The following is a 57671-nucleotide window of genomic DNA, read 5'->3' as shown; positions in this document are numbered from 1 at the left end:
TTCGAGGCGGTTCATTCCCTCGTACAGCTCCTCGCGGGATGCCGCGTAGGACAGTCGCACGTGGGAGCGAGCCGTGGTCGTGGAGAAGTCCTGCCCCGGAGTGAGGGCTACATGCGCCTCCTCCAGAGCGCGGTGACAGAAGGTCTGGGCGTCGAGCCCTGTGGAGGAGACATCGAAGTAGACGTAGAAAGCGCCGTCGGGCAGGACCGGAACAGGCAGGCCGATGCGTTGCAGCCCGTCGAGCACGATGCTCCTGCGAGCAAGCAGCTCTTGCCGGCGCTCCTCGCATACCGAGATGGACTCGGGGGAGAAAACCGCCAGCGCGGCCTGCTGAATAGGGGTCGAAGCGCACAGGAAGTAGTTGACCGCCAGGTTCTCAGCGGGTTGCACCAGCTCCTCGGGAAGGATCGCCCAGCCCAGGCGCCACCCCGTCATCCCGAAGTACTTGGAGAAGGAGTTGATAACGATCGCCTCGGGGTCGGTCTCCAGAACACTGTGCGCCGGTGTGCCATCGTCGTCGGGATCGGCCAGGCCCAGGTAGATCTCGTCAACGAGCCGCCAGGCGCGACGTTCACGCGCCAGCGCGCAGATCGACGCCAGCTCCTCGAAGGGAATAGACGTGCCCGTGGGGTTGGATGGCGTTGCCAGCATCACCGCGCTCGTCTGCGGAGTCCATACCGACTCGGCCGAGGCTCGGTCCATCTGGTAACGGCTGGCAGGACTGGTGGGTGCCAGAACGATCCGGCCCCCGTAGGTCTCCACCAGCTGACGGTTGCAGGGGTAGGACGGATCCGCGATGACGACGTCGTCGCCGGGCTCTGTGGTTGCGGCGGCTACCAGCAGAAGCGCCGCCGACGCACCGGTGGTGACGACGATCCGTTCGGGATCAACCTCTACACCGTGCCTGTCACGGTAGAAGCCTGCGATGGCCTTACGCAGTGCTAGCAAGCCCAGAGCGGGGGAGTAGGGCAGCGGCCGGCCGTCCATCACTCGGCGCATCTCCTCGCGGACAGCGGGCGGGGCGCCGAAGTCCGGCTCACCCAGGCTGAGCTTGGCGATCGAGTGGCCCTCGGCTTGGAGGATCCCAGCGCGCTCGCCGATGCTCATGGCATGGAAAGGCTGAGCGGTCTTGGCTCTGGCGGCGATCTTCATGACGGCTCCTTGACGCGGGGGAAGGACAGGGCCAGTGTCCACCCTCTCGTGGCGGCAAGGCAAAGGTTCCGTGAGGGGACGCGGACACCGACACTTCGATAACCGGCGGTGAGGGGTTGTCTAGCGATGCTGTGGTGCGCTTCAGCAAGCTCGATACAAACAACTGGAAGCCCCTGCTCGCCTTCCGCAAGCGTCTCATCGCGGGTGAGGTGGCTCTGGAACCGGGCACGGCTAGCGTAGCGCCTACTGGGCAGGCGAGCGAGATCACGACGACCCGCGGTATCCGCAACGCGGCCTGCCGTCCGATCAGCGCGGAGAAGAAGCAGCAGATCGTCGATCTGGCCCGCACGGGCATGGTTGTCCGCCAGATCGCTACCCAGGTCGGCGTCGCAGAGACCACTGTCCGTGCCACATGCCGCCAGGCTACGCAGCCGCCCCGCCGCAGGCGACGCTTCACCAGCGATGACCTCCAGCGTGCCCAGCAGCTCCACGCCCAGGGGCGCACCTACATCGAGATCGGCCTAGAGCTCGGCTTCGGGCGGGATACGGTGAGCAAGCATCTAATGGCTGCGCAGGAATGACAAGAGGTGGGGGAGCAGTGTGTGTCCTCTGCTCTTCTCGTAGATGACGATTTAGATCGCCAGGCGCTTCGATTTCTACCGCACTACCGCGACCAAGCACCTAAATCAGGCGAAAAAGACACTGCACGCTGACCCAACCGACCCTGCCTTCCAAGAGCGGGTTCGGCAGGCCTACGCCGAGCTTGGCACAGTAAAACACACTGCGCAGCGGTTGGGTGTCAGTAAGGATACGGTACGGAAGGTTGTGCGGGGTGAGTGATTGGAGACTAAACGTAGGTGCATATAGTCAAGTGCCATACGACTAACCTTCAATTCTCACCACCGATACCGATACACAAAAGCCCCACCTTCTACATCAAGACAAAAGTAATCTATCCAGCCATAGAACATGCACTGTGAATGCGGTGCAGATATTGCTTGGTCGATCAAGGATGAAGCCTCGAAGCGAGCCGGTGTCGGCAAATGAATTTGCCAGCCAGGGCCATACAAGAAGGCGGTGCTCATGATATCCCCTTTGAAGGCTTCTTTGGTGCTGCCAGGGACCAGCCCTTTTCCTATAGCGGAGAAAGGGCTCCATGGTGTACAGTCTTGTTCAGAGCAGTTCTTGTGTATGATTTGTGACGCTATCTCCTTACGTTTCTGTGCGTCATTAATTCGCCCCACTACTGCTCCATCGTAGTCTTTCTGAATCGATAGCTGTCGAACATAGCCAGTGTCGTAGACAATCGTCGCATTATCGGTCGCAACCCGCTTCACTCGCTGCCGAAAAATGGTAGTGATGTGATGCTCTGGCCGCATGCCGAGGAGACCGTGGACGATGCCGTAGTGCCAGAAGACGAAGCAGGCAGTGGCAACAATAACGAATTTGGCTAGGCGACGCCAGGGTGGAGACAAAACTAGAATCGATAATGTCATTCTACACTAATATTATCACATTTATTTCTTCTATGTCGATGATTGTTGATCGTTTGCTAGCGTTTGCAACGCTATTTACTGGTAGCATCCGGCAGAATAGACGTTGAACTCTTGAGCCTCTCCGCGGGCTGCGGCGTCCTTTTCTGCCGTATACGGGTAGTCGAAGTCATAATAGTCATAGACGAGAAAACAGTGTTCGGATGTGCGGTAGAATGCGAAAGCACCTACAGACACATAGACATTTTTGTCGTTCCAGATCGAAGTAAATTTATCGACCTGCCTAACGGCACCGACGGGCATATTGTAGCCAAAATCCTTAAGCCACTGACGTTTGCTGAAGAATGACCAGTCTACACTCACATCCACGCCGGGATTTCCGTCTTCTTTGTAGTAATGACTGAGAAGGGAGTCTGTAACTCGAGCGTCGTCTCCGTCGTAATCAATCTTATGTACTTTTGGCCAAGTGCGTGGCGCATTTGGAATTATCCCTGCCGTTGGACTATTTCCTTTCGGTGAGTTACAATCCGGAATTTTCGAACCGTCCCCATCGACTGATAAATATGCTGCAGACACCCAGGTCTCGTCTGTGGTGTAATACCATCTATCTGAAGTCTTTCCATCGGGGCCGCTTACAGATTCGCCTGTGGTCCAACATTCTAAAGCCAAAACTGTGTTAGCGGAGTAGAGTTCATAATCAAAATGTTTGGTGGTAGGGCCTATTCTCCCGTTAACATACTCCACCCCAGAGTTATTGTTCACTTTAGCTGTGAAAATCGGTGAATGATTTGGAGTGGTTGTCATCGATTTTTGTTGGCTCTCTGGACACATTCTGGTCACTGGTAGGTCGCTTCCCGTAGAGAGCATAGAATCAGCTATCCATCCTGAGCCGTACCCATCCACTTTGTACCAGTAGTTACTGGTGCCGTACGGGCCTTTGACGTATTCACCGACTTGATAGCAAATTAGCTTTACTGTCTGGCCGGCCTGAACCTGTCCCATTGGCTGCCTGTTGGTGTCAGGGCTCGTTCGGACGTTGGCGTAGTCCCACCCAGGGGCGGAGAAAACTGTGGCGGTGACTTCGTCCGCGCGAGCCGGCGGTGTCACTGTCGTCACCCCAGTGGCGAGAGCTGAAGCCAGGCCGAAGAGTACGAACTGCTTGATCTTGTCGCTCGTCTTGCTCATCGTGATCCTCCTCGGGGATGAGGGCGATGGAGCTGTTGACTCCAACAGACGTCCTTGCCTGCACGTTGAGCCTATACCGCCTAGACGATTAGTAGTGGCACGCGTCACTAACTGTGATTAAACCGTAACAATAGTGCGGTTGCAGCCAATGCAGATGGGTGAACGTTGGAGAAACGGTGCAAAACTGCCCTAGGAGTTGGCGACTGTGGGGGCCAACTTCCCAGGGCGAGTCGATATGGTGAGCATGCTCAAGCGCTGGCGGCGTGTACCTGTCCGCACCCGTGTCGCAGTGGGGACAGGTCAGGATCAGGCTCCCGCTGGCCACAAGCGGCAGCAGCGCGAGTTACAGCTAGAGTGACCGTCATCCAGGAGTCGACCAGTGACGGCAGCAACGTCGTCAGTGGGGACGGTGGCGTTAGCACCGGAGCTGGGTTCTGGAGACAACGTGTCTGGAGATCTTGCAGGCCTACTCCAGATACGGCTACACGCTGGTGGCGACCCGACGTGCGCTGGAGGTCGCACTGGCTGAGAGCAGGCAGACCGAGCAGCGGATAGACCTCAAGCAGCGCAGCCTCCTGGTGCGGTTCGGGCGGCAAAGTGTCGAGCAGCTGGTGGCCGACTACCTCGACCGCGGGCTGACCTACACGGAGATTGCCAAGAAGTACGAGGCGGCACTGAGCACAGTAGGCAAGTAGATCTAGCAGGCCAAGCGCCAGCGAGCGGAGGCCTCACTTTGATCCCAGTCATCAAATTGCAATTATGCCATCATGCTCCGAAAGTCATAAATAATCCACCTACCTGTGGCGATTAACGGAGTATCTATGTTTCTCAATGTCCTCGGTATATGTCGACACCTCACCAACGCTCTTAACTGTAAGTCGCTCCAATAGTTTATCCGTCCCTACAATTGCATCAACATACACGCGTTGCCGCCCCTTTTCAAGAAGATCACTGTAGGGTCGCCCCAATGCCGTCACGATGTCACGAATATCCGAACCTGACAGGCTATCCAACTCCCTAGCCACAAGCGGCACGATGACATCAGGTTTGACCTCTCGACTGATCATCCATATCAGTACCGTACTATCAGTGCGCAGTTCCTTCTGAGCCGCAACGGACTTAGCAAGTAATGTCAGGTCTTCGACATCCATTCCGGAGCAGTACGATGACATCCTGTCGAGAATATTCTGCTTAACCTTAGCCGGAATCAACCGGCTCTGAACTATTGCAAGGACATCATCCCCAACAACGTAAATGTCCATATAGTCAGCAAACCGCTGGGAAGAAGCGATCGCAAACTCGCGACTTGGCCAGTCAAACTCCTTTGTCAACTCGTAGGCGGCTGGGTCGTCAGCAATCAAACCGGCCTTGATCAGGTACCCAACTAGTTTGCCTTCTTGCGCCGTAATGTAGGACGCAGGAATTGGTTCGGCGTAACCTATCGACGCGACCAACATCACACGCTGCTTAGCAGAAATCTGCTCTTCCTTTAGACCAAGAATCGCGGTGGCGAGTTCGATATATTTCTCGTTACTCAGAGCGTCACCCTGGTTCTCAATTGCAGAGTGCCGTTCCAGCAACTCAATTAGATCGTCATCAACACCGCGCTTACTAACGTACGGCCACAGATTCGAAGTCGTCACGGCGAGGCGGTCGTGGGCCGCCAACATCGACCAACAGCTAGACGGCAGGCCATCTAGATCGATAGACCAGTTTCCCCCCGATGACGCCAGTAGGCTCGAGAGTAGCGGCAACGCTTCGCTGCCGCTCAACTTCACGTTATCTGCCGCCAAATCTTTCGGTCTCGTACTCGCTGCAACATCAAGCTTCACAACATCAGCGATGACCTTCGCCGTGTCGGCTGAGCCAACCAATGCCGACAACTCGCCGCTCTTATCCTCAGCGATGATGGCAAAGTATGCTTTCAAGGACTGTAGAAGATAGGTGTACACGACTGGCTTTTCGCCAAACAGGATATCAAGAGCTGGTTGATGATCGTCTGATACGGTACCTAAATTCTGGCGGTTCACTTTGTAGTAACCACCTTCGATCACAAGCTTACGTAAGCCTTCATGAATTACAGAGATGTCAACAAATTTAACGTCAGCTTCCGCTATAAGTGCCACGATCTTGTCAGCAGTATCACTGACCACCGGCCCAGTGAAAACAGGCATGATTTCATAAAACTCTTCGATAGCACTCTTAAGCCCGGCAGTGTCGTACTTTGTTTCGGGAACCATAAAACGAAGCGCCACGTCACTATACTCAACTACCTCAGCGACAGCTATACCTCGAACCTCCATAAGAACGTTAATGATTCGGAAGTATTTCGGTGCCAACTCGACAACTAACAACCTTCTATTCTCGATCGGCTGACCTGAAGCAAGGAAAGCCTTAAGTAATTTCTCGCCACTTTCATTATTCTCCACAATTGATGCTATGATAGTTTCGAAATGCTGACGATATTTTTTCTTGTTAGACAAGAGAAAGTTGAGGATATGTACGTTGTAGGAACCTGGGCTAGCAAATTCACTTATATCGATCGTTCTATCCAAAATAAGCTGCTTCACCTCCTTTTCGTTCAGCGGATAATTCAGGTTCATTAGACCTTGTCCGATATGCTGCATCCGGAATGTCATCGCATTGGCAGACAAAGATGTAGTATGGTAGGTCGACGTATAGAGCACGAAGTTCTGGTCAATATATCCATGGCGGATGAGAGCGGCGGCAAGTTTCGATCCAAGTGTTTTCTCAACGTAGGCGCTAAAAGTTTGCTCAGCGCCATTCTCTGATGGTACCATCACCGAAGGTTCGCTCATCAAGTCAGACATGTGAGCGGACTGGTATCGCTGGCGATCAGCATCAAGCTGACGTAATTCAGCACCTATATCATCCTTGGTTCGTTGAACAATGGATGTAGATACCAGGTCTTGCCCTATAAATTTTGCCATGTCGCTCTTACTGTATTTAAGCGGCATCGGCTGATCGTACCGATCCTTAAGACCTTCTATTGTGACAGCATCAACGTCAGACAACTGGCATAAATGGTTCCAAAATCTTACGGTATCGATCTCGTCCTCAGAGAATGTTAGGGGCCCAATACCAACAGAAAACGGGCCACCCCGAAGTTCAAAGTGTTCGCTAGCCCAACTGATCATCCCCTCCAAAGCCTCGCCTCGCATTTTTGCCTCGGCATGGGGGTCCTGTTGCTTCTCAAGCTCATCGTATTCTTCATTAATTGCACAGATGAGTTCTGCCGTTACCCGCACACTCATCCGGTAAACTTCGCCAAGTTTGCTCTGGTCAAGATGTATTCTCTCAAAGTCCTTCAGATGAACGGATTTGTAGAGCATGAGTGCAAATAGTTTGTCAGGCTCGAGCTTGAGGCCGCCGTCTCCGAGTATAAATTGTGCGTATATCGTGTATTCGTTGCATACGCTTCGTAGGAGGCGGAAGTCTGGGATGTACTTTGCGACGTGATCGATCAGTTCGTCCGAGATTTTGGGCTTGACGCCCTCGAGCTCCTGACGCATTAAGTCTCGTGCGCTTCGGTGAGTTACAAACGGCACGACCGGGATGATGACATCAAAGAACTTCGTGCGGTTCGCTCTTTGAATTTCTTGAATCGCCCTGTCTTGGGTATCTTTCGCCACTTCATCGGTATCAGTTACGGTCTGAGGTTCAAAAATTGAGTCCTTCATTGCGTAGATGAAGACTACCTTGTTTTCGTCAGACTTACTCTTTCTTTCTTGGAGTTGCTCGGCATTATTCAGTAGCGTGTTGAGTTCATGTAACTCTTCGAAGATCTCCCAGTTACTGAATCGATCTATGTCTTCAAATACGACGATGCGGCATGTCGACATTTCAAAGAAGTAAATTATTTCGTCAAGATATCGATCAAAATAGCTGTCGTCATTGCCGCTGTCAGAGCCGGATAGTGTGAGCGTTGCAGGGCCAGCGGTAAACTTATCTAGGTGAACAGCGCCTCGTAAATACTTGCTGGCGAGCCATGTCGCTAGGGATAGCAGTAGCCATAAGCAGACAAACTTGACGCCGAATTCCTGCCATGCTGAGTCGCAAACTTTTGGGATTTTGGAGAATCCCCCGATTGCTGCAATGACGATAGTCAGCGCAAACGCAATCAGCGTAGATACGACTAGCAAATGCTTCCAGTCAGGTTTCTGAATGCGTTTGAATCGCGATACAGGCAACTCGTTTGGAGGCTTCCGATAGAGAAGTTGCTTGACGATCTCTTTCTGGATCTGATTAGTCTGTGGAGAGATTGATCCGTCAGAGAGTTCAGAAGTACTTGAGCCGACCGACTTACTGAACCCTAGCGTCGAAAGCGAGATGAATATAGCGCCGGGGTGATCTTCCCGAAAGCCTTGCAATATGGAGCTTTTGCCGACACCATATGGTCCGCTTAAGGCAATGTTTGTTACCTCGTCCTGCTGAATGGCGTCATTGAGTGCATCAACATACGTGCGATGCTGCTCTGGGTTATAACGCGGGTGGAGTGGCTTCAGCTTTCGTGCGTTTTTGTCTTCGGCAGCTCCGTCTTTTTCGGTTGACACAATAATATTACTTGTCATTGTCTATCTTCTTCGTCGATTCTAGCATTTTATTCAATATTAATGAAGAGCCGATTACGCTGATGCACTTCAGACCGCACAGGTCTGGCGCACACCCCATCAGGTGCTGTCACAAGAGAGGTCCATACCGCCAGTGTTCCACTCGACTCGCGAGGTGGTTGGGCAGTAGTGATCACAGATAGGTCACGATAGAGAACGAAAGCTGACTCGCTTCTTAGTATGTTTTACTTCGTTGTGAGTGCTCACGTCCCTACTGCTCCAGGCGACCGCTAAATCACGAGCAGAACCGTGTGTTGGGACAGCACTCGGGAGTTGTCATCGTTAGCGCTCAGAAGCGCCGGTGCATCCACCTACTCACTCATCCCACCCACCAGTTCCTCCACCTGCATGTCCAGCGCCGTTGCCAGGGCGATGAGGGTGCGCAGGCGCGGGTTCATCGGGGTGCCGGGGCGGGACTCACCCTTCTCAAACTTTTGGTAGGTGTAGGTGGAGATACCGGCGGCATGGGCCAGGGCTTCCTGGCTGAGGCCTTTGGCGATGCGGGCGTGCTGCAGCCGCAGGCCGAGCTGGCGAGCGATGGGCCACCACTGCTCGTCTTGGCTGGTGGAGGAGGAAGCGCGCACGATCACCAGCGTCAAGCGGCCACCAATTTGGCACCACCATACCTGTATGGCAATCTAGAGATGTCAGCCGAGATGGAGGGAGGTGAGCAGCATGGGTGGCGACTGACCACACGCCCCACGTAGGGGCCAACTCATCCCATGGCTGCCTCCTACATGGCAGCTGGGCGGTGTCCGTCAGGCTGCACGAGCTTGGCGGGCGTCGTCTTCCGTGGCTGGTACTGCCTTGGCGGCGTTTTCAGAACTACCGGCTGAGCGTGGTGGCCTGGCGTTGGTATCGGGCGCAACCTCAGCCCAGTCGTCCTGCTCGTCTGGCAGCGTCCGGACAAAGACCATGCCAGCTCGCGGGAAGAGCCAGCCGTCGTAGCGGTAGCGCAGCGTTGGTGCGTCTGGCACTTGAGTGAGGCGTCCTCCTTCTCCGATGGAGGCGAAGTCGAGGATGCGCATCTGGCCGACTTGCTCTGGGTCGTAGCGCAGCTCGACGTCGAGACCGCGCGTGGGGCGGTCGATATCCAGGTGCACTACGTGACCACTGCGTAGCGTGCGAGTGCGGAAGCTGAAGGAGATGACGACCGCCTGCTCCTGCTGGATGACCTGCTCGCCAAGATCAACGGTGTAGACCTGGGAGACCTCATCTACCTGCCGGGTGAACGGTACCGGTGTGCCGTTGACGGTGAACTGCTCCAGGGCGAAGACCTCTGGATCAGAGACAGCCAGGCCGGGCACTGGGCGGCGGTACCACACACTCGTCTCCCCACGCTCGGCCACTAGCTGGTCGTAGCGCTGACGGTCGGAGACAACGGCAAACTTGCGGAAGCGGTGCCGCGGCGTGACGGTGTACTCCCAGCGGACACGTAAGTCGAAAAACGGGGTAGGAGCGGTGCTCCTACCCCTTGGTATACCAAGGGTCGCGTCGACGCGGGCGTCGTACCAGCGCTCCTCGGCAGCCATGGCTTGGTGGCGGATGTCGGCATAGACCTCACGACCGAAGGCTGGATCACCGAAGCGCAGGCCCAGGCTGGTGCGAGCCAAGTCATCCAGCAGTTCAGGCGTGGCGATACGCGCTACGTCCTGACGGTCGAAGCGGAAGGCTTCGATGACGGCATCGCGTAGGGCTGGTGCTTCATCACGGATCGTTTGGCGGAAGCGTTCCGTCACCGCCCGCTCCTGGTCGCGCCGGAAGGTGTACTCAAAGAACGTCGACAGCAGCCCCGCGCCAAACAGCGTCCCACCCAGCTCGCCCAGTGGCAGAGCGTGCAGCCACTGCCAGTCTCCCAACTGCAACGGGGACAGCCAGGCGTTGAGCATCATGAGGAGGATGCCGGCCAAGGTGAAGGAGACGGCGAGGAGGGCGGCTTTGAGGCGACGGAGGCGGTGGTGGAGGGAGGGGGATTGGTTGGCAGACATGTATAAATCAATTATAACACTCTGAGTGCTATAGCATGAACTACATCGGATAACTTCCGTAATATTCTTCGTTGGTGTCTTCTTTTGATTCTGGAAGCACAAACGTAGTTGCAACGAATCGAGGGAGACTGAATTTTTCATTTCCAAGCAACTTCGCCCCTGTTTTAGTTGCAAAACTCCACTCTTGAACGTAGCGCCTCAGATACGGGATAGTAGAAAATAACATCACGTATCCCACAGACAAGCCTATCACTGCAAGTATCGGATACCTGACTGCAATAAGAGACGCCAGGCCTCCACCCAACAAATAGGTGCCGATGGTGCACCACAGAGCAACGCCAACGAGTTTATTTCCCATGCGCCACAGCGCAATGCGAGGTTCTCTGAGGATTCCGGTTTTGTAGTGGTCGCTTATCCGCAACCTTTCTCTATAGCTACCAATAAATAACCAAGCAAAGTACAAGGTGAACAGAAAACTCGCCCCTGCGCCTCGAATGGCATCCGCTCCAGGCATACCTTTCCTGATAGCAAGCGTGAAAAGCACGCCGAAAGCAGTCACCCAAACTGGGAATAGCAGTAGACGCCACCAGGGGACGTAGTACGTTGCAACGAGGCGCGCCTCTTGTTCTGTTCGTAGTTCAGTAAGTGGATGCTGCCGCGAATCGCCGTCGGCATCTTTATCGATTGTACTATTGATCCACTCAATGGTGCGCCGCGCCCTCGCCGAACGAGTGAGCTGGCTTAACCCATTCACAGCAGCGACGGCCGCGGCAACAGCGGCGGGAAGGGCGAAGATAAGAGTCCAAGTAGGAGATCCGGTAGATTCACTCATACCCACACGGTATGTCACTACAATCTTACGCGGGGCAGTTTGAGCCCTTGATGTTCTCAAGGCTATCGCCAGACTCGACTACGCAGTAGGATCATCCGTTCTCGAACTGCACAGCGAACTTACCTCACGCACATCGTCCTCAGCGCACCGGGTTCGTCAGTAGCCCACTGCCGTAGATCTTCCTTGGGCCGCTGGATGGAAGGACAGGTCAAGCAGCGCGGGTTGTCGGAGAAACCGCTCGCCTTACGTTCTCGTGCCGAGCCAGATGTGGTAGCTGTTAGGTTGAGGATGCGTCCCACCGATGAAGGGAGCAGTAGAGCGTGTCCGGGATGATGCGTGAGTACCTGGAGATATAGAGGAACCTAGCTAGAGCAGATACTACGGAAGATCTAAACTGATTGCCAAACGATACGTGCTTGATGGTATAGAATACCGGGAAGTTCAGCAAAGAAATTCGTCTTTGGTCCATGCCAGTGGAATAAACTTACGCCCATCCAACAGTATGCACACAAGAAACAACATACGAGTAATGTCGCATACAGCCAGGCAAGGGCGAGATGAAACTTGCGAGAGAAAGTGTGGCGCCAATTCTCCGTCACCAAGAAATCTAAAGCGAATACCAGGAAAGCGACTAAGTGTGTCGCAAATGTCACAAATGCTGCAACTTCAGCAGTGTCGCTGAGTCGATGAATGTATGCCAGTGTCTGCGGTGTTGGTTTATCTTCATGGGGGATTCCACTGCGGAGCACCAACGCAAGATTAACCGTGAACACTGCGGTAAGTGTAACGATCATCGAGACAACTAGCAGGACTCGACGGGAACCGAGCACCACGCTTACATACTCATGCTCCCGATCGAACAGAATGTAACCAGCCATGGCAGACGGCAAGATAGCCACGACGGCCACCATGCTAGATATATCTTGAGGAAATGCAAAGCTCTCGAATTTAATGAACATCAGGAGAAGAGCTGCCGACACTGCTAGCCCAGCAAGTGAAGCAAAGAGTGCAGGAAGGATAAACTGTCCTCTTTTTACGTGCACCCGTATCCGGAACAGCGCAGAAAGGCGGAGTCCGTTCAGTTGCGTAACATACACCGCTGCCTTGGTTCCTACATAACGTACATCACCAAGCTTGGTTTTATTCTCACTGTATATGTAGCCGTTCGGGGCAACTGTTGTCTTCTGTGACTCCCCGTCCACTTCGACGTCTTCACATTTGACGTAATCTATCCTCATGCCAGCCGGAACGACTAGACTTGCATATATGCCCAGTTGGGGCTCACTGCTTGCAGCAAGCAGATAGCTTGGTGGGGTAATTCCGTAACGTCGGAACTGTTGTTTAATCCAGCGGAATGGATAACTAATGGCTCGGTACAAGTACATTAAAAGCAGCACAAGGAATCTGAGTAAAATAATCCGCACTGTTACCGGAGTGTTGCTATCCAGTTGGTTTGACGGAGTTGGTGAAACGGGGGTGGATGATTGTGTTTTAGCTACATTCGTTAATTCGGCATACTGGTATAGTCCCGGCTGTTCCCAAGACAGTTTGATCACTCCTCGACCAGACGGCTTGAAGTGCTCTGACGGAACGTTAACGGAGGCGACGAAACTATCGCAGAGATGCAAGAAGAAACGACGAAATTCGCGGTTGGCTACCCAAGAATGCCATGTCACTTTATCAGTGATTGGCCAGTCAAAATCACACTGTTCTACATATGTAAGCCAGCATTCGAACTCTTCTTTAATTAAAGACTTACGGCCACGAAGTATAGTGTAGATTATATCGACTTGTTTCGCATCAATGTTATCCAGCAAAGACTTCGACAACTGGTTGAGCCAGCCAAACACGTAGTAGGTTGCAATGCGGGCTGACTCGGAACGACTTGCGAAACACACAGAAGATTGCCAAGGGCCACTGACATCCAGGGAGACAAACACCTGTTTTTTGAACCAATCGAGCGGGATCGTAAGGATGCCGTCGCGATTCTCGAGGTCTCTTAGTGCGGCAAAGACGACGTCGTAAGAAACTTTGATTCTGGTCGAAGTCGAGTCGATCGGCTCATGCTGGCGCACTTTACGAACTAGCCATGATGGCTCATTTTGCCAATGCTGGTAATAGTGCTCTGCATATTTTTTGACTTCTATGAGGGTGGGTGGAATCGGCCCTTGAAAAAGGTGTCTCGTGCTCATTGTGGTAACTAAGTGTTATTGAGTATCGAAACTATACTTCATTTGGTAGATGAAGGTGGAAAAATATTCCCCGGAGCAGGCACGATCGGATCAACTAACACCGAGTAGGCACTTAGTACTTTTACCTTGGGACGTTTCCCCTCTTGTGCGGCACTGCGAAACAAATCGAACAGTGACTTGAGGTTGACACTTCCAGACGCGAGCATTTTTTCAACTTCCGCTTGCTGTATCGCAAGACTCCCAAGGGACTCGCGTTGTAATCGACTGTGAGTGTGAGTCTCGTGCCCTGTTTCGGCTGCGACAATCTTGGCCAGCCCGTCTTTCGTGGGCTGGATTGATTGATCTTCGCGACGGGACAATGCTTCACTCATGGTTGCTACTATTTAATCACAGTCAACCTAATAACGCAATGTTTCAATTATGAGATGGGTGTCTTGCTGTTTATATCGGTTGGTGTATTGGTGGCCTCGATTGCGGAGGTCGAGTTCCTTAGCTCGCAGGCATTCGGCAACGTCGACCTAGCTGTCTGTTGCAAGGCGGACGCATCTGGTGTGCAGCAGACAGACGCCATCGTCGGCAGGTGAGCCCAGGCGGACTGCCAGGCGGCGACAACTGCCGGCGTTGTTGCCGCCTGAGAGCGTCTATGTCTGCCTGGTAGCGCATGCCTGTCTCCATCGTCGCGCTGGGCTGGTGGTGCCCGCAGATCGTTCTGGACACTTGGAAAGGTAGCACTCTGTGCCGTGGTTGCCCATAGGGAGCGGGTGCCCAGGGGGTGTGACGACGGGATGCCGTTGTAGGAAGCGGGCAGTCCGGCGCTCGGAGGTGGAAGAAATGACCGAAAGATCGGCCTGGGGTCACGTGTTGTTTGTGGCTAGCGCCAAATTTTGCAACAGTTTGGTCTCTTCCGATGCGCGGGTGTGGCGGCGTCGTGCCACCTGACATTTGTACTATCGCCCAAGCAGGCTGGCAGTGTTAATTCGCCTAGATGTGATCGCCGCCTCGGCACTTCAGCTCCGTCGTTGCTCCTCTGAGGCTCTGGGGCTGCTCAGCGCACTGACGAGACGCTGCTCTTGGATGCCTTGCCTTTTCGGCACTCTTGCCGGAAGCCTTCGAACAACCCGCTGCAGACGTCGTGCTGGGTGAGGGGTACGCGCTGCTGGGCGCTGAGGTTGGCGCGGTTGTACTGACTTGCTGATCACGGTGGGTGTGGTTTCACTGCTCATCCCTGGCTACCTCCACCATCACGATGGTGCGGTAGGTGGTCATGCGGGTGTGGAGGCCGGGGGTGAGGTGGCTGTGGTCTTGGTAGAAGACGGTGCGCATGGGGGCGTCCTGGCCGGTGATGGATACGGCCAGGACGGCGTCGTCTGGTTCGACGGCCTGGGTGTCGGGCAGGTCGAGGGCGAGGCGGTGGCGGCGCATGGTCAGCCCGTCGCGCGAGACCTGAGGGCTGGTGATCTGCTCTAGATCAAGCGTGATCTCTCGTGGGCTATTGCTGGAGGGGTAGTGCCAGACCTGGATGAGGGCTGCCTTGGCGGGCAGGTCGCTGCTTGTCATCTGGTCGATGATGACCATCAAGCTGGTGCCACTGCCGCCGAGCTGGATGCTGAGTGTCTCGGTGCCGAGTCGTCCGGCGACCTGGGCGAAGTAGACCAGGTCGCGGGCGATGATCGGCATGCCGGCGTCGCTCCAGCGGCGGGCGGTGCGCTGGTCGCGCCAGTCCTGCTCGGGTGAGAGTGCTTCGGCGGTGAGCTGGAGGCGGTCAAGGACGGTGTCGGCCGGAGCGGACAGAGAAAGGGCGGCGGCTGCCTCGTTGCGGCCGCTGTGCTGGTAGCGGGCCAGCTCGCGCTGAAACAGCAAGAAGGCGTCCAGCAGGTCGTCGCCACCACAGACCTGCCGCAAGGTGGCGAAGGCGCTGAACTTCTGCACCGTCAGCTGCCCGTAGGCCTTGCGCAGAGCCAGCAGCTCGGCCAGCACCAGCTGCTCCAGCGCGGCACGCTGCTCGGCCTCATCCGTGGTGTCGCCTATGGGGAAGACGCCATGTGGCAGCGGGGTGGCTGGCTCCGGGAGCGTGCTCATGACCCCTATTCTCACCGACCGGTTTGGCGCCGTGCTGCGCAGATGCAGCACGGCGCACTTTTCTGTCACGACACCACCAATGGCTGCGGGTTCTCCTAGATGTGCCAGGTCAACCGGACGCCTGCACCAAGGTCGTCTCTGGGCGGTGCGGCAGGCCGGTGGCGTGATCTGGGTGGCCACCGGGCCGCATGTGCCGCCCAAGGCGGTGGCAGCGGAACCCGCTCCAGGGTGAGCGGCCGCCCCGGCAGTCTTCCTCTCTTCTCTTCTCCTCTCGAAAGGACTTCTCATGGCTTCTACCAATCTCAGTCTCTTTTCGCCCCAGCGCACCCGGATGGGGGTGGTGCTGGGCAATGGCCAGGCCCGGGTGACCCGGCGGGAGATCGAGCAGGTCGCCGCCCAGGCAGAAGTAGCCGCCCAGGCCGAACAGGCCCGCGCCTTCCTGACCTCCCAGGTCCTGACCAACATCGCCACGCTGGTGACCCAGGCCGAGGCCCAGACCCGCATCGCCCCCGGCGGTGCTCAGTTCTACGAAGCGATCATCACGGGGTATGCCCTGGGCGCTGGGCAGCGGATCGGGCAGCTGTAGGCGGCGGGGCGCTGTGGTGCGTCGCTGACCCAGGGCGCGAGCCCATGCGCGACTGGTGGCGTGGAAGCAGCTCTGAGCTACCAGACGGCAACAGCGGTGGCTGCGCGGTTGGGCGGGACTGTCTCTTCTCGGCGGGTCTCAGTACAGCGGGGCCGGTACCGGAACGTCGCCGGCCCAGTAGTGAGCACTCTGCCTCGTGCCTGCTCTCCTTCTCCTCTCGTTCTTTCTCTTCTTCTCTCTTTCTTCATCTTCGGAGGTTTCATCATGGCGGTCGTCATCGGGATCCTGGCTCTCATCGGCCTGGCGGTGGTGGGCGCAGTCGGCTGGGCGTTCGCCCACGGGGTGCGCGATGGCCTGGCCGAGTGGCGGGAGACGCCGCCTGGCGGAACGAGTCAGCCGGTGCCCGTCGGCGAGCCGCCGCTGTCGCTCTCTGCCGCGCTGCCGAGCAGCTACCAGGCCGGCCAGCTCGCCGGCGAGGTTGCAGCCAGCTGGCGCTCCGCACACCAGGCGGCCAGAACAGCTGGAGCAGGCGTACCAGCCAGCTCATCCTGGGCAGCCGCCCTGGCCCTGGGCAGCGAGCTGAGCCAGCAGCGCCAAGAGGCTGGCCGGGCCATGCAGGCAGCAATGGCCCAGGTGCTGCAGGACAACGAGCAGGCAGTACGGGACGCAGCGGCTGAGGCTGCCGGAGGAAGGCGCGACACCAGCAATGGTGGGAGTGGTGCCAGCAGCGGTGGCGGTGTCACTGACGAGAGCAGCGGCAACGGTGTCAGTGGTAGCGGTGCGTCTTCTGGCACGGAGCCGGACGGATCGAATGGTGACGGCAACAGTGGTCAGTCGGCGGCTGGTGCGGCCCGTCCCACCTGGCCGGCTCGCTCACCCTCGCGTCGCCCGCCGCGCCCGCGTCCCAGGCGGTGCACACAGCAGCGACCGGCTCGGTCGGACGAGCGCCAGCCGTGAGCGTCTGGCTCCATTCCTCGCCCACATGCTGCGTCATTTCGCCCGCTTGTTGCAAAAACTACAGCACCGACTTTCGTGGCCACTAAATGGCGCGTGTGTCCATTTTGTTTCCTGGGGTGGCACCACAGAAACGGCTCAAGAACGGCGAGTGTCGCATCGCTTCGTAATGTAAATCGGGAGGCCTTGCAACACGCGAGTGTTCGTGGAATGTATGGGATAAGGGCAACTTGCTGCCGAAGTGCAAAACACTGGCAGCGAGCTTGCCCGGAGCAAATAGCACGTATGAACAAAAAGGAGGGACATCATGCAGCAGACGAAACAGACAAGACGGGCATGCGCTGGGGGAGCGGAATCTCGGCACGGTGCGGTGGCCAAGCAGGCTGGCGCAGTAACGAAGCCAAGTACTGGCTCATCGCCCGCCATCCCTGGCCTGCCGCCTGGTGGCTTTGCCACCATCCTGGTCGATCCGCCTTGGCCACTGCAGAGCGGTGAGAAGCACTACCGGACGATGAGCCTGGCGCGGATCACGGCTTTGCCAGTGGGGGCGCTGGCGGCCCGTGATGCCCACCTGTGGCTGTGGACGACCAACGCCTTGCTGCCGAAGGCGTATGAGGTGGCTGAGGCCTGGGGCTTTACGGTGCGCAGCCCACTGACCTGGGTGAAGTTCCGCCTCGGCCTGGGTGGCCGCTACCAGCTGCGCAATGCCACCGAGCAGCTGCTGTTCTGCACCCGGGGGAGAGCCCCGCTTGGTTCGCGCTCCCAGCCGACCTGGTTCAACGCCCCAGTACAGGAGCACTCGCGCAAGCCGGCTGAGCAGTTCGCCATCATTGAGCGGGTCAGCCCTGGGCCGTACCTGGAGCTGTTTGCCCGCCGTCGGCCGGAGTCGAATCAGCCCTGGGCGGTGTGGGGCGACCAAGTAGCGAGCGACATCCGCATCCCTGGCTTTGCCGTGCCGCGGTACAGCGAACGCGTTGAGAAGGCGGAAGCGACGCCGCAGAGGATGCAGGCAGACGACGCCGCTGGCGATAGCGATGGCCGCGGCGGTAACGGTGAGGAGGTAGAGCGATGAGTCGGCCGTGGCATGACAAGTACCCCCTGAGCAGTCTTCGAGGAGATGGTGATGATGAGCGATTCGAGGCGTTCTTTGCCCGGCAGCCTGCTGCGATGCGGCGTCGGCCTGCTCCTGATCGCGATGGGGCTGAGGTGGATCGTCGCCATCGTGCAAAGCAGCTGGCCCTGGCTCGCCGGGCTGCTCGCCGTGAGCGCCGCCGCCTGGCTGGCAGTGCGCTGGTGGCAGAGCCGACGGGAGTGGTGAGAGAGCCAAGCACTGGCCACCACTGCACCCAGCCTGCCAGCGATGACCGGCGACGGACTGGTCGGCGGTCTCACTCTCCAAGGAGGCACTCATGATGGCCCGCTACGCCGGTGGTCGCCCAGGTTCGTCACGGCGGGTGCGGCTAGTGCCGGTGCGGCAAAGCGGCATGGATCACCGGGCGGTGGCCCGGATCGTGCTGGCACTGGCGCGGCAGATGGCAGCGGATGAGGCTGTGGAGCCAGAAGTTGATGGGGCGGTGTCCTCAGGTGCTGAGGTCTGCGCGAAAAGTGCGCGCCGTACCTCGGTGGGGCGCTGCGCTGCGAATGAGCCTGTGTCGGCATCGGCTGGGAGTGGCTTAGCCGGACGGTGTGCTCACCAGCGTCATGAGGGCGCTCATTACTCGGCTCATGATCTCCTTTCCACTACGTCTCACGCCTTGCCGGATCGCGCCGGTGCGGCTGAGTCCGGTGAGGCCGCCTCTGCTCCGTCCGCCCTGGGAGGCACCCCGTGATGGCCCGCCCTGCTCGTCCCTTGGTGTGGCATCAGCTGCGGTTTGCCTTGCCGCTCGGCCAGGACACAGCGGTGGGGTTGGTGGAGCGCATCCTGGCGGACGCTTCGCTTGGTCGGGTGGTGCTGGAGCTGCGCGCCTACGGTGGTCAGGCGGTCTGGGCGGTGGGCTCGAGCGCGGGTGAGCGGTTGGTCTCGGTGGTGCGTGAGTTGGTGCCGGGGTGCCGGGTGTCGCGTGGGGTCTCGCGGCGGACGGTGAGCCAAGCGGTGGTGGTGTCGGCCCGGCCGGTCGGGGTGGGACTGGCGGCGGAGCGGCTGGTGGCGGTGGTGCGGGCTGTCCTGGCTTCCTTGGCGGTGACGGCTGAGGACGAGGAGCTGGTGGTTCAGCTGCAGCTGGGGCGGCGCTTTGCCCCGGAGGCTTTGGGGCGGGTGGAGCCGCAGGGCTGGCTGGAGCTGCTCGGCCTCGTTCCGATTCCGTCTCTTAGTGGTGAGCGGGGTCGGCGGCTAAAGGCGCAGGTGGGGCGGCATCGGGCGGCAGTCTGCCTCCGCCTGGGGGTGCGAGCGGCCTCGCCGCTGCGCCAGCGGACGCTGCTGCAGGGGCTGCTGGGGGCGCTGCGTGTGCTGGAGGGGCCGGGGATGCGGCTGCGCGCCCGTACGGAGCACCCCGCCCGGCTGGATGCGGTGCGGCGGCCCTGGCGGGCAGGGTTGGAGCTTGGTGCAGGAGAGATTGTGGCGATGGCGGGCTGGCCTATTGGTGAGCTGCCCTTGCCGCTGCTGGGTAGTGGGCACCCGCGCCTGGTGGCGCCGCCGCCGGAGGTGGGGTCTGGGTCGTCCCAGCGCGTCGTTGGGGCGAGTGCGGTGCCCGGTAAGGAGGAGTTGGTACGCCTGCCAATTTCTGATGCTATCTACCACACGCATCTGCTGGGGCCGACAGGTGTGGGTAAGTCGACGGTGCTGCTGTCCTTGGCGCTGGCTGATGCGGCCGAGGGCCGGGGGCTGCTCCTGCTCGACCCCAAGGGCGACTTGGCGACGGACTTCGTGGCGCGCCTGCCTCAGGAGCGGGCGGCGGATGTGGTGGTGCTGGATCCGACCAATCCCTGCCCGGTGGGGTTCAACCCGCTGGCCGGGCCGCCGGAGCTGGCGGTGGTGACGGCGGAGGCGGTGCTGGGGGTGCTGGCCGAGCTGTTTCGCGACAGCTGGGGCATCCGCACCGCCGATGTGCTCTCCGCCGCGCTGCTGACGTTGGCGCGTATCCCGCAGGCGACGCTGGTGTGGCTGGTGCCGCTGCTGACCAACCCGGCCTTCCGACGCCGGGTACTGGCACTGGCCCCACCTGATCCTTTGGGGACGGACGTCTTCTGGCAGGGCTATGAGGCCAAGCCGGTGCGGACCCAGGCGGTGGAGGTCGCGCCGGTGCTCAACAAGCTGCGCCAGCTGATGCTGCGCCCAGGCCTGCGGGCGATGCTGGGCCAGGCCCAGCCCCGCTTTAGGCTGGCGGATCTGCTGGAGCACCGACGCATTGTGGTGGTCAACCTCAACCAGGGCCTACTCGGGCCCGGAGCGGCCCGCTTGCTGGGGACCCTGCTGGTGGCGCAGCTGTGGCAGCACCTGCTGGCACGCCAGGCAGAGCCGGCCCAGCGGCGGCAGATCGTCAGCGTGTATATCGATGAGGTCCAGGCCTTCCTGGCGGGACTGCCCGGTAGCCTGGCCGACGCCTTGGCCCAGGCCCGCTCACTGGGCGCAGCCTTCCACCTGGTGCACCAGTACCGCGGCCAGCTGAGCAGCGAGATGATGCAGGCGGTGGAGACCAACACGCGCTCCAAGGTGTACTTCGCGTTGTCGGCGACCGATGCGGCCGCAGCGGCTCGGTTGGCTCCGGAGCTGGAGGCAGCCGACTTCCAGCTGCTGGCCCAGTACCAGGCCTACGCCACCGTCATGCACCAGGGACGCCGCTCGGGCTGGTTCTCCCTGGCCACCCGGCCTGCCCCACCAGCCGTGCGCGATCCAGCCCTGCTCTACGCCGCCAGCCACGCCCGCTACGGCATCCCGGCCGAGCAGACCGAAGCCGAGCTCATCGCCCTCACCAGCGGCAGTACGCCGGCCGCTGTCGACGCGAATGAGCAACGCAACCCGACGACGACGCTACAGGATACGACCACTGTTGCCACTGGAGATGAGATCAGTGAAGGAGCGGCTAATGATCTGAAGCCTGCCACTCTGGATGAGGCTGGGGCGGATGGATCCACGAGTGGGGCTGAGTCTGGGCGGTCCCGTCCCGCGATTGGCCGCAGGAGGCGACCATGAAGCAACTGGTACGCAACCACATGACCTGGCGCTGCTGCAGGCGAAGCACGCGCCGTGCTGTTGGTGCGGTGGGCCTGCGAACCACTGGGCGGGGGCGTCGTCTCGGTGGACGTGTCGGTCGACGCACCGCTGCACTCAAGGCTCGCGGCAAGCAGCGGCACCAAGCCCTTTTGTGGTCGTTTGTGGCGGTGACTGACCCCACTTGGTGTGGTCACGTCTGGATCGGCGGAGGCGGCCAGCGATGAACCGGTCACCCACAGAGAGCACGGCCCGGTTCTCATCGCTGGTGCCCCCGCCGATCCATCCGATGCAGGCGCGCCTGCTCGCCCTGGTGGCGGCCCACCGCTTCGCCACCACCACACAGCTCGCCCGGCTGACCGCACCGGAGTACGCCTCGCCGGCATCGGCCCTGCGCCAGACCCAGCGCCACCTGGCCAGCCTGGCCCAGCAGCGCCTCCTGACGAGCCTGGAGCGGCGGGTCGGGGGCTGGCAGGGCGGCTCAGCCGTAACCATCTGGGCCGCCACCACTCGAGGCCAGCGGCTTATAGCTGCAGACGAGGGTGAGGAGGTGCCGCGGCGGCAGCGGCCCCGTGAGGTGTCGACCACCTTCCTGGACCACCTCCTCGCAATAACGGAGGTGCGCACCAGCATCGAGGAGGCCGTCCGCCAGGAGGAGGACACCGAGGCGGCAGTGGCCTTGGAGCCGGACTGCTGGCGCACTGCGCTCAGCCCCAGCGGCCAGGTGCAGGTGCTGCGCCCCGACCTGGCCGTGACCATCACCAGCCCAGCCTATGAGGACCGCTACCTCGTCGAGGTTGATCGGGCTACCGAGAACCCCGGCCGCGTCATCGCCACCTGCTGGCGCTACCAGGAACACCAAGCCACCAGCGCCTCGGCCAGCGACGGCGATGTCTTCCCCCTGGTGGTCTGGCTCGTCCCCACCGACCGCAGACGCCACCGCCTGGAGCGAGCCATCGCCCACAGCACCGGCCTGCTGCGCGACCTCTTCCGCGTCATCCGCCTCGACCAGCTGCCCACCCTGATCCATGGTGGCCCCGCCGCCATCCCCACCCCACAACCCAGCAACCAGACACGCTGACACACCAAAAGAAGGCATATCTTGTGCGGCACCGGAAAACACCAGCATCCCAGTTAGTGGGGTGAAATATGAAGGGGAGTGAGGCGAATATTGCGCACAGCAGACAACCACCTGACCACGCCACTTTGACAGGCTTGCAGATTGCCGCCAGGGGCCAAGCGAAAACCGGACTGGACTTTTCCGTCCATCTGAGCGTCAATAGAAAGAGAAGACACACAAACGAGTGAAATAGCAATATATATGACGAGAGGAGGACACCGATGACAACACAGACAAAGACGAACGCACGAGATGAGCGCCCGACGGTGCTGGAGGCGGTGTCCGCCACCGCGCTGGACAGCCAGGCGGGTACCGGGGCGATCGCCATCTTCTACGGCGCGGCCCGCTACCCCTTCGAGCTAGCCCGGCAACGGGAGCTGGTCGAGGACTACGCCGAGCAGGCCGGCCTCAACCTGGTCACCGAGTTCCACGACCGACAGCAGCGCCAGGACGGGCTGAGCATGCTGCTCGATGCCTGCCGGCGCGGTGGAGTGGAGTACGTCATCACGGCGAGCTGGCCCACCCCCAACCTCACCACCACCGAAGCAGACGCGGTCGTCGAGCAGCTCGCAGCCAGCGGTACCCACCTGGTCTGCCTCAACAGCTGGCGCCCCGGCGACGGCACCCCACCCGCCTGGTGGAACGACGAGGAAGGCGCATGGATCCGGCAGCTCGACGCGCTGAGGGAGGAAGACCGTCGACAGCGTGAGCAGACCAATCAGCCCAGCCAGCCTGGCGAAACCGGTGGAGCCGATGAAGTAGATCAGGCTGGGGAGGCTAGCCAGCCCAGCGACGGCAACCAGGCCAGTCGAACCGGCAACGCCAGTGAACACACCGAAACCACCAAGGAGGTGCACCATGCCTGACGCACTCGCCCCCGATCCCTTCACCGCTATGGCGGCGCAACTGACTCCGAAGCGGGCCGTCTCATACATCCGTGTCTCCACCCGCGAGCAGGCTCAACGTGGCGGTAGTGAGGAGGGCTTCTCCTTGCCGGCCCAGCGGGAGGCCAACAAGCGCAAGGCCCAGTCGATGGGTGCGCTGGTGGTTAAGGAGTTCGCTGATCGGGGTGAGTCGGCTCGTAGTGCGAACCGTCCTGAGCTGCAGAAGATGCTGGCGTACCTCAAAGAAGACGGCGGGATCGACTATGTCATCGTCCACAAGCTAGATCGCCTGGCACGGAACCGAGCGGATGATGTGGAGATAAACCGGGCCTTCGAGGAGGCCGGCGTCCGCCTCGTCTCCACCAGTGAGAACATCGACCAGACGCCTGGTGGGATGCTGCTGCACGGCATCATGAGTAGTATCGCTGAGTTCTACAGCCGCAACCTGGCTAATGAGGTCATCAAGGGGATGGGAGAGAAAGCAAGGAACGGCGGCACACTGGGTAAAGCGCCGCTGGGGTATGTGAATGTGCGGGGGCGGGATGAGCATGGGAGAGAGGTTCGGACGGTTGAACTCGACCAGCAGCGTGCTCCCCTGCTTCGCCTCGCCTTCTCCGAGTATGCGACCGGGAACTGGACAGTCAGTCAACTAGCCAAGCATTTGGCAGGGCTGGGGCTGGACGTGCCAGAGACGCCGAGCAAGCCGGCTCGGCCCATTACCAAGGGGCGGCTGCATACGTTGCTGCGGCACCCGTACTACAAGGGTGTGGTGCAGTTCCAGGGTGTGGAGTATGCGGGCAAGCACGAGCCGCTGGTAGATGAGGAGACGTGGCAGGCGGTGCAGGCTGTGCTGGGCTCCCATCGCAGTGGTGAGCGGGAGCGGATGCATAACCATTTCCTGAAGAGCACGGTGGTGTGTGGGCAGTGCGGTAGTCGGCTGCTGGTGCAGAACACGAAGAATGGCAAGGGGGTGCTGTACCCCTACTTCATCTGTGCCAGGCGGCAGCGGCTGCATGACTGCTCCTTCAAGGCGGTGCTCATTGAGGTGGTGGAGGCGCAGATGCAGGAGGTGTATCGGCGGCTGTATGTCAGTGAGGCGGATCGCCAGGAGATTGAGCGATATCTGCTGGCGGAGTTGGCACGGATTGAGGGGGAGAAGGATCGAAGCGTCCGGTCGCTGACGGCGCGGCGGACGAACCTAGAGGATGAGCGGCGCAGGCTGCTGCAGGCGCACTACGGTGGGGCGGTGCCGCTGGAACTGCTCAAGGAGGAGCAGGAGCGGCTGGGGCGAGAGCTAGCGGGGATTCAGCGTCAGCTCGATGCCTACCAGGCAGATGCCAAGCTGGTGCGGGCGCATGTGGAGCAGGCGCTGGATCTGCTGGAGGACTGTTACCGGTTGTATATGGCGGCACCGGATCACCTGAGGAAGCAGCTGAACCAGGTGTTCTTCGAGCGGGTGCTGGTGAACCCGGCGGTGGATGAGGACGGGCGGGTCATCCTGCCTGGCGAAGGTGGTGATGACGGGGCTGGCGGAGAGTTGCAGGATGCGGACGATGGTGTGAGTGGTGCTGGTGGAGAGGGTGATGAGCAAGAGCCCGGTGTGCGTGCGGTAGACGATGCTGGTGATGAGCCAACACGTCGAGCTGATGAGGCGCCCTGCTCTGTCCGTGTGACGGACACCGGCAGCGATGTCTGCCTGGAAGCACGACTCAACCGGCCGTTCGACCAGCTGGCCAGCGCACGGCTGCGCGCCGTGGCACGGATCGCTGCCCTACGAAAATCGCCCACCTCGACAGGAGGTGGGCGACGGTCCCCGGCTGAGACAGCCGCAGGGGCTGTTTCTCAGGGTGAGGGTTTGTATAGCGATGCTGTGGTGCCCCCGGCGGGACTCGAACCCGCACGCCCGTAGGCAGCGACTTTTAAGGTCGCGGTGTCTACCGATTCCACCACGGAGGCGAGGTGCGCCCCGATGTTCGAATAGCTGGGGCGCGAGTACCCCCACTGGGATTCGAACCCAGGACCTTGTGCTTATCAGGCACGACACGAGGTATAAGCTCGCTGCTCTAACCGCTGAGCTATGGGGGCACGGCCGTGACGCCGGCGGCGCCGAGGTCGGCCGACGCTGCCAGCACCGGAGGGTCCCGGCAACGCGGAAGTAGGTTACCCCAGACGAGAGCGGCGTCGGTCGCTTTCCCGACCGTGTTCCACCAGGTGGCTGCTTCGGGCTGCATCGACATCGACAGGTGGCAGGCAATTCCTGGCCTTGCCGCTAGCCTGGTTGCATGAGCCACACCTCCGCACCCGCATCTTCTGGCGCCGGACACCAGTCATCACAGGAGCACCTGGACGGCTTCCTGAGCGTCGGCGACGTCGTCGCCCTCGTGGAAGCAGCCGCGCCCCCCGGCCTGGCGGCCTCGTGGGACTCCAACGGGCTCATCTGCGGGGATCCCGCCGACCCGGTACGCAGCATCCTCCTGGCCGTCGACCCCGTGGCGGCCGTCGTCGACGAGGCCGTCGACTCCGGTGTCGACATGATCATCACCCACCACCCGCTCTACCTGCGCGGAACCGACCACGTTGCGGCCACTGACCCCAAGGGCCGCTCCATCCATCGCCTCATCCGTGCTGGCATCGCACTCCTCAACGCCCACACCAGCCTCGACGCCGCCCACGGGGGAGTGGCCGAGGCCCTCGCCGAGCGTGTGGGTCTGACCTCGGCCGTTCCTCTCGAGCCCGATCCGGCCTCCCCGGAGCAGGGCATCGGTCGTATCGGCGTGCTCCCGCAACCCGTCACCCTGCGTCAGCTCGCCGCAGACGTCGCTGCTGCCCTGCCCGACTCGGCTCCCGGCCTCCTCGTGGGCGGGGACCTTGACGCCGTCGTCGAGCGCATCGCCGTCTCAGGTGGGGCGGGCGACTCTCTCCTGCAACGGGCTCGCGAGGCCGGAGCCGATGTGTTCCTCACGGCGGACCTGCGCCACCACCCCGCCTCCGAGCACTTGGAGGACGGTCGCCCCTACCTCCTGTGCGGAACGCACTGGGCCACCGAGTGGGTCGGCCTGGAGCCTCTGGCCGGCCGGCTGGAGGAAGGTGCTCGCTCCCACGGCGCCTCACTGACGGTCCGGGTCTCCCACATTGTCACGGACCCCTGGGTGCTGCGGCTGTCCACTGGATCAGATGAGGCGTGAGAGGATCATGAGAGGATTCGCAGCACCAACCTGTACGCACTTGAAGGAGCACACGCCGTGACAAGCGCCCCCATCGCCCAGCAGCGCCTTCTCATCGACCTCCAGGACCTCGACTCCCGCCTGGCACGGCTGCGTCACGAGCGCAAGCACCTTCCGGTCCTCAACCGTATCGAGTCGGTCATCGAGCGTCTCAAGACCAACAAGCGGGCCGCCATTCAGGCCGATGCCTCCCTCACCGAGGCCAAGGCGCGGGCCACCCGCAGCGAGGATGAGGTCGGCCAGGTGGTGCGCCGTGCCGAGGTGCTGCGCGAGCGCCTCCACTCGGGCAATAGCGCGGCCCGTGACCTGTCCGCCATTCAGGGCGAGATCGACCAGCTCGGTCAGCGTCAGGCGGCCCTGGAGGAGGCACAGATCGTGGCCATGGAGGCGCTGGACTCGGCCCGTGAGGAGGTGGAACGGCTCAGTCGGGAGGAGTCCGAGATCCGTGCGGCCGGACGCGAGCTCACCGCCGAACGCGACGCCGAGTTCGCCCGACTCGACGAGGAGATCGAGTCCCTAGAGAACCAGCGGGCAGACCTGGCCGGAACCATTGAGGCTGCCCTCTTGGCCGACTATGAAGCAGTCCGCACCTCCACCGGGGGCCTTGGCGCAGTCGCTCTCAGGGGACGGATCATCGAGGGCGGTGCCGTTGAGATCAGCCCCCAGGAGCTGGCGCGTATCGTGGCCGCCCCGCAGGATGAGGTCATCCACGCCGAGGAGAATGACGTCATCGTCGTACGGATGGACATCTGACGCCTGCGACTCGGGCAGGGGTGACCGCGCCCCAACCTTCTGATCCGGGCGCGGATGGAGACCGCCGCCGTCGTGACATCAACGAGTCACCAGGGTGAGAACCCGCCGTCCCTGCCGGTCCGCCTCGGAAACCTCAACGTCGTCGACGCCGCTCAACCGTGCGGCGAGAGCGGCGACGTCGTCAGCGCGCGCCTCTGGTGGCAGGGTCCTGCCGGCAACGGCCCTGAGGAGCTCACCGGTGAGGAGCCCTCGAGCCTGCTTAGCCATGTGGGAGATGACCTTGCGGGAGCCGTCGTCGGCGATGCGCACCGCGCGCACCGTCATGATTTCGACGCCGTCGCGGACGGACGGCTTCCACGCGGCCGCATAGTCTGCTGACCGGCAGTCGACCACCAGTCCCTGCGCCGCCATGTCGGTCAACGACGCGGCAAGGTGCGGCTTCCAGAATGACGGCAGGCGCCCCGGGCCGGGCAGTGACGTGCCCATCGACAGACGGTGGTCCGGCACCTCATCGGTGGGCGAGAGGATGCCCCACAGGCCGGAGAAGATCACGCAGTGGTGCTCCAGGGCCTTGCGTCCAGCCGTGTTCTTGGCGATCGAGTCGAGCCCGGCGGCCTCGTAGAGCACCCCGGTGAACAGCTGATAGGCAGGGGCGCAGGGCGAGGTCTCCAGCAACAGGTTCGCCTCCACCAGTTCTGCGCTGCGTGGCCCCAGCCCCAGAATGGAGGGGCCGTCCGGACGCCGGCTCGACTCGGTCAGCGCCGACATCACCTCACGGCGTGGTGAGGTCAGCCGCTCGGCATCCAGGAGCGAGCCGAGATCCAGTGACGGGCCACTGGCTGGAGCGGTCTTTCCCTCGGACGGAGGCAACAGGATCAGCACCCGCACATGATAGGCCGTGACGCGGTTCCCGGCAGATCAGGACCTCGCGGTGGGCTCGAGCCTCGACGACGTGTCATGCCGCTATGCTGATCCCTGCGGACGAGCCGACCGGGCGGCCGCGGTACCTGTCGTCGCCTTCGTGGCGGCGCAGGGCTGAGGAACGTCCGGGCTCCACAGAGCAGGGCGGTGGCTAACGGCCACCCGGGGTGACCCGCGGGACAGTGCCACAGAGAGCAGACCGCCCACCGGACTCCGGTGGGTAAGGGTGAAAGGGTGGGGTAAGAGCCCACCAGCGCGACGGGTGACCGCCGCGGCTCGGTAAACCCCGCCCGGAGCAAGACCGCACAGCTGGCGCCTGAAGGCTGCTCGCCTGAGTCAGCGGGTAGGTCGCATGAGGCCACTGGCAACAATGGTCCAAGATGAATGGTCGCCACCGCCAGGCCGGTAACGGCGGGCGGCAACAGAACCCGGCGTACAGGTCGGCTCGTCCGCGCCCCTCTGGGCCATGACATGAGGGTGGGGCCGACCAGAAGCTTCTGGTCGGCCCCACCCTCATGCGTCAAGCAAGCGGCTCACTTCGCGGCCACGTACACCTCATCGTTGCCCGAGAAGCCCTTGACGGCGAAGACACCCTTCCCGTCGTTCGCAGTGGCCTCGTCCACGAGGAAGACGAAGTAACCCTTTGCCGTACCTCCGTCTCGAGGCATGTCCTGCTGGTTGAACATGGAGTCGTCGATGAATGACTCACTGCCCGACGTGTTGCCGTCGTGGGAGTAGTCGATCTGCAGACCGTACTTCTCGTACTGTCCCTTGCCCTTGTAGGAAATCTCTACCGGGACGCGGATGTACACCTTGCCGGACGGCGGGTCCTGGTAGATGTACTTGTTGGCAGCCTTGATGGTCTCATTCGCGTTCCACTCGACCGCACCGAAGGTGACAGTGACCGCGGCGTTCGGGTCATCGTCGTACTTGCCGGCCTTGAACTCGACGGAGGTCGTCGTGGGGTCGATGGGATTCTTCGGGTCCGACCCGGCCTCATCGCTTCCCTTTGACGCACCGCCGGATGCCTCGGCCGACGGGCCGTCGCTGGACTCCTTGGACTTCTCCTTGGATGAAGAACCCTGCTTGCCGCTCTTGCTGCTCTGCGAGGAGCTCTGCTCGGCCTTGTTGCTACCGCCGTTGTCGTCAGAACCGCTCATGGCCCACACGATTGTGCCGATGGCCAGCACGACCACGAGCACCGCAGCACCGGTCCAGAACCACCACTGCTGAGTGATCGGCTTGGAGCCACCGCCGGGGCCTCCCGGACCACCTGCACCTCCGGGCTGCCAGCCGCCGGCCGGTGGCTGCGGGCCACCCGGAGCTCCCTGGTTCTGGTAGGGCGTGGGGGACTGGGCGTAGTCCATGTTGGCCGCGTAGGGGCTGGCCCCCGCGGCCTGGCCGGCGTAGTCACCGGAAGGGGCCGAGGCAGACGTCCCAGTCGGATCGGCCACCGGAGCACCTGTGCCCATCTGGGCCGTTGGAGCCGTCGACACGGCCTGGGTCGGTGCCCACGCCGGATCGGCTCCCGAGGCGGTGCCGGGCGCCGAGGAAGCAGACCCGCTGGACGGGGCTGAGTCGTCAACCCAGATCTGCCAGCCCTCGGGCGCCGGGCCCCAGGCGGGGTCGGGCTGCCAGCCCGCAGGCGGCTCGAAGCCCTCTGGCGGTGCAGGCCAGTTGGGCGGTGGATTGAAGCGCAAAGCCATGAGAACCTCCGGAAGGGAATAAAACGGGCGAAACCCGGTGTGGGTTTCCTAGGCAGATGTCCGCTGCCCACGGACGATACGTTGTTACCTCGCAGTGAGGCAATGTGAGCGGGTGCTGATGAACGAAGATGCGGATGGGTAGTGATCCCCAGGACTCAGGAGCCTCAGGGCAGGGTGAGGACCTCCGCGCCGTCCTCGGTCACCACCAGTGTGTGCTCAAACTGCGCGGTACGGGAACGGTCCTTGGTAACCACCGTCCAGCCGTCGTCCCACTGCTCCCACTCGATACCGCCCAGCGTGAGCATCGGCTCGATGGTGAATACCATACCTGTTTCGATGACGTCGTCGTGGAGGGGAGCGGCGTCGTAGTGCGGAATGATGAGTCCGGAGTGGAAAGCCTCGCCGACGCCGTGCCCGGTGTAGTCACGGACCACGCCGTAGCTGAAGCGCTTGGCGTAGGCCTCGATGACCCGGCCGATGATGTTGACCTCGCGGCCGGGCTTGACCGCCTTGATGCCCCGTTCCATCGCGGTGCGGGTCCGCTCGATGAGCAGCTCCGTCTCCGGGTCGACCTCGCCGACGGCGTAGGTGGCGTTCGTGTCGCCGTGGACCCCTCCGATGTACGCGGTGACGTCGAGGTTGATGAGGTCACCCTCGTTGAGGCGGGTCGAGTCGGGGATCCCGTGGCAGATGACCTCGTTGATCGAGGTGCAGATCGACTTGGGGAACCCCATGTATCCCAGGCAGGAGGGGTAGGCGCCGTGGTCGCACAGGTACTCGTGCGCGATCCGGTCCAGCTCGTCGGTCGTCACCCCCGGGGCGATCGCCTTGGCAGCCTCGGCCATGGCGCGAGCGGCCAGTCGGCCCGCCACCCGGATGCGCTCGATCGTCTCGGCGTCCTTGACCTCTGAGGCCGTGACTCGCTCAGGGCCATCGTGGAACATGTACTCGGGGCGCTCGATGGATGCCGGGACAGGCCTCTCAGGACTGAGTGTTCCGGGAGTGAGAGTGCCGCGCGGCGCGCGGTTGGCCAGAGAGACCGGGGATATCGAGGACGCGGAGGAAGCCGAAGAGCTCATGAGGTCAGCATAGGAGCAGGCGTCTGTTTCGTGGGACTTTCCTTCACGCGGAGCACCGGGGCTCTCATCATCGCGTTATGGGCATTGTCACTTTTACTTCTCGGCGGGTCGTGTCTCCTCGCTTCTGAGGTGTGTGGGTGTCGGGGCTTCTGAGGTGTGTGGGTGTTGGGGCTTCTGAGGCGAGGGCACAGGGGGCTGCCGGGATGTGAGACTTGAGTGATGCTCGATTCCGCTGTTGCGGCGCCGGCACCGCGGTGCGCTGCGATCTCACCCTCGGCGAGCTGTGGGTGCTTGGCCGTATCCCCTGGGATCGCCTTTACCTTCGCAACAGTCCCTAGGCGCTGAACCAGTGCTTCTCAGCCGGGAAGGACATCTCGCGCACCGCACTGCCGTAGTCGGCGGCGGCCTGGTGCAGTGCCTGGCCGACCTGACCGAACTGGTGGGCGAAGCGTGGTGACCAGTCGGTCATGCCCGCCATGTCCGTCCACACGAGGACCTGGCCGTCGCAGCGTGCGCCCGCACCGATACCGATCGTGGGGATCGTGAGCGACTCGGTGACGCGCGCGGCCACAGGCTCGGGCACCATCTCCAGGACGATGGCCACCGCGCCCGCCTCCGCCAGCGCCTGCGCGTCGACCATCAGATCCTCACCCGCCTGTCCGCGCCCCTGGACCCGGAAGCCCCCGAGCATGTTGACGCTCTGCGGGGTGAAGCCCAGGTGCCCCACCACGGGAATGCCTGCCTGGGTCAGAGCCTTGACGCTTGCGGCCCGGGGCCTGCCGCCCTCGAGCTTGACGGCGTTGGCGCCCGCCTTCATGAGGCGCACCGCGCTGCCCAGCGCCTGCTCCGGGCCGGCCTCGTAGGTGCCGAAAGGCAGGTCCGCGACCACCAGTGCGCGCGTGGTCGCTCGGGCCACGGAGCGCGTGGCCACCACCATCTCGTCCAGCTCCACCGGCAGCGTCGAGTCGTGGCCGAGCATGACGTTGCCGATCGAGTCGCCCACCAGCAGCAGATCCGTTCCCGCTGCGTCCAGGATCCGGGCGGTGACGGCGTCGTAGGCGGTGAGCATGACCAGCTTGGCGCCGTCGCTCTTGGCAGCGGCGAGGTGATGAACACGCACGGGCTTGCCGCCTCCGACGACGGCCGAGGAGGAAGGTCCGTAAGGGGACTCAGGTGTTGCCATGACGCGAGGCTACCCGAGGTCAAGGAAGGTTTCGGCGCGCCGCTGAACTCGTCGTCCCTCCTTCACCGGAGGCGATTTTCGAAACCTGCCTGACGCACCTGAGCACTAGGCTGGCTCCAGCAACAACGTCACGGGCGGATGACGGCCGGCCACGTCGTCGGCCCGCTGCCCCACCCCAGGCTGAGGAGGCACCATGGACAAGCAGCAGGAGTACGTGCTCCGAGCCATCGAGGAGCGCGACATCAGCTTCATCCGTCTGTGGTTCACCGACGTGTCCGGGCAGCTCAAGTCCGTGGCGATCGCACCGGCCGAGGTGGAGAGCGCCTTCGAGGAGGGCATCGGTTTCGATGGCTCGGCCATCGAGGGGCTCACCCGCGTCTTCGAGTCCGACATGCTGCTCGCGCCCGACCCCTCCACCTTCCAGATGCTGCCGTGGCGCGACGGCGCCAACGGGGTGGCCCGCATGTTCTGCGACGTCCTCACCCCTGACGGGGAGCCCGCCCGCACCGACCCCCGCTCCGTGCTCGAGCGTCAGCTCGCCCGGGTCGCCGAGGCCGGCTTCACCTGCTACATCCATCCGGAGATCGAGTTCTACCTGGTCACTCGTGACGCCAGCGGACGCATCCGCCCCACCGACGACGCCGGCTACTTCGATCACGTGCCGGGCGGGACCGCTCACGATTTCCGGCGCCAAGCCATCCTCATGCTCGAGCAGATGGGGATCTCGGTGCAGTTCTCCCACCACGAGGGCGGCCCCGGCCAGAACGAGATCGACCTGCGCTTCGCCGACGCCCTGTCCATGGCGGACAACATCATGACCTTCCGCGCCGTCGTCGAGGAGGTCGCCCTGGAGGAGGGCTGCCTGGCCACCTTCATGCCCAAGCCCTTCGCCGACGAGTTCGGTTCGGGCATGCACACGCACTTCTCCCTGTTCGAGGGCGACCGCAACGCGTTCTTCGACCCCTCCGGCCAGTACCAGCTCTCCGCCACCGGACGCTCCTTCATCGCCGGGCTGCTGCACCACGCCTCGGAGATCACCGCCGTCACCAACCAGCACGTCAACTCCTACAAGCGGCTGTGGGGCGGGGACGAGGCCCCCAGCTACGTGTGCTGGGGCCACAACAACCGCTCCGCCCTGGTGCGCGTACCCATGCACAAGCCCGGCAAGGCCCAGTCCGCGCGCGTGGAGTTCCGCGGCATCGACTCCTCGGCCAACCCCTACCTGGCCTACGCGGTCATCCTGGCCGCCGGGCTCAAGGGCATCGAGGAGGGCTACGAGCTGCCTCCCGAGGCCGAGGACGACGTGTGGGCCCTGTCCGAGATGGAGCGCAAGGCACTGGGGATCCACGCCCTGCCCACCTCACTCAAGAGCGCGGTGGCGGCCATGGAGCAGTCCGACCTGGTGGCCGACACCTTCGGCGAGGACACCTTCGAGTACTTCCTGCGCAACAAGCGCCGCGAGTACCGGGCCTACGACGCCCAGGTCACCGACTTCGAGCTCAGCCAGTTCTTTCCTCGCGCCTGACGGGAGCAGGAGGCAGCCGTGAGAGACCAGACCGGGCAGCGCCCGCCGGTGGGGGCTCCCTTACGGCACAGTTCCTCACCCAGGACCAGGCTCCTGCGGGCCGGCTTCCAGAACGTCTCCCGCGCCGGAGCACTCCTGGGCGACCCGGCGCTGGCGCCCCTCCTGCCTGCTGGCGGCGAGGCTGACGACGCCGAATGCGCCGACAACGTCCCCGCCCACCCATCGACAGATCACGCCCGACGGCCAGGAGACCGACTGGGGGACGTGGAGATCGGGCCCGGCCGTGAGGACCTCATCGAGGCCCTGGCTCTCACCGCCGACCCCGATCTGGCCCTTCTCAACCTCGTCCGTCTCGCCGAGGCCGCAGCATCCGTCGAGGCACTGCGCCGTGCCTCAACGCATGACGTCGAGCCCGGGTGCGCCCGGGCGCCGGCGGACCTGCTGCGCAGCCTCATGATCGCCCCCGCCGGCGAGCCGCGCGAGCACCGGCGCCGTCTTCTTGCCGTCCTGGGAGCCTCCCAGGCCCTGGGGGACTTCCTCGTCGCCCATCCCGAGCGCATCACGGCGCTCGCGCCGGCCAGGGCCTGGGACGCCCCCGGTGAGCCCGGTGCCCGCGAGTCGCTACGGCTCGTCGTGCAGGAGGCCCTGGGGGACAAGACGCCGCCGGTCGTCGGAGACGACACCTCAGACGGCCCGGACGATCCAACGCATTCGGCTGGTCAGGACACCGCGCCGGACCGTGCGACCGCGGCTCTGCGACGCGCCTACCGGGACCGCCTCATGGCGATCGTCGCCGACGACCTGACCAGCCCGGACCCGATCGAGCACGTCCCCACCGTCGGCCGCCGTATGGCCGATCTCGCCGACGCCGCCCTGGACGCCGCCCTGCTGGTGGCTCGTGCCGCTGTCGGGCCGCAATCAGACGACGTGGCCCTTGCCGTGATCGCCATGGGCAAGACCGGAGCGTGCGAGCTCAACTACATCTCTGACGTTGACGTTGTCTACGTCGTCGGCCCCGCTCGGGAGCCCTCGGAAGCCGATGAGCCGAGCGAGGAGTACCTTGTGGACGTCGGCACCCGCCTGGCCACCGAGCTCGCCCATGTGATCTCCGCTACGGCGCCCGAACCGCCATTGTGGCCACTGGACACGGCGCTACGGCCCGAGGGCAAGGACGGCGCGCTCGTGCGCACCCTCGACTCCTACCTGGCCTACTACCGACGATGGGCCGCCTCCTGGGAGTTCCAGGCCCTGCTCAAGGCCAGAGCCTGCGCCGGGGACTCCGAGCTCGGCGCCCGCTACGAGCAGGGGGTGTCCCCCCTTGTGTGGGAGGCCAGTCGGCGGGAGAACTTCGTTGAGGACGCCCGTGCCATGCGTCGCCGGGTGGAGAAGGAGTCCGTGTCGCACGGAGGCGAGGACCGGCGCATCAAGCTGGGACCCGGCGGGCTGCGAGACGTGGAGTTCACCGTCCAGCTCCTCCAGCTCGTCCACGGCCGTTCCGATCAGAGCCTGCGCCTGCGCGCAACCCTGGAGGCACTCGACGCGCTCAGTGCCGGCGGCTACGTCAGCCGCACCGATGCCGCAGCCCTGAGCAGCTGCTACAAGGCCCTGCGGCTCCTGGAGCACCGCAGCCAGCTCTTCCGCCTGCGCCGCACCCACAACCTGCCGAGCAAGGAGGAGAACCTGCGCCGCATCGAGCGCGGCATCAGCGACTGTCTGGGCCAGGGCGACAGCCTGTGGGAGGACTTCAAGAACCTGCGCCGACGTGTACGCGCCCTGCACCAGGAGATCTACTACCGCCCCCTGCTGAGCTTCGCAGCCACCCTCAGCGCCGATGAGATGGCCCTGAGCCCTCAGGCAGCGCGCGAGCGGCTCGCCGCCGTCGGGTACGCCGACCCGGACGGGGCGCTGCGGCACATTCAGGCCCTCACCGAGGGGGTCAGCCGTCGGGCGGCCATTCAGCGTCAGCTCCTGCCCGTCATCATCGGCTGGATCGGTGAAGGAGCAGACCCCGACTTCGGCCTGCTGTCCTTCCGCCGCCTGTCGGAGGCCATCGGGGGGTCGCACTGGTACCTGGCCATGCTGCGGGACTCGCCGGTGGCCGCGCGCAGACTGTGCCAGGTGCTCTCCGGTGCTCACTGGGCCACCGAGCGCCTCGCGGAGTTCCCCGAGTCCATCGCCTGGCTCGACGACGACACTGAGCTCGAGCCCCGCCGCCCCGGAGCCCTGGCGGAGGAGGTCGCCGCCGTCCTGCGTCGCCGTAGCCTGAGCGGACCCGATGACTCCGCCCTCGCCGAGCAGGCGCTCGAGGCGGTCCAGGCGATCCTGAGGGTGCGCGCCCGTGAGGAGGTGCGCGCCTCGCTGGCCGACTGTCTCGATGCCATCGACCCGGAGCGCACCGCCTCCATCCTCACCGACGCCACCGACGCGGTCCTGGGCGGGGCGCTGACGGTCGCCACCGGACTGGTCATCGCCCAGCGCGACGGCGTCGAGGCTGTGGCGTCGGGCCCCGACACCGCCGGCAGCTGGGACGCCTCTCTGGCGCACCACGCCGTGATCGCCATGGGACGCCTGGGCGGCCAGGAGATCGGGTACGCCTCTGACGCCGACGTGCTCTTCGTCCACGAGGCCCGCGACGGAGTGGGGGAGGCTGCCGCCGCACAGGAGGCCGAGGCCGTCGCCAAACAGGTCGTCGGGCTTCTCGCCTCGGCACGCCCTCACCCCCTCGAAGTGGACTCCGACCTACGGCCCGAGGGCCGCCAGGGTGTCATGAGCCGCTCTCTGGCCGCCTACGGGGAGTACTACGGGCGCTGGGCGGCCCTGTGGGAGCGGCAGGCGCTGCTGCGCGCCCGTGCCTGTGCCGGGGACCGTGACCTGGGTCGGCGCTTCGAGGAGCTCATCAACCCGTTGCGATGGGCCGAAGCGGGGCTGAGCAGCCAGGACCTACGGGAGATCCGCAGGATCAAGGCCCGGGTGGAGACCGAGCGCCTGCCTCGGGGCGTTGACCCGGCCCGTCACCTCAAGCTCGGCCCCGGAGGACTCAGCGACGTGGAGTGGAGCGCCCAGGTGCTCCAGCTGGCCCACGCCGGGCAGATCGCCGAGCTGCGGACCACCTCGACCATCGCGGCCCTGCAGGCCGCGGTCCGAGCCGGGCTGCTGAGTGCCGACGACGGGGGAGTGCTGGCCGCGGCCTGGATCCTGGCCAGTCGGCTGCGCTCCGCGATCGTCCTGGGCACCGGCCGCACCTCAGGGCCCCGCTCCCAGGTCCTCCCCGTCCAGATCCGTGAGATACGCCTGGTGGGGCGCCTCATCGGCCTCGGCAGCGGCAGGGAGCGCGAGCTCGAGGACATGTACCGCCGCAATGCCCGTCACACGCGCGCCGTGGTCGAGCGCATCGTCTTCGCCGACGGAGGCGCCCAAGACTCGTCCCCGTCCGCGCCGACGCCGTCGACCAGTGCCTCGGGTACCCGGAACCGGGCCTCGATACCGGTCCGCTCAGCGGACTCGGCGAAGGATCCTCGTCGGCAGGCTCCTCGAGGTGGAGGTGCAGCACGAAACACTCGGTCCCGGCGAACGGGCCGCACCCGCCCGGTCAGGAGACGTCCGGAGGGCCCCTACCCCTGGAGCTGACGAGGCTGACGGGGAACCAGCCGGACGAGGTCGGGCGACGAGGATCGCACCGTCGTCGCAGGTCGGTGCCCTGCGGACCTGGCAGACTTGGCGCCGTGAGGCTCATTCTTGTACGACACGGTCGTACCGTCGCCAATGTCATGCAGGCACTCGACACCGCCTTCCCCGGAAAACCCCTGGACGACGTGGGCCTGCAGGAGGCCGACGGGCTGCCGGCCCGCCTGGAGCAGGCCGGTCTGCTCCAGGGACTGGGGACCCTGTGGGTCTCCCCGATCCTGCGCGCCCGCCAGACCATCGCCCCCGTGGAGGCGGCCACCGGTCTGAGCGCCACTATCGACTCGGGCCTGCGTGAGGTCCTGGCCGCGGACCTGGAGATGAACACCGATGCACGCTCGGTGGCCTGCTACGTGGACACCACTCGCGCCTGGATGACCGGGCGCCCCGCCTGCCGCATCCCCGGGTCCCCTGAGGACGGCATCGACACGCTCCAGCGCTTCGACGACGCCATCGGTCGGATCGCGGACCACACCGCCAAGGCGGGTGGCTCAGCGGCCCTGCTCGTCTCCCACGGCACCGCGCTGCGTCTGTGGACCTCGCTGAGGGCGGCGCCCAGAGCCGGTGTGGAGCCGCTGTGGATCGCTGACCGCCCCATGCACAACACCGGGATCACCGTCGTCGACGGCGATCCCGGTGCCGGGTGGAGCCTGACCTCCTGGGACGACGGCGCCTGGGACCAGACTGCCGGGGCCGACACCGGGTCTCGGTGACGGCAGCGGCCCGGACCGCTCAGTCTCCGACCTCTACAGGCTCCGACCTCTACAGGACTGAGGAGAGGAAGGCCTGGGTTCGTTCGGCCTGCGGGTTGTCCAAGACCTCCACAGGGTCACCGGACTCGCAGATGACGCCGCCGTCCATGAAGATCAGCTGGTCACCGACCTCTCGGGCGAAGCCCATCTCGTGGGTGACCACCACCATCGTCATCCCGGAGGCGGCGAGGTCCTTCATCACCTGAAGGACCTCGCCGACCAGCTCGGGGTCCAGTGCGGAGGTCGGCTCGTCGAAGAGCATGAGCTCGGGGTCCATCGCCAGAGCCCGGGCGATCGCCACCCGCTGCTGCTGGCCGCCGGAGAGCTGGGAGGGGTAGTGGTCGAGCCGGTCACCGAGCCCCACCCGCTCCAGCAGCTCGATGCCGCGCTCGCGGGCCTTGGTCTTGGAGATCTTCCTGACCTGAACCGGTGCCTCCATGACGTTCTCCAGAGCCGTCATGTGGGGGAAGAGGTTGAAGCGCTGGAAGACCATGCCGATCTTGGCGCGCTGAGCTGCGCGGGCCTTGTCGGACAGGGCGTGCAGCTCGGTGCGACCACCGCGCTCGACCTCACGCATGCCGATGAGCTCGCCGTCGACCTTGACCCGGCCGGCGTCGATGGACTCCAGCTCGTTGATGCAGCGCAGCAGCGTCGACTTTCCCGAGCCTGACGGGCCGATGAGGACCGTGACCGAGCCGGGCGGCACAACGAGGTCGATACCGCGCAGCACGTGCAGCTCACCGAAGAACTTATGCAGGTCGCTGATCTCAACCTTCGGCGTCGCACCTGCGGCGTGAGTGGATGTGCTCATGGGGTGACCTCCAGGAAGGGATCGTCCTTGGTCGTGTGCGCATTGAGGATGGCCTGCTGGCGGGCTGACAGGCCCCGGCCCGCGGAGACTGAGGCCTTGTCGGAGTCGAAGCCCTTGCCGTAGTAGCGCTCGATGTAGTGCTGACCCACCATGAGGATCGAGGTGATGATGATGTACCAGATGGCTGCGACGATGAGCAGCGGGATGATCTGATAGGTCAGCGACGCGTAGGAGTTGGTGACGAAGGTCAGGTCCAAGGTGAAGGGGACGGCCAGCACCAGGGACGTCGTCTTGAGCATGGAGATCGTCTCGTTTCCGGTGGGCGGCACGATGACCCGCATCGCCTGCGGCAGAACGATCCGCCTGAGGATCTGGCCCTTGCTCATGCCCAGCGCCCCGGCGGCCTCACTCTGCCCCTTGTCCACGGAGTTCAGACCCGAGCGTACGATCTCCGAGAGGTAGGCCCCCTCGTTGATGCCCAGTCCCATGACCGCCGCGACGAAGGGCGTGAAGACCGTCGTCGTCTTGAAGGTCAGAAGTTCGGGGCCGAAGGGGATACCCAGACTCAGCTTCTGGTAGAGCGCGGACAGCGCCCCCCAGAACACCAGCTGGGTGTAGATCGGGGTACCGCGGAAGAACCACAGGTAGGCCAGCGCCATCCAGCGCAGGACCGGGTTGGAGGACTGCCGCAGGATCGCCGTGGTGACCGCCAGGACGATGCCGATGGCCATGGCCATGAAAGTCAGCAGCAGCGTCCAGCCGACGGCCTTGACCACATGGACCTCGCGCAGGAAGAACCAGACCGTGGACCAGTGGAACTTCTCATTGGTGACCAGACCATGAACGAGCATGGCCCCCAGAACCGTGACGATCGCGGCACTGATCCAGGTTCCCGGGCGGGGGACCGGCTTGGGGTTGTTGAGGACGACCTTGTCGTCGTCAGAGGCGGGTGAGGCAGTCACGGCTCACTCCTTCACTGCGGGATTGAGTTCTGCGGTGGTCAGGGCAGCGTCCTTCACGCCCCAGTTGTCCAGGATCTTCTGCCAGATGCCCTGGTCCATGAGGTACTGGACGGCGGCCTGGATCGCGGCGGTGAACTGCGGCTCCGCCTTGGAGGTCACCACGCCCTGGGGTGCGGCGTCCTCCACCTCGCCCAGGGTGACGATCTGGCCGTCGGTCAGCTCGACGGCGTACCCGGCCACCGTGGAGTCGGAGTAGGTGGCGTCGATGGTGCCGCCGACCAGCCCCGTGGTGGCCTCGGACTGCTTGGAGTAGGAGCGCACCGACAGGACGTCCTTGCCGGCGTCGGCGCAGTCGTCGGCGGCCTTGCGCATGGCGGTCTCCTGGTCGGTTCCGACCTGGACCCCGATGGTGCGTCCGCACAGGTTGAGGTGGTCCGAGGTATCGACTCCCTTGGGGTTGCCGGCCTGGACGTTGAAGCGCGAGCCCACGTTGACGTAGGCGGTCATGTCCACCTCGGCGGTCCGCTCTGGCGTCACGGTGAAGGAGGAGATGCCGGCGTCGTACTTCGATCCGATCGAGGCGATGATCGAGTCGAACTCGGCGGTGTGGACCTTTCCCTTGACGCCCAGGACGGCGGCGATCGCGTTGGTGAGGTCGACGTCGTAGCCCACGGCCTTGCCCGAGGGGTCGAGGAACTCGGCCGGTGCATAGTCCGTGGATGCCGCCACGTCCAGGACTCCGTCCTCGAGCGCCCCCTGGGGGAGCTTGGCGATGATGTCGGGCTGAGCCTGGATCGAGGAGGTGTCGTAGGAGTGTATCTGCGAGCTCCGGTTCGCGTTCCAGTCAGCGGCGTTGGTGCATCCGCTCAGCACCAGGCAGGCTGTGGCTGCCAGGCCGAGGGTGGCGTGTTGGCGGATCCTCATCGTGGGTTGTCCTTTTCGGAGTTGATCAAGACAGAGAAAGAATATCCGCAATACGGTATAGGTATGCAATCGTTGAGGGTGGCATACAGCACGACGTCGGCCCTGAGCCTCATGAGCAGGAGGCTCAGGGCCGACGTCTGAACTGCATCAACGGCTCACAGGTCGTAGTAGAGCTGGAACTCGTAGGGGTGGGGGCGCAGCCGCAGCGGCTCGATCTCGTTGGAGCGCTTGTACTCGATCCAGGTCTCGATGAGATCGGGGGTGAAGACGTCTCCCTCGGTGAGGAAGTCGTGGTCCTCCTCCAGCGCCTCCAGCGCCTGGTCCAGGCTGTCGGGGAGCTTGTCGATGTCGAAGTACTCCTCGGGTGCGAGCTCGTAGAGGTCCTTGTCGATGGGCTCACGAGGCTCGATCCGATTGCGGATGCCGTCGATGCCCGCCATGAGGACGGCGGTGAAGCACAGGTAGGGGTTGGACGAGGGGTCCGGCACCCGGTACTCCACGCGCTTGGCCTTGGGGGAGGAGCCCGTGACGGGGATACGGATGCAGGCCGAGCGGTTGCGGGCCGAGTAGACCAGGTTGACCGGTGCCTCGAAGCCGGGGACCAGACGGTGGAAGGAGTTCACCGACGGGTTGGTGAAGGCCAGCAGTGCCGGGGCATGGGCGAGGATCCCACCGATGTACCAGCGGGCCAGGTCGGAGAGCTGGCCGTAGCCGCGCTCGTCGAAGAACAGCGGCTTGCCTTCCTTCCACAACGAGTGGTGCGTGTGCATGCCCGAGCCGTTGTCGCCGAAGATTGGCTTGGGCATGAAGGTCGCCGTCTTGCCGTTGCGCCAGGCCTCGTTCTTGATGATGTACTTGAACTTCATCATGTCGTCGCCGGCGGCCAGCAGGGAGCTGAAGCGGTAGTTGATCTCCTGCTGCCCGGCGGTGCCGACCTCGTGATGGGCCCTTTCGATCTCCAGGCCGGCGGCCAGGCAGGTGCGCACCATGCGGTCACGGATATCGGCCATCTGGTCGTTGGGGGAGACGGGGAAGTAACCGCCCTTGAAGGCGGTCTTGTAGCCCTTGTTGCCGCCCTCCTCCTCGCGCCCGGTGTTCCAGGCCGCCTCGGCGGAGTCGATGGCGTAGAAGGACTCGGCCGGCGAGGACTCGTAACGCACCGAGTCGAAGAGGTAGAACTCGGCCTCCGCGCCGATGTAGCAGGTGTCGGCGATTCCGGTGGAGCGCAGGTAGTCCTCCGCCTTGGCCGCGATGGAGCGCGGATCGCGCGAGTAGACCTCATCGGTGAAGGGGTCCACGATCGAGAAGTTGACGACCAGAGTCTTCTCCTCGCGGAAGGGGTCCAGGAAGGCGGTGGTCACATCCGGAACCAATTTCATGTCCGACTCGTGGATCGCGGTGAAGCCGCGGATCGAGGAGCCGTCGAACATGAGCCCCTCGGTGAGGGCCTCGTCCTTGAACGCGGCCACGGGAATGGTGAAGTGCTGCATGACGCCCGGTAGGTCGCAGAACCGCACATCGACCAGCGCGACATTCTCCTTCTCGATGAACGTCAGTGCCTCGGATGCGTCCTTGAACATATCTCCTCCAGATGGGGGGCTGCGCACATACTCCACGCGTATGCACTGCGGCTGACATCGGCAACTATATTGATCCGCCCGTGACAAAGGAATGGCGTGGGTGTTGCCTGAGTGTTTCGCCCATTTTCTGCACAGAGCCCAGGGAAAAGGGCTGCTATGCGGTGATCGCGAAGGCTGAGGACGGGGAGGAGCCGGCCCGGCGCTCAACGGCCGCGCATCGCGCGACGGTCGGGGCGTACCCGGTTGGGATCGATGTGCTTGGGGATCGGGAGGTTCCTGCCGGCCATCGATGCCAGTCGCTTGGAGACCTGGGTGATCTCGGCGTCGGTCAGCGCCGTTGGCTTGGTCGGGAGCTGGCGCAGCGTCTTGGACAGATCGGTCAGACGCACCTGTCCGGCGTCGGTACCCACCTGAAGCGTGTGGATGGGGACCGTTGACAGCAGCCGGTGGACCTTGCGCTCCTCCTCGGCCAGCATGCGGCGGGTGCGGTTTCCCGGTCCCTCCGCGATGAGCACGACGCCGGGGCGCCCCACCAGCCTCCACACGAGGTCCTGGTTCTTGGTGAAGGCCACGGGTTCGGACTCCACGTACCAGCCGCGCCCGATCTGGTCGAGGACTGCCTTGGTCGCTCCCGGCATCCCCTCGATCTGGGCGTAGGAGGCTCGACGCACCGTCATGGACAGGATGATCATGTCGACCATGAGCGCCAGAAGGATGCTCAGGAACAGCCAGTACCACAGGGACATCCCACTGGCGAAGGCTATGGCAACGCCCAGGGCGAGGCAGGCGGCGGACGCGGCCAGCATCGCCCATCCGATCCACGGGTAGCTGCGCCGCGAGATCGTGTAGGAGTCCTTGATGTTCTGAAGGTACTGGGCCAGCCGGCGCTTCTTCTTCGGCTGGGGGGACTGGGCACTACTCACGGGCACACAATAGACGACGTCGGTGCGCTGCCACACATGGTCTCGCCGTCAGCGTGGCCGACTCGCGTGCGCGAAGAAGTCGGTACGTGAAGCTCGGCTCCCGGCTCTCAGCAGGCGGCGGCGAGGTGGGGGTGGGTCCCCAGGAGGGCTGACGCCTCCTGACGGGCGGTGGCGGGCTCGGCGAGCTGGGCCAGGCGCTCGGGGATGGGCCAGCCGCGCTTGACCATGGCCCGTCCCCACAGCATCCCGGCCCGGTAGGAGGAGCGCACCATCGGGCCGCTCATGACAGCCGCGAAGCCGATGTCCTCAGCCAGTCGGCTCAGCTCCACGAACTCCTGGGGCTTGACCCAGCGGTCAACGGGGTGGTGCAGCTTGGAGGGACGCAGGTACTGCGTGATGGTGAGGATGTCGCAGCGAGCCTCCACCAGGGCGGCCATCGCCGCCTCGATCTCGTCACGGGTCTCACCCATTCCCAGGATGAGGTTGGACTTGGTGACCAGCCCCGCCTCCGAGGCGGCGGTGATGACGTCAAGGCTGCCCTCGTAGGAGAAGGCCGGTCGAATGCGCTTGAAGATGCGGGGGACGGTCTCCAGGTTGTGTCCGAGCACCTCGGGGCGCGAGGAGAAGACGTCCTCAAGCGCGTCGGGGTTCCCCTTGAAATCGGGGATGAGCAGTTCGACCCCGGTGCCCGGAGAGAGCTCGTGCACCTGGCGGGCGGTCTCGGCGTAGAGCCAGGCCCCGCCGTCGGGGCGGTCGTCACGGGCCACCCCGGTGACGGTGGCGTAGCGCAGGTCCATCTCCATGATCGAGATCGCGACGCGCCTGGGCTCGTCGACGTCGTACTCGGTGGGGCGGCCGGTGGCGATGTCGCAGAAGTCGCAGCGACGCGTGCACATCTCTCCACCCACCAGGAAGGTGGCCTCACGATCGTTCCAGCACTCGTAGATGTTGGGGCAGTTGGCCTCGGCGCACACCGTGTGCAGGCTCTTCTCCCGCACCAGGCCGCGGACCTCCTGGTAGGTCTCGGAGACGACCGCCCGGGTGCGCAGCCAGTCGGGCTTGGACTCGATGGGCGTCTGGGCGTTGCGCGCCTCGACCCGCAGGAGCTTGCGTCCTTCGGGGGCCACGGTGGTGCTCACGTCTAACTCTCCTCGCCGACGACGATTCCATAGGGAGTCTAATACCCTCCCGGCGATTCGTAGGACCTCGGGCCTAGATATGGGCGGCTGTTGTCACGTGGCGTCTGCCACCAACGGCGCCAGGTGGGTCTCCAGGGCCGCTACCAGGGCGTTCGCGGGGGCGCTGGTGGTCAGGTGCCGGCCAGTCTCCACGCTCAAGGAGGTCACTCCGGCGTCGTCGATCCCGCAGGGGATGATCCGATCCAGGGAGAAGGCGTCCAGATCCGGGTTCACGTTGAGGCCGATCCCGTGCATCGTCACTCCCCGAGCGACCCTCACTCCCAGGGCGCAGATCTTGCGCTCGGCACGAGGGTACTGGCCGGGTGCCGTGGTGTCCGCGAGGGTGCTCGCGGGGTCGGCCGGCACCCAGACCCCTGAGCGTCCCTCGACCCGGATCGTCTCCAGGCCGTGGAGAGCGCACACGTCGATGACGGCGGCCTCCAGCGCCCGCACGTAACGGATGACGTCGATCGGTGCGGCCAGGCGGAGGATCGGGTAGACGGTCAGCTGGCCCGGCCCGTGCCAGGTGGTCTTGCCGCCGCGGTCCACGTCGATGACCGGAACGTGCCCGGGCTCGACGACGTCGCCGTCGGGCCGCTCCCACGTGTGGGTGCGTCTGCCGACCGTGTAGACCGGCTCGTGCTCCATGAGCAGCAGCGTGCTGGGCCGGCGGCCCGCCACGACCTCGGCATGGACGGCTCGTTGTCGCTCCCAGCCCTCACTGAAGGGGATGAGTCGGGAGCCGAGCTCCACGTCCTGACGCAGCACGGGGACAGCCTACGTGACCACAACCGGTGCAAGAACCGGAGTTATCCACAGGCTGGCAGCGCGGTCTGGCCATCTGACGTCGGCGTGGTGACCATGGAGTGCATGAGCCCAACGATGCGCCCCCGCCCCGGTGACCGTCCGCCCGATAGCAATGCCGACGGTGCAGGACACAGCCGGCCGGCCCGTCGCCCGGTGCCTCGGAGGCGCGGCGTGCGCAGGCCCCGCGCCTCCAGGATCCCGATCTCCGATGCCGAACCGGGCATTCCAGGATCGGCGCTCACGGCCCTGACTCAGCAGGGCTATACCGTCGGTGAGGTGATGGGGCGCTCCACCGCCGCCTGTGCGCCCCGGCGTGGGCTGGACGCGCAGGGACGTCATGTGGTCATCAGGGTCGTCGACCTGCCTCATGGACGCGGCGGAGCGTCCGTCCTACGGAGACTGGCCGATCTGCGCGTCCTGCGTCATCCTGGCCTGGTGACCGTGCGGGAGGTGGTGGCCCTGCCGGAGGAGAGGGCCGCCGTCATCATGGATCTCATCGACGGCGCAGGGCTCGACGTGGTCCTGGGAGCCAGAGGCAGGCTCAGCCTCTCCCACCTGGCCGCCATCCTGGACGTCCTCGGCTCCGCGCTGGCCTACCTCCATGAGCACGGCGCCGTCCACGGCGACGTCTCCAGCGGCAACGTCCTGGTGACCACCGAAGGTCGTCCGGTCCTTGTCGACCTGCTGGCGTCCGCGATGGAGGCGGGGACGAAGGAGTGCGCCGCCCCCGAGCGGCTCAAGGGCGCTCCGGCGTCGGCGGCCTCCGACGTCTATGCTCTGGCCCGCCTTCTGACCGAGTGCGCGGGGCAGGGCGGAGGCGGGGCCCGACGGCTGGCGGGCTTCCTGGGCGACGCCCTGGCCGAGGATCCGGCCGACCGCCCGACTGCCCGCGACCTGGCGGCCCGTGCTCCGGAGCTGGGTCAGGCCTCGGCCATCGAGCTGCCCGACGGCGCCCGGCTCGCCGCTGGATCGTTGCGTGCCGCGGCCCGCACGCCGACACGCACCGTGGGGTCCAGGCTGGGGGCCCGGTCCGGGACCAGGCCGGGCGGCAGGATGAGGTCGAAGGCAGGACCTCGAGATGGTTCCGGTAGGCGTGAAGAAAAGGACCCTGGTGGTGCGAACCGTGCTGGGCGGGCTCCAGCGGTCATCCGCTGGGGCAGAGGTCGGCGAGAGGGGCGCGGGCACGTCCGCATCTGGGGGTGTGCGGCTGTGCTGCTCGTCGCCGCCTGCATGGTCGCCTGGGGGCCGGCGAGAGGGCTGGTGTCGCTGAGGCCGGCATGGGCGCTCGGCGCTGCTCCGACCTCGACGACGCGCCTGCCGCCACACGCACCGGCCGGCTCCCGCTCAGGAGCCCCCTCAACCGGCGCCTCCCCCGGGGCGTCGGAGAACTCTCCTCCAAGCGCGCCGGCCTCGCCGACGGCTGAGGGGGACGGAGCGGACATGGTCAGTGTCGTCGTCGGGCTGTCGGCCGCCCGGGACCGCGCACTCACGGCTGCCGACGCCGGCGCGCTGGCGGCCACGACCGTGCCGGGCTCACCCGCTGCCGAGGCTGATACGCAGGTCCTGAACGGTCTGATCGAGGCCGGTGAGAGCGTTGGAGGCCTGCAGACCTCCGTGAGCCAGGTGGTCGATGTGGAGCTGCCCGGGGATGCCGCCACGCTCTGGCCCGGTGCCCGGGCAGTGCGGGTCACGCTGTCCCAAAGCGCGTCGACGCGTTCGGGTGCCTCCGGAACGCGGACGGTTCCCGCGCTGGAGTCACGCCAGGTCGTGCTCATCCTGGTTCCAGGACCATGGCGCGTTGCCGAGGTCCGAGAGGCAGGCTGACTCGTGCCCATGTGCCTCCGTATCCGTTGTGGCTGCGGTACCGGCGGTACCGGCACGAAGAGGCTTCCGCGAGCTCAGGAGGGTTGGGCTCGGCGCGGTCGAGTTCAGTACGGTTCGGTGAAGACGGAGTCATAACCGGCCCGCTCAAGGACGCTCCGGGTGTCGGCCACCATCGCGGCCGAGCCGCACAGGTAGACCTCCGTGCTGCGAGGATCGAGCCCGGAGCTGCCGGTGAGTCCGGGGAGTGCGTCAGTGACTCGTCCGTGGAACGTATCGGGTGCCTCCTCGCGGCTCAGGCAGCGCAGTACCCGCCCGGGCATGGGGGAGCTGATCCGGCTGACCAGGTCCTCGCTGCGATCGCGGCACCCGAAGAGCAGGGTGTCGTGCTCTAGTCCGGGGGCCTGAGCGAACATGGCCAGCATCGGGGCGATCCCGGTGCCTGTGGCAATGAATAGTCGGCGTCTGCCTGAGTCGGCGAGTCCGAACTCGCCCAGGGGCAGCTCGACCACCGTTCCGGTGCCGGTGCCTGCATGCTCGATGAACTGCGACCCTCGTCCACCTGTCCGGGTTGAGATGAGAAGGCGGAGACGATTGTCCTCAAGGCCCGCGATCGAGTAGTCGCGCCATGCGTCGTCGCCCACGTGCAGACGGGCGAACTGTCCCGGCGCCCATCGTCCGATCTGCCCCTCCACGTGCAGCACCACCTCCCAGACGCTGGGGGTGAGGAGGCGTTTGGAGGCCAGCACGGCGTGATGCTTGCCCTCGGGCAGCCGGCGTGCGCCGCCCGAGTCAGGGATAGCAGGGGCTTCTTTCAGGGCGGAGGCGATGGTGGCGTACCCGCGTGGACCGAGCACCTGACTGGCTGCCGCCACCCCGCCCATCATGGCGCCCATGATGCCGGCGCTCCCGGCGTCCTGCCCGGACAGAAGCAGTCCTGGGATAGCCGTACGCGGGCCCAACGGGGCGGACCTGTACCGCAGTGGAGTAGCGGGCGGTCCGTAGAAGGCGCCGGCGGGGTGGGCGGTGTAGTGCTCGTAGGTGAGAGGCGTGGAGACCTCCATGTAGTCCACCAGATCGCTCAGGCCCGGTGCCGCGCTATCCGCCAGCTCCAGCATGCCGCGGGCGATGCGCTCCTTGAGGGCGGAGTACTCGGGGTCGCGGCGTCCTTTCGGCTGCTGGGCCCACTGCCGGAACGCCTTCGCGTCGCAGAAGGAGATGATCTCGGCCGTGTGCGGGGACTCCCCGGACTTCAGTGAGGGGAAGGAGACGAAGACGTCATGGGGGCGGCCCTCCAGCAGGGAGGCGCTGTGCTCCTGACTGCGCTCGTGGTCGAGATCCTGATTGACCCAGATGTTGCCGCCGTCGATGTCGATACTGCGCGGGTCGTCGCGCAGGCGCAGGAACACGGTGACCGCCGATGCGCCGGTGCCCAGATTCGCCAGAGTACGGCGCGTCGGCCCGGTGAGGCGACCGATCCTGCCGGACGTAGGCAGCAGACGGTTGAAGGTGTTGAAGGCGCCTACGGCGGATATCACGACAGGGGCCTGGTAGACCCGCTCGCGCACGGCTGCGCCTCGGTGATCCATGACTCGGACCCCCGTGGCTGCGCCGCCGTCATCAAGGAGTATCTCCGTGACCTCCTGAGCGACGCGGACAGCTCCTCCTGCCTGCTCGATCCCCTTCTCGAAGGTGCGGGCGATGCGAGCGCTGCCGCCCTTGGGGAACCATCCGCCCTCAAGGTAGTGGGAGACGATCGTCGCGTGCACGGCGAAGGCCGAGCGGGATGGCGGCAGGCCGTAGTCTCCCCACTGGCTGGCAAGGACGGCCTTGAGCTCGGGGGAGCGGAAGTGGGCGTCCAGGTACTCCTTCGTCGTGCTGGTGGCCGTCCGTCTACCCAGGCGTTGGGCAGCCCTCAGAAGTGATGCCATCGGGCGGGGAACCATCCCCTGGGCGAAGCCCATGGTCACCCACGATATCGTGCGGCGAACATCCTTGAAGTAACGGCGAATGGCTCTGGCCTCCGTGGGGAACACCGCGATCAGGTCGTGCTCGTATCGGTTGGGGTCGCTGCTGACGCTCAGATCGAGCCCCGGGTAGACGAACCGGTCGTAGGCGTCCGGCATGCGGTTCCACTCCAACTCGCCATCGGAGAGGTAGTCGAAGTAGGCACGGGCCTGGCTTTCGGGCGCGACCTGCCCGATGTAGTGCACCCCCACGTCCCAGGAGGCGCCGTCGCGCCGAAAGGTGTGGGTCAGGCCGCCCGGTTCCGTATGCCGCTCCAGGACAAGAACTCGTTTGCCGGCGGCGCGCGCCAGCAGACCAGCAGTCGTCAGCCCGCCAATACCCGAACCGATCACGATGACGTCGTAGGACATGCATACCCCTCACTCGACTAGACAGCGTCAAGCCAGCATAACAGCCTACTGGACAGTGTCTAGTCGGGTGGCTCTACACTCTCCGTATGACGTCTGAATCGACAGGCTCCTCCGGGCGCCGCGGCGGCCGGGACCTGCGCTCCGAGCTGCTGCGAACCAGCAGGCAGCTCCTGGATGAGTCCGGTCCCGGCGCACTGAGCATGCGGGAGGTGGCGCGTCGCGCCGGCTGCACGCACCAGGCGCCGTACCACTACTTCGCCAATCGTGAGGCCATCCTGGCGGCGCTGGTGCACGAGGGCTTCGATGAGCTCGCGGACCGGCTCGCCTCGGCGCATGAGGGGCTCGAGAGCACGGATCTCCGTGCGATCCTGACGGCCTCGGGAAACGCGTATGTCGAGTTCGCGCTACGTCACCCCGGGGTGTTTCGGGTGATGTTCCGTCCAGACGTCTGCGATCCGGAGCGCTTCCCGGAGGTCGTTCAGGCCGGTGGGCGTGCGCGCGGTGAGCTGACCCGCCTGGTGAAGGTCGTGCTGGGTGATGACGCTCCGCTCGAGGTGGAGGTCCTGTTCTGGTCCGGCGTGCACGGCTTGGCCTCGTTGCTGCTCGATGGCCCGTTGGCGGGTGAGTTCACCTCGGTTGAGGAGCGCATCGACTTCGCTCGTGGCGTCGTCAGCCTGACCGAGATCCCGTTCACCGACATCACACGGGCAGCGGACGAGGACTGCTGAGGCCGAGCGGCAAGACCAGGGGCGTCGTGTCTCCTCACTTCTGAGGCGTTTGGGTGTCATGGCTTCTGAGACGCTCGCTTCGATGGAACCTCTGGCGGGTCTGGTCGTCCTGAAGACGGCGGTGAGCCGCTGAGGGCGGCCTCTCAGGTAGTAGGTGTCCACGCAGCGGACATGAACACCGCGCAGCCTCCGCAAACTGAGCGTGAACCCCAGAATTCCAAGGATGCACACTGGGCGCGTCGACGGTGGATCCGGCTCATGTCCGCTGAGTGGACACCCGGCCCCTCTTTTTGCCCCGCCTGGCTCCTGTTCTGGGACCTGATGCGTCTGGCAAACGACGAGCGGGGCCCCGCACCGTGATGGTGCGGGGCCCCGCTGACGGCTAGCGGGCCGGGCTCAGGTTCACAGACCCAGCTCGCCGCCGAAGTCGCCCTCCTCAAGGCGCTTCTTGACCGTCATGAGGTAGCGGGCCGCATCCGCGCCGTCCACCAGTCGGTGGTCGTAGGACAGTGCCAGGTAGCACACCGAGCGGATGGCGATGACCTCGCCGCCGTCGGCGTCCTTGATGACGCGGGGCTGGCGCTGGATGGCGCCCAGACCCAGGATCGCGACCTCCGGCTGGTTGATGATCGGGGTGTCGAACAGGGCACCACCGCTGCCGGTGTTCGTGATTGTGAAGGTCGAGCCGCTGAGCTCATCGGGGTTGACCTTGTTGTCCCGGGTGCGGGCAGCCAGATCATTGATGCGCTTGGCCAACCCGGGGATATTGAGGTCCCCGGCGTTCTTGACCACGGGCACGAGCAGGCCGCGCGGCGTGTCCACCGCGATGCCGACGTGCTCGACGTCGTGGTAGGTGACGTTCTTGCCCTCGATGGAGGCATTGATCTTCGGGTGGGCCTTGAGGGCCTCCGTGGCCGCCTGGACGAAGAAGGGCAGGAAGGTCAGCTTGGTGCCGTTCTTGGCCAGGAAGTCGTTCTTCGCGCGGGCCCGCAGCGCGGCCACCCGAGTCACGTCCACCTCGACAACGGTGGTCAGCTGCGCGGAGGTCTGCATGGAGTCGATCATGCGCTCGGCAATGACCTGGCGCAGGCGGCTCATCTTCTCCGTACGGCCACGCAGGGTCGTGTCCACCTCAGGCTTGGCCGAGGCCGGCTTGTCCGCAGCGGCAGGAGCGGGTGCCTGGGCAGCAGGGGCGGCAGCAGCGGCTGCGGCACGGGCCTCCTCGGCGGCCTTGGCCGCGGCCTCCACGTCCTGCTTGCGGATACGGCCGCCCACGCCGGTCCCGGTGACGGTGGACAGGTCCACGCCCTTGTCCCTGGCGAGCTTGCGAACGATCGGTGTGACGTAGGAGCCCGTGGCGCCCGAGCTCACCGGCGCTGCGGTGGCCGCAGGTGCCTCGGTCGCCGCCGGTGCCGGCGCTGGCGGGGCCGCAGGGGCCGGTGCGGGAGCGGGAGCCGGCGCCTCCGGTGCGGCTGCCGGGGCAGGTGCACCCGCCGGGGCCGCCGACGGGGACCCGATGATGGCCAGGACGGTGCCGACCTCGACGGTCTCGTCCTCGGGGACGCGGATCTCCAGCAGGACGCCGGATGCGGGGGAGGGGACCTCGGTGTCCACCTTGTCGGTGGCGACCTCCAGCAGGGGCTCGTCGGCCTCGACGGTGTCGCCCACGGCCTTGAGCCAGGAGGAGACCGTCCCCTCGGTGACGGACTCACCCAGAGCGGGCATCTTCACGGACTCGGACATTGCTGTCTTCCTTACTCTTGTCTAGCTGGATCAGCCGTGGTTGTGCAGCGGCTTGCCGGCGAGTGCCATGGCGGCCTCGCCGAGGGTCTCGTTCTGGGTGGGGTGGGCGTGGACCAGGGAGGCGACGTCGTTGGCGTCCGCCTCCCAGGACACCATCAGCTGGCCCTCTCCGACCTGCTCTCCCATGCGGGCGCCGATGGCGTGGAAGCCCAGGATGGGGCCGTCCTTGAGGGAGACGAGCTTGACGAAGCCCTGGGTCCCCAGGATCTGGCTCTTGGCGTTCCCGGCCACGTTGAACTCGGCGGTGGTGATGTTGTCCTTGCCGTGGGTCTCAGCAGCCTTCGCCTCGGACAGTCCCACAGAGGCGATCTCAGGTTCGCAGAAGGTGACCTTGGGGACCAGGACGTCGTCGACCGGAGTCGGGTCCAGGCCCGCGATCTTCTCCGCCACGACGATGCCCTGGGCGAAGCCGCGGTGGGCGAGCTGGACACCGGGGACGATGTCGCCCACGGCCCATACGCCGGGGACATTGGTGCGGCCGTACTCGTCGGCCAGGACGAAGCCGCGGTCCATGGAGACCCCGACCTCCTCATAGCCCAGGTTAGCGGTCGCCGGTCCACGGCCCACGGCGATGAGAAGGACCTCGGCCTCGTGGGTCTTGCCGTCCTGGGTGCGCACCGTGACGCCGCTGTCGTGGCGCTCGACCGACTCGAACATCGTGTTGGTGCGGAAGGCGATCTTGCGCTTGCGGAAGGCGCGCTCGAGCTGCTTGGAGATCGCCTCGTCCTCGTTGGGGACCAGGTGAGGGAGCCCCTCGATGATGGTGACCTGGCTGCCCATGGAGGCCCAGGCCGAGGCGAACTCGACACCGATGACGCCCCCGCCCAGGATCACCGCGGAGGCGGGGACGTGGTCCATCTCCAGGGCTTCCTCGGAGGTGATGACGCCCCCGGAGATCTCCTGCCCGATGGTCTTGGAGTAGGAGCCGGAGGCGAGGACCACGTTGCGGCCGGTGATGCGACGGCCGTCAACCTCGACGGCGTCGGCAGCCACCAGGCGCCCCCAGCCCTGGATCAGGTCGATGCCCCGTGAGGAGACCAGGCCCTCAAGCCCCTTGTGCATCCGCGAGACGATGCTGTTCTTGTACTTCTGGACACCCGGCATGTCCACGCCCTCGAAGGCGGCCTTGATACCGACCGTGGCGGCCTCGCGCACGGCGTCAGCGGTCTCGGCGGCGTGCAGCAGGGCCTTGGTGGGTACGCAGCCGCGGTGGAGGCAGGTGCCTCCCAGCTTGTCGGCCTCGATGAGGGCGACCTTGAGGCCCAGCTGGGCGCCGCGCAGGGCGGCGGCGTAGCCCCCTGATCCCGCGCCCAGGATGACCATGTCGTAGACGGTCTCTGTCACGAACTCACTCCTTGTTGGTTGGTCACGACGCCCTTATGGGGCGGCTCGGCACGGGGCCATTGTTCCACCTGAAGAGGGTATGCAGGAGCCCAGGGGCTGCTGTTTAGGGACTAGAGTCCCGAAAAAAGGGTGATACGCGTCACTGTATGTGGGTGATGCCTGCAACGAGCCGTGACGGAGACTGTGATATGAGACTCGGCGGCTCGTTGCAGGCCGGCAGAAGGCTCAGGAAAGGATGCTGACCTCGGCGGACAGTGAGCGGAGCAGCTCCACGAGGGTGGAGACCCCCATGCCGGTGCCGCCGGTCGGTGTCAGTCCCCACGGCGAGGAGTCGTTGTAGGCGGGCCCGGCGATATCGAGGTGCGCCCACGGCCGGTGTCCGACGAACTCGCGCAGGAACAGCCCGGCCGACAGCATCCCGCCGGCGCGAGAACCGACCTTGGTGTTGCGCAGGTCGGCGAAAGGGGAGTCCAGGGTGGCCCGGAGGTGCGCAGGCAGCGGCATCGGCCAGAAGGACTCTCCTGCCCGCTGGGCCGCGGCCACGACCTCCTCGCGAAGGTCCGGTGTTCCCATGACGGCGGCCACGTGATCGCCCAGGGCCACGATCTGGGCTCCGGTGAGAGTCGCCACGTCCAGGACGGCGTCCGGCTCCTCGGTCACGGCCCTGGCCAGGGCGTCGGCCATGACCAGGCGTCCCTCCGCGTCGGTGTTGGTGACCTCGACCGTCGTGCCGTCGAACATCGTGATGACGTCGCTGGGGCGCTGGGCGTCGGCTCCAGGCATGTTCTCGGCCAGTGCCAGCCAGGCGGTCACTCGGATCGGCAGAGCCAGGCGCGCAGCCGTCACAACAGCGCCCAGCACTGTGGCGGCCCCGGCCATGTCGGACTTCATCTCCGGCATGGAGGCGGCCGGCTTGAGGGACAGGCCTCCGGAGTCGAAGGTGATGCCCTTGCCGATGAGTGCCACGTGCTTGAGCCGGGTCGTGTCATCATCGCTCTCAGTCTCGGAGCGAGCATGGCTCGCGTCCTCACCGGTCTGCGAGGGAACCCACTCCAGGCGGACCAGGCGCGCCGGGTGCACCGAGCCCTGGGCAACGCCAAGAATCCCGCCGAATCCCTGCTCGATGAGAGCAGGGGCGTCCCACACCTCGACCCTGATCCCGGCCTCCTGCCCGGCGGATCGGGCCCTCTCCGCGAAGACCTCCGGGGTCAGGCGGTTGGGGGGCTCGTTGACGAGGTCACGGGTCAGGGCTGTGGCCTCGGCCAGTACGAGGGCGCCGGTCAGTGCCTCCTGCCCCTCCGGAGTATCGGACAGGGGTGAGACGATGGAGATGCTTTTCACAGGAGAGGTCTGCTTCGAGGAGGAGAGCTGCCCCGGCTTGTCCTCGTTCTTGGTGGCCCTCCAGGAGTAGGCCCCCAAGGCTGCTCCGTGCGCGACGGCGGCGAGCTGTTCCTCCGAGAGGGTGGGCAGCGCCAGGATCGCGGAATCGGTTCCGGCCAGCGCCCGGGTGGCACGCCCGGCGGCCCGACGCAGCAGCCCCGTCTGGTCGTAGCCCAGAGCGGCCTCGTCGTCCATGGTGACGGCAAGCGGATCGGTGTCGGCCCACCCCGTCCCGACGCCGACGACAAGAATCGTCGGCGGGCCGTCGTAGGTCGTGGTGCTCACCGACGACGAGGGGAGGCGCACTACGGAGTCCTGAGCGCCGGAGAACCCGAGGGAGGGCAGCAGGGCGACGAGCGCATCGATGTCCAGATCCTCCAGAGCGGTGCTGGAGGGCGGCCGGAGGCCCTCCAGGAGGATCTCGGGAGCCTCCGCCCCGTCCTTGCCCGGTGCTGCGGCCATGACGAGCACGTCGGCCACCGGGTTGGTGTCGGAGGAGGCGTCTGATGAGCTGCCCGACGCGGCGTCGGTGGTCCCGTCGGTCTCAGTGAGTGCCTCGGCGCTGTCGTCGTCCTGGTCGCCGGTGGCCTTGCGCCTCTGCGTGTCATCCTCGGGACTGTCAGTGTCCTGCGAGACGCCTGTGGCGCCGGGCTGCTCCTGGGCACCGGTGGTCTCAGAGTCCTGGGTCTCATCGACTGTGTCGACCTCGGCCTGATTGGTGAGGTCGGTATCCTTACGGTCGTCGTCCACCGAGGCGTGTGCGTTCAAGGATTTGGTCAACTTAATGGTGCTCACGTTGTGAATAGTAACGTTATGGCATCGGTTGGAGGCCGAGTTGGCACCGCGCGTGCCGGAGGTCATCACGTGGAAAGGTCGTTCCTCATGGACGAGCGCTCATCGGTACGCACGGTGCAGGACACCCGTCGTCCCGCCTACGGCTGGGGACGCATCCTGGTCGGCGTCTTCGCCGTCTTCGGGACGATAGTCCTCGTACCCTCCCTGGTGTCTCTGGTCCGAAACCCCGACGAGGCGCCTGCGGTGTGGTCCTTCAACCTCCTGGGAGGGGGCCTTTACATCCTTCTGGCCGTCTGCGTGGCCCACAACGGACGCCGGATGCGCAACATCGGCTGGATGTGCCTGGGAGCGCTGGCCACCATGGCCGTGCTCATCGGCGTCCTCACCCTGACGGAAACCCCGCCCACACCTGCCGACCTCAGCGTGTCGGTGTGGGCGCACTGGGGCAGGTCGAGGTGGTACCTACCTGTGATCCTCCCGATCGTGGCCGCTGCCTGGATGTGGATGTCTGACCCCCGACGCATCGTGGCCAATGCCGAACGCATCACCGAGCTGTCCGACACCCTCACCGAGAGCATCACCGAAAAGGCCCGTGCGGTTCAGGAGAGCCGCGGTCTCAAGAGCCCCCGGAGCAACGAGGACGGCCCTGGAACCGGTATCGCCACGGAGCGCGGTGACAGTAGCGGCGACGATCAGTGATGGATGATCGGCGGCTCATCGGTAGCTCTCGGTGACGGAGCCGCGGCTACCGGCGTCGCGAGTGAAGAGAGCCGCGTGAGCTGATCCGGCCGATCCGGCCGATCCTGCGCCGGGGAACGGGACGGGAGTACCACCGGTGCTGCAGGCGGGAGCCCAGCGAGGTGTAGGTGGCGGCCGCGGTGCGAGCCCGGGCCTGTACCTCGTAGATCCTCTCCACGACGATCCTTTGAGACACCCAGCCTGCCAGCTGCTCACCGGGCCGGTCTCTGCTGGAGCCCTCCACTGGGGTGACCACCGGCAGACCCTCCAGGCGAGTGCTGGTCAGGGCCTCGAGCACGTCGGTCGCCTCGGCCTCAGCCGTCAGGCGGGCAGTGACCAAAGGCAGGTCCGTCACCGTCGGTGACGGTCGGGAGCCGTCGCCGACGTCGTCAGGCTCCTCCTTGAGAAGCGCGTCGGTGAGCTGTGCGGCTGTGATGCAGCCGAGCAGCTCACCCATGAACCGTGGGGCGCTGCCAGCGTCAGTCTTCGCAGTTGTCTCGGCGCCGGACCCGATACCACTCTCGGTGCTCCCGGCGCCCTTGGACGTCGGTGCGGGGCCGTCGTCGTGAGCACCGCTGCGAACGTCGTGAGAACCGGTCCTCGTCCGCACGACGGGCAGGATCGAGACGCCGTGCCGGCTCATGAGGGCGGCCGCCTGCCGCACCGTCATCGTCTCCTCCACCACAGCCGGCGGTTCCACCATGATCCTGGAGGCGCGGGTACGCCCCATGAGCGTGGTGGTCATCGGGTCCTCAACATCCTCACCGCGGCGGCGCAGCTCCTCGGTGAACAGCGTCCCACGCGACAGGAAGCGGCTGGCGAAGGTGGCTAGCACCGTGGCCAGCATGAGGGGCAGCAGCAGCGCGTGCTGGCCGGTCATCTCGATGATGAGCAGGACCGCAGTCATCGGTGCGCGAGCCGCACCGGCGAACACCGCACCCATCCCGATGACCCCGAAGACCCCGGCTGCCGGGGCATAGGAGGGCGCGACCAGGGTCCCGAAGGCCGCGCCGAGCGTCCCCCCGATGAACAGGGATGGGGCGAACACCCCGCCGACGAACCCCATCCCGAGCGTCATCGAGGTGGCCAGCATCTTGCCCAGGCACAGGACGAGCAGCAGCACCAGGGTGTAGCGGCCCGCCAGTGCCCGGTTGAGCGTCGCCGAGGACTCCCCGTACATCTCAGGCAGGACGAGCAGGATGCCGCCCACCGCCAGACCCCCGATACCGGGACGCACCCAGATCGGGACGCCCAGTCGCTGCCAGGCGCGGGTCAGGGCGTCGAGCACGATGAAGCGAAGGCGCATGAAGCCGATGCCGACGCATCCGCCCACCACACCCAGGAGAGCGACCCATCCGAGCTGGGCGTCCCCGGATAGGTCCAGGTAGGGCAGCGACAGTGACAGGGTCGTCCCCAGAAGATGGTGGGACAG

44 protein-coding genes, 2 tRNA genes and 1 other RNA gene (2 of these 47 only partly in view) are annotated in these 57671 nt (G+C 64.5%); 19 read left to right on the top strand and 28 right to left on the bottom strand.

Annotation, left to right across the window (positions count from 1 at the left end; translation table 11 throughout):
• Positions 1-1152, bottom strand: the 5' portion of a protein-coding gene (locus BQ8008_RS05475) for an aminotransferase class I/II-fold pyridoxal phosphate-dependent enzyme (protein ID WP_108833135.1). Its footprint begins 21 nt before the window's first position; only the first 1152 of its 1173 coding nucleotides appear in the window; the start codon lies at positions 1150-1152; the stop codon falls past the left edge of the window.
• A gap of 134 nt (positions 1153-1286) precedes the next feature.
• Here BQ8008_RS05475 and BQ8008_RS13640 point away from each other — a divergent pair, with 134 nt between their 5' ends.
• The gene (locus tag BQ8008_RS13640; protein ID WP_234415248.1) at positions 1287-1733 is read left to right on the top strand and encodes a DNA-binding protein; all 447 of its coding nucleotides are present in this window, start codon (positions 1287-1289) and stop codon (positions 1731-1733) included.
• A gap of 315 nt (positions 1734-2048) precedes the next feature.
• Here BQ8008_RS13640 and BQ8008_RS13315 read toward each other — a convergent pair whose 3' ends face one another.
• Positions 2049-2648, bottom strand: coding sequence for a hypothetical protein (locus tag BQ8008_RS13315; protein WP_159086773.1), 600 nt, complete (start codon positions 2646-2648; stop codon positions 2049-2051).
• 75 nt (positions 2649-2723) lie between these two features.
• A complete protein-coding gene (locus BQ8008_RS05465; protein WP_108833134.1) occupies positions 2724-3830 on the bottom strand; it encodes an SH3 domain-containing protein in 1107 nt (368 codons plus the stop codon).
• 458 nt (positions 3831-4288) lie between these two features.
• On the opposite strand from BQ8008_RS05465, the gene BQ8008_RS05460 reads away from it, so the two are divergent.
• Positions 4289-4525 carry a hypothetical protein gene (locus BQ8008_RS05460; RefSeq protein ID WP_108833133.1) on the top strand — a complete coding sequence of 79 codons (237 nt, stop codon included), beginning with the start codon at positions 4289-4291 and terminating at the stop codon, positions 4523-4525.
• A 99-nt stretch (positions 4526-4624) separates the two neighbouring features.
• On the opposite strand, the gene BQ8008_RS13310 is transcribed toward BQ8008_RS05460, so the two are convergent.
• From BQ8008_RS13310 to BQ8008_RS05440, 7 genes are all read right to left on the bottom strand, one after another.
• Positions 4625-8422: a YobI family P-loop NTPase gene (locus BQ8008_RS13310; RefSeq protein WP_159086772.1), complete on the bottom strand. Its 3798-nt coding sequence runs from the start codon at positions 8420-8422 to the stop codon at positions 4625-4627.
• A 350-nt stretch (positions 8423-8772) separates the two neighbouring features.
• Complete coding sequence (locus BQ8008_RS05450; RefSeq protein WP_234415247.1) at positions 8773-9045, bottom strand: helix-turn-helix domain-containing protein; 273 nt, start codon at positions 9043-9045, stop codon at positions 8773-8775.
• A 174-nt stretch (positions 9046-9219) separates the two neighbouring features.
• Positions 9220-10449 carry a hypothetical protein gene (locus BQ8008_RS05445; RefSeq protein ID WP_199907939.1) on the bottom strand — a complete coding sequence of 410 codons (1230 nt, stop codon included), beginning with the start codon at positions 10447-10449 and terminating at the stop codon, positions 9220-9222.
• 40 nt (positions 10450-10489) lie between these two features.
• Positions 10490-11281: a hypothetical protein gene (locus BQ8008_RS13305; protein ID WP_159086771.1), complete on the bottom strand. Its 792-nt coding sequence runs from the start codon at positions 11279-11281 to the stop codon at positions 10490-10492.
• 389 nt (positions 11282-11670) lie between these two features.
• Positions 11671-13473, bottom strand: a complete 1803-nt coding sequence (locus BQ8008_RS13300; protein ID WP_159086770.1) for a hypothetical protein — start codon at positions 13471-13473, stop codon at positions 11671-11673.
• Positions 13474-13511: 38 nt separating this feature from the next.
• Positions 13512-13844: a hypothetical protein gene (locus BQ8008_RS13295; RefSeq protein WP_159086769.1), complete on the bottom strand. Its 333-nt coding sequence runs from the start codon at positions 13842-13844 to the stop codon at positions 13512-13514.
• 841 nt (positions 13845-14685) lie between these two features.
• A complete protein-coding gene (locus BQ8008_RS05440) occupies positions 14686-15552 on the bottom strand; it encodes a hypothetical protein (RefSeq protein ID WP_108833130.1) in 867 nt (288 codons plus the stop codon).
• Positions 15553-15838: 286 nt separating this feature from the next.
• Between BQ8008_RS05440 and BQ8008_RS05435 the strand changes: the two genes are divergently transcribed.
• The 8 genes from BQ8008_RS05435 to BQ8008_RS05400 all read left to right on the top strand — a co-directional run bounded on the left by BQ8008_RS05435 (position 15839) and on the right by BQ8008_RS05400 (position 25152).
• Positions 15839-16138: a hypothetical protein gene (locus BQ8008_RS05435; protein ID WP_009233120.1), complete on the top strand. Its 300-nt coding sequence runs from the start codon at positions 15839-15841 to the stop codon at positions 16136-16138.
• Positions 16139-16402: 264 nt separating this feature from the next.
• Positions 16403-17095 (top strand): hypothetical protein, encoded by a 693-nt coding sequence (locus BQ8008_RS13635; RefSeq protein WP_234415246.1) that lies wholly within the window; start codon positions 16403-16405, stop codon positions 17093-17095.
• Positions 17096-17399: 304 nt separating this feature from the next.
• A complete protein-coding gene (locus BQ8008_RS05425) occupies positions 17400-18164 on the top strand; it encodes an MT-A70 family methyltransferase (protein WP_234415245.1) in 765 nt (254 codons plus the stop codon).
• Positions 18165-18218: 54 nt separating this feature from the next.
• Positions 18219-18410 (top strand): hypothetical protein, encoded by a 192-nt coding sequence (locus tag BQ8008_RS05420; RefSeq protein WP_234415244.1) that lies wholly within the window; start codon positions 18219-18221, stop codon positions 18408-18410.
• A gap of 762 nt (positions 18411-19172) precedes the next feature.
• Positions 19173-21221, top strand: a complete 2049-nt coding sequence (locus tag BQ8008_RS05415) for a type IV secretory system conjugative DNA transfer family protein (RefSeq protein WP_234415243.1) — start codon at positions 19173-19175, stop codon at positions 21219-21221.
• A gap of 241 nt (positions 21222-21462) precedes the next feature.
• A complete protein-coding gene (locus tag BQ8008_RS05410; RefSeq protein ID WP_234415242.1) occupies positions 21463-22320 on the top strand; it encodes a replication-relaxation family protein in 858 nt (285 codons plus the stop codon).
• 260 nt (positions 22321-22580) lie between these two features.
• Complete coding sequence (locus BQ8008_RS05405) at positions 22581-23225, top strand: recombinase family protein (protein WP_234415241.1); 645 nt, start codon at positions 22581-22583, stop codon at positions 23223-23225.
• Complete coding sequence (locus tag BQ8008_RS05400) at positions 23218-25152, top strand: recombinase family protein (protein ID WP_108833128.1); 1935 nt, start codon at positions 23218-23220, stop codon at positions 25150-25152. Before BQ8008_RS05405 ends, BQ8008_RS05400 begins: the two co-directional genes overlap by 8 nt.
• On the opposite strand, the gene BQ8008_RS05395 is transcribed toward BQ8008_RS05400, so the two are convergent.
• Positions 25115-25199: transfer RNA gene (locus BQ8008_RS05395), tRNA-Leu, on the bottom strand. The two genes, BQ8008_RS05400 and BQ8008_RS05395, sit on opposite strands and share 38 nt — an antisense overlap.
• A 37-nt stretch (positions 25200-25236) precedes the next feature.
• Positions 25237-25328: transfer RNA gene (locus BQ8008_RS05390), tRNA-Ile, on the bottom strand.
• Positions 25329-25525: 197 nt separating this feature from the next.
• Between BQ8008_RS05390 and BQ8008_RS05385 the strand changes: the two genes are divergently transcribed.
• Positions 25526-26428 (top strand): Nif3-like dinuclear metal center hexameric protein, encoded by a 903-nt coding sequence (locus BQ8008_RS05385; protein WP_108833127.1) that lies wholly within the window; start codon positions 25526-25528, stop codon positions 26426-26428.
• A gap of 57 nt (positions 26429-26485) precedes the next feature.
• On the top strand, positions 26486-27220 hold the full coding sequence (locus BQ8008_RS05380) for a zinc ribbon domain-containing protein (RefSeq protein ID WP_108833126.1): 735 nt from the start codon (positions 26486-26488) through the stop codon (positions 27218-27220).
• 78 nt (positions 27221-27298) lie between these two features.
• Here BQ8008_RS05380 and BQ8008_RS05375 read toward each other — a convergent pair whose 3' ends face one another.
• Positions 27299-28108: a YaaA family protein gene (locus BQ8008_RS05375; RefSeq protein ID WP_108833125.1), complete on the bottom strand. Its 810-nt coding sequence runs from the start codon at positions 28106-28108 to the stop codon at positions 27299-27301.
• A 94-nt stretch (positions 28109-28202) separates the two neighbouring features.
• On the opposite strand from BQ8008_RS05375, the gene rnpB reads away from it, so the two are divergent.
• An RNA gene (rnpB, locus tag BQ8008_RS05370) (RNase P RNA component class A) lies at positions 28203-28593 on the top strand.
• A gap of 81 nt (positions 28594-28674) precedes the next feature.
• On the opposite strand, the gene BQ8008_RS05365 is transcribed toward rnpB, so the two are convergent.
• The 3 genes from BQ8008_RS05365 to panB form a co-directional block, all read right to left on the bottom strand.
• Positions 28675-29847: a hypothetical protein gene (locus BQ8008_RS05365; RefSeq protein WP_108833124.1), complete on the bottom strand. Its 1173-nt coding sequence runs from the start codon at positions 29845-29847 to the stop codon at positions 28675-28677.
• A gap of 164 nt (positions 29848-30011) precedes the next feature.
• Positions 30012-30791, bottom strand: a complete 780-nt coding sequence (gene map / locus BQ8008_RS05360) for a type I methionyl aminopeptidase (protein ID WP_442778234.1) — start codon at positions 30789-30791, stop codon at positions 30012-30014.
• Positions 30792-31260: 469 nt separating this feature from the next.
• Positions 31261-32109: a 3-methyl-2-oxobutanoate hydroxymethyltransferase gene (gene panB / locus BQ8008_RS05355; RefSeq protein ID WP_108833122.1), complete on the bottom strand. Its 849-nt coding sequence runs from the start codon at positions 32107-32109 to the stop codon at positions 31261-31263.
• A 193-nt stretch (positions 32110-32302) separates the two neighbouring features.
• On the opposite strand from panB, the gene BQ8008_RS05350 reads away from it, so the two are divergent.
• From BQ8008_RS05350 to BQ8008_RS05340, 3 genes are all read left to right on the top strand, one after another.
• Complete coding sequence (locus tag BQ8008_RS05350) at positions 32303-33634, top strand: glutamine synthetase family protein (protein ID WP_108833121.1); 1332 nt, start codon at positions 32303-32305, stop codon at positions 33632-33634.
• Positions 33635-33652: 18 nt separating this feature from the next.
• Positions 33653-37261, top strand: coding sequence for a bifunctional [glutamine synthetase] adenylyltransferase/[glutamine synthetase]-adenylyl-L-tyrosine phosphorylase (locus tag BQ8008_RS05345; protein WP_108833120.1), 3609 nt, complete (start codon positions 33653-33655; stop codon positions 37259-37261).
• Positions 37262-37356: 95 nt separating this feature from the next.
• The gene (locus tag BQ8008_RS05340) at positions 37357-38028 is read left to right on the top strand and encodes a histidine phosphatase family protein (protein WP_108833119.1); all 672 of its coding nucleotides are present in this window, start codon (positions 37357-37359) and stop codon (positions 38026-38028) included.
• A 49-nt stretch (positions 38029-38077) separates the two neighbouring features.
• Here the strand turns inward: BQ8008_RS05340 and BQ8008_RS05335 are convergent, their stop codons facing one another.
• The 7 genes from BQ8008_RS05335 to lipB all read right to left on the bottom strand — a co-directional run bounded on the left by BQ8008_RS05335 (position 38078) and on the right by lipB (position 45213).
• Complete coding sequence (locus BQ8008_RS05335; protein WP_108833118.1) at positions 38078-38878, bottom strand: amino acid ABC transporter ATP-binding protein; 801 nt, start codon at positions 38876-38878, stop codon at positions 38078-38080.
• Entirely contained in the window at positions 38875-39840 is a 966-nt protein-coding gene (locus BQ8008_RS05330; RefSeq protein ID WP_108833117.1) for an amino acid ABC transporter permease, read from the bottom strand. The genes BQ8008_RS05335 and BQ8008_RS05330 overlap by 4 nt, the downstream gene beginning before the upstream one ends.
• 3 nt (positions 39841-39843) lie before the next feature.
• On the bottom strand, positions 39844-40764 hold the full coding sequence (locus BQ8008_RS05325; protein WP_108833116.1) for an ABC transporter substrate-binding protein: 921 nt from the start codon (positions 40762-40764) through the stop codon (positions 39844-39846).
• Positions 40765-40919: 155 nt separating this feature from the next.
• Positions 40920-42344: a type I glutamate--ammonia ligase gene (glnA, locus tag BQ8008_RS05320; RefSeq protein ID WP_108833115.1), complete on the bottom strand. Its 1425-nt coding sequence runs from the start codon at positions 42342-42344 to the stop codon at positions 40920-40922.
• 203 nt (positions 42345-42547) lie between these two features.
• Positions 42548-43303 carry a DUF4191 domain-containing protein gene (locus BQ8008_RS05315; protein WP_108833114.1) on the bottom strand — a complete coding sequence of 252 codons (756 nt, stop codon included), beginning with the start codon at positions 43301-43303 and terminating at the stop codon, positions 42548-42550.
• A 71-nt stretch (positions 43304-43374) separates the two neighbouring features.
• Positions 43375-44406 (bottom strand): lipoyl synthase, encoded by a 1032-nt coding sequence (locus tag BQ8008_RS05310; RefSeq protein ID WP_108833113.1) that lies wholly within the window; start codon positions 44404-44406, stop codon positions 43375-43377.
• A gap of 93 nt (positions 44407-44499) precedes the next feature.
• Positions 44500-45213, bottom strand: a complete 714-nt coding sequence (gene lipB, locus BQ8008_RS05305; protein ID WP_108833112.1) for a lipoyl(octanoyl) transferase LipB — start codon at positions 45211-45213, stop codon at positions 44500-44502.
• 102 nt (positions 45214-45315) lie between these two features.
• Here lipB and BQ8008_RS05300 point away from each other — a divergent pair, with 102 nt between their 5' ends.
• Entirely contained in the window at positions 45316-47076 is a 1761-nt protein-coding gene (locus BQ8008_RS05300) for a serine/threonine-protein kinase (RefSeq protein ID WP_234415239.1), read from the top strand.
• A 104-nt stretch (positions 47077-47180) separates the two neighbouring features.
• On the opposite strand, the gene BQ8008_RS05295 is transcribed toward BQ8008_RS05300, so the two are convergent.
• Positions 47181-49451 carry an FAD-dependent oxidoreductase gene (locus BQ8008_RS05295; protein ID WP_108833110.1) on the bottom strand — a complete coding sequence of 757 codons (2271 nt, stop codon included), beginning with the start codon at positions 49449-49451 and terminating at the stop codon, positions 47181-47183.
• Positions 49452-49537: 86 nt separating this feature from the next.
• On the opposite strand from BQ8008_RS05295, the gene BQ8008_RS05290 reads away from it, so the two are divergent.
• Positions 49538-50179, top strand: coding sequence for a TetR/AcrR family transcriptional regulator (locus BQ8008_RS05290; RefSeq protein ID WP_108833109.1), 642 nt, complete (start codon positions 49538-49540; stop codon positions 50177-50179).
• 402 nt (positions 50180-50581) lie between these two features.
• Here the strand turns inward: BQ8008_RS05290 and sucB are convergent, their stop codons facing one another.
• The 3 genes from sucB to BQ8008_RS05275 all read right to left on the bottom strand — a co-directional run bounded on the left by sucB (position 50582) and on the right by BQ8008_RS05275 (position 55567).
• Positions 50582-51922, bottom strand: a complete 1341-nt coding sequence (sucB, locus tag BQ8008_RS05285; RefSeq protein WP_108833108.1) for a 2-oxoglutarate dehydrogenase, E2 component, dihydrolipoamide succinyltransferase — start codon at positions 51920-51922, stop codon at positions 50582-50584.
• 30 nt (positions 51923-51952) lie between these two features.
• The gene (gene lpdA / locus BQ8008_RS05280; protein ID WP_108833107.1) at positions 51953-53326 is read right to left on the bottom strand and encodes a dihydrolipoyl dehydrogenase; all 1374 of its coding nucleotides are present in this window, start codon (positions 53324-53326) and stop codon (positions 51953-51955) included.
• A 225-nt stretch (positions 53327-53551) separates the two neighbouring features.
• The gene (locus BQ8008_RS05275) at positions 53552-55567 is read right to left on the bottom strand and encodes a leucyl aminopeptidase (protein ID WP_108833106.1); all 2016 of its coding nucleotides are present in this window, start codon (positions 55565-55567) and stop codon (positions 53552-53554) included.
• 21 nt (positions 55568-55588) lie between these two features.
• Here BQ8008_RS05275 and BQ8008_RS05270 point away from each other — a divergent pair, with 21 nt between their 5' ends.
• On the top strand, positions 55589-56200 hold the full coding sequence (locus tag BQ8008_RS05270; RefSeq protein WP_108833105.1) for a hypothetical protein: 612 nt from the start codon (positions 55589-55591) through the stop codon (positions 56198-56200).
• A gap of 46 nt (positions 56201-56246) precedes the next feature.
• Here BQ8008_RS05270 and BQ8008_RS05265 read toward each other — a convergent pair whose 3' ends face one another.
• Positions 56247-57671, bottom strand: the 3' portion of a protein-coding gene (locus BQ8008_RS05265; RefSeq protein ID WP_108833104.1) for a chloride channel protein. It continues 669 nt past the right edge of the window; only the last 1425 of its 2094 coding nucleotides appear in the window; its start codon lies off the right edge, out of view — the gene reads right to left on this strand; its stop codon occupies positions 56247-56249.

Source organism: Actinomyces sp. Marseille-P3109 (assembly GCF_900323545.1).
Lineage (GTDB): Bacteria > Actinomycetota > Actinomycetes > Actinomycetales > Actinomycetaceae > Actinomyces.
This window is presented reverse-complemented; position numbering and strand designations above follow the sequence as displayed.

Bases quoted from the DNA above. Each gene is read 5' to 3' on its own strand.
- BQ8008_RS13315 (WP_159086773.1), bottom strand. From the start codon at position 2,648: ATGACATTATCGATTCTAGTTTTGTCTCCACCCTGGCGTCGCCTAGCC.
- BQ8008_RS05465 (WP_108833134.1), bottom strand. From the start codon at position 3,830: ATGAGCAAGACGAGCGACAAGATCAAGCAGTTCGTACTCTTCGGCCTG.
- BQ8008_RS13310 (WP_159086772.1), bottom strand. From the start codon at position 8,422: ATGACAAGTAATATTATTGTGTCAACCGAAAAAGACGGAGCTGCCGAA.
- BQ8008_RS05445 (WP_199907939.1), bottom strand. From the start codon at position 10,449: ATGTCTGCCAACCAATCCCCCTCCCTCCACCACCGCCTCCGTCGCCTC.
- BQ8008_RS13305 (WP_159086771.1), bottom strand. From the start codon at position 11,281: ATGAGTGAATCTACCGGATCTCCTACTTGGACTCTTATCTTCGCCCTT.
- BQ8008_RS13300 (WP_159086770.1), bottom strand. From the start codon at position 13,473: ATGAGCACGAGACACCTTTTTCAAGGGCCGATTCCACCCACCCTCATA.
- BQ8008_RS13295 (WP_159086769.1), bottom strand. From the start codon at position 13,844: ATGAGTGAAGCATTGTCCCGTCGCGAAGATCAATCAATCCAGCCCACG.
- BQ8008_RS05440 (WP_108833130.1), bottom strand. From the start codon at position 15,552: ATGAGCACGCTCCCGGAGCCAGCCACCCCGCTGCCACATGGCGTCTTC.
- BQ8008_RS05435 (WP_009233120.1), top strand. From the start codon at position 15,839: ATGGCTTCTACCAATCTCAGTCTCTTTTCGCCCCAGCGCACCCGGATG.
- BQ8008_RS13635 (WP_234415246.1), top strand. From the start codon at position 16,403: ATGGCGGTCGTCATCGGGATCCTGGCTCTCATCGGCCTGGCGGTGGTG.
- BQ8008_RS05425 (WP_234415245.1), top strand. From the start codon at position 17,400: ATGCAGCAGACGAAACAGACAAGACGGGCATGCGCTGGGGGAGCGGAA.
- BQ8008_RS05420 (WP_234415244.1), top strand. From the start codon at position 18,219: ATGAGCGATTCGAGGCGTTCTTTGCCCGGCAGCCTGCTGCGATGCGGC.
- BQ8008_RS05410 (WP_234415242.1), top strand. From the start codon at position 21,463: ATGAACCGGTCACCCACAGAGAGCACGGCCCGGTTCTCATCGCTGGTG.
- BQ8008_RS05405 (WP_234415241.1), top strand. From the start codon at position 22,581: ATGACAACACAGACAAAGACGAACGCACGAGATGAGCGCCCGACGGTG.
- BQ8008_RS05400 (WP_108833128.1), top strand. From the start codon at position 23,218: ATGCCTGACGCACTCGCCCCCGATCCCTTCACCGCTATGGCGGCGCAA.
- BQ8008_RS05385 (WP_108833127.1), top strand. From the start codon at position 25,526: ATGAGCCACACCTCCGCACCCGCATCTTCTGGCGCCGGACACCAGTCA.
- BQ8008_RS05365 (WP_108833124.1), bottom strand. From the start codon at position 29,847: ATGGCTTTGCGCTTCAATCCACCGCCCAACTGGCCTGCACCGCCAGAG.
- map (WP_442778234.1), bottom strand. From the start codon at position 30,791: ATGTTCCACGATGGCCCTGAGCGAGTCACGGCCTCAGAGGTCAAGGAC.
- panB (WP_108833122.1), bottom strand. From the start codon at position 32,109: ATGGCAACACCTGAGTCCCCTTACGGACCTTCCTCCTCGGCCGTCGTC.
- BQ8008_RS05350 (WP_108833121.1), top strand. From the start codon at position 32,303: ATGGACAAGCAGCAGGAGTACGTGCTCCGAGCCATCGAGGAGCGCGAC.
- BQ8008_RS05335 (WP_108833118.1), bottom strand. From the start codon at position 38,878: ATGAGCACATCCACTCACGCCGCAGGTGCGACGCCGAAGGTTGAGATC.
- BQ8008_RS05325 (WP_108833116.1), bottom strand. From the start codon at position 40,764: ATGAGGATCCGCCAACACGCCACCCTCGGCCTGGCAGCCACAGCCTGC.
- glnA (WP_108833115.1), bottom strand. From the start codon at position 42,344: ATGTTCAAGGACGCATCCGAGGCACTGACGTTCATCGAGAAGGAGAAT.
- BQ8008_RS05300 (WP_234415239.1), top strand. From the start codon at position 45,316: ATGAGCCCAACGATGCGCCCCCGCCCCGGTGACCGTCCGCCCGATAGC.
- BQ8008_RS05295 (WP_108833110.1), bottom strand. From the start codon at position 49,451: ATGTCCTACGACGTCATCGTGATCGGTTCGGGTATTGGCGGGCTGACG.
- BQ8008_RS05290 (WP_108833109.1), top strand. From the start codon at position 49,538: ATGACGTCTGAATCGACAGGCTCCTCCGGGCGCCGCGGCGGCCGGGAC.
- sucB (WP_108833108.1), bottom strand. From the start codon at position 51,922: ATGTCCGAGTCCGTGAAGATGCCCGCTCTGGGTGAGTCCGTCACCGAG.
- BQ8008_RS05275 (WP_108833106.1), bottom strand. From the start codon at position 55,567: ATGACCTCCGGCACGCGCGGTGCCAACTCGGCCTCCAACCGATGCCAT.
- BQ8008_RS05270 (WP_108833105.1), top strand. From the start codon at position 55,589: ATGGACGAGCGCTCATCGGTACGCACGGTGCAGGACACCCGTCGTCCC.